The organism is Marinactinospora endophytica, from assembly GCF_054780875.1.
This window is the reverse complement of the sequence record NZ_BAAGVM010000005.1, coordinates 388,513-437,781: the sequence shown is the minus strand read 5'-3', so window position 1 is coordinate 437,781 and position 49,269 is coordinate 388,513. Positions and strand designations below refer to the sequence as shown.

General features: G+C 71.8%; 48 protein-coding genes. 23 read left to right on the top strand and 25 right to left on the bottom strand.

The features are described 5' to 3' along the window. Positions 1 to 252 (bottom strand): GNAT family N-acetyltransferase, cg3035/Rv0428c family (locus tag ACYVHU_RS12930; RefSeq protein WP_498948565.1); only part of this gene is annotated, 252 nt, incomplete at its 3' end. A gap of 158 nt (positions 253 to 410) precedes the next feature. Between ACYVHU_RS12930 and ACYVHU_RS12925 the strand changes: the two genes are divergently transcribed. Next, on the top strand, positions 411 to 836 hold the full coding sequence (locus ACYVHU_RS12925) for a MarR family winged helix-turn-helix transcriptional regulator (protein WP_432940745.1): 426 nt from the start codon (positions 411 to 413) through the stop codon (positions 834 to 836). A gap of 46 nt (positions 837 to 882) precedes the next feature. After that, the gene (locus ACYVHU_RS12920) at positions 883 to 2,094 is read left to right on the top strand and encodes an MFS transporter (protein WP_432940742.1); all 1,212 of its coding nucleotides are present in this window, start codon (positions 883 to 885) and stop codon (positions 2,092 to 2,094) included. Between the two features lie 37 nt (positions 2,095 to 2,131). Here the strand turns inward: ACYVHU_RS12920 and ACYVHU_RS12915 are convergent, their stop codons facing one another. Continuing rightward, the gene (locus ACYVHU_RS12915; protein WP_498948563.1) at positions 2,132 to 5,332 is read right to left on the bottom strand and encodes an ATP-binding protein; all 3,201 of its coding nucleotides are present in this window, start codon (positions 5,330 to 5,332) and stop codon (positions 2,132 to 2,134) included. A gap of 128 nt (positions 5,333 to 5,460) precedes the next feature. Here ACYVHU_RS12915 and ACYVHU_RS12910 point away from each other — a divergent pair, with 128 nt between their 5' ends. Further along, complete coding sequence (locus ACYVHU_RS12910; RefSeq protein ID WP_078761059.1) at positions 5,461 to 6,339, top strand: alpha/beta fold hydrolase; 879 nt, start codon at positions 5,461 to 5,463, stop codon at positions 6,337 to 6,339. 88 nt (positions 6,340 to 6,427) lie between these two features. Here the strand turns inward: ACYVHU_RS12910 and ACYVHU_RS12905 are convergent, their stop codons facing one another. Further along, the gene (locus ACYVHU_RS12905) at positions 6,428 to 7,705 is read right to left on the bottom strand and encodes a multidrug effflux MFS transporter (RefSeq protein ID WP_498948561.1); all 1,278 of its coding nucleotides are present in this window, start codon (positions 7,703 to 7,705) and stop codon (positions 6,428 to 6,430) included. 749 nt (positions 7,706 to 8,454) lie between these two features. Here ACYVHU_RS12905 and ACYVHU_RS12900 point away from each other — a divergent pair. From ACYVHU_RS12900 to ACYVHU_RS12890, 3 genes are all read left to right on the top strand, one after another. Then, the gene (locus ACYVHU_RS12900) at positions 8,455 to 9,726 is read left to right on the top strand and encodes a multidrug effflux MFS transporter (RefSeq protein WP_432940735.1); all 1,272 of its coding nucleotides are present in this window, start codon (positions 8,455 to 8,457) and stop codon (positions 9,724 to 9,726) included. A gap of 412 nt (positions 9,727 to 10,138) precedes the next feature. Next, complete coding sequence (locus tag ACYVHU_RS12895; RefSeq protein ID WP_078761062.1) at positions 10,139 to 11,896, top strand: AMP-binding protein; 1,758 nt, start codon at positions 10,139 to 10,141, stop codon at positions 11,894 to 11,896. A 154-nt stretch (positions 11,897 to 12,050) separates the two neighbouring features. Further along, the gene (locus ACYVHU_RS12890; protein ID WP_498948559.1) at positions 12,051 to 12,626 is read left to right on the top strand and encodes an SRPBCC family protein; all 576 of its coding nucleotides are present in this window, start codon (positions 12,051 to 12,053) and stop codon (positions 12,624 to 12,626) included. Positions 12,627 to 12,684: 58 nt separating this feature from the next. On the opposite strand, the gene ACYVHU_RS12885 is transcribed toward ACYVHU_RS12890, so the two are convergent. Both ACYVHU_RS12885 and ACYVHU_RS12880 read right to left on the bottom strand, forming a co-directional pair. After that, complete coding sequence (locus ACYVHU_RS12885; protein ID WP_078761064.1) at positions 12,685 to 13,329, bottom strand: LuxR C-terminal-related transcriptional regulator; 645 nt, start codon at positions 13,327 to 13,329, stop codon at positions 12,685 to 12,687. A 121-nt stretch (positions 13,330 to 13,450) separates the two neighbouring features. Continuing rightward, the gene (locus ACYVHU_RS12880; RefSeq protein WP_078761065.1) at positions 13,451 to 14,722 is read right to left on the bottom strand and encodes a sensor histidine kinase; all 1,272 of its coding nucleotides are present in this window, start codon (positions 14,720 to 14,722) and stop codon (positions 13,451 to 13,453) included. Between the two features lie 266 nt (positions 14,723 to 14,988). On the opposite strand from ACYVHU_RS12880, the gene ACYVHU_RS12875 reads away from it, so the two are divergent. Continuing rightward, entirely contained in the window at positions 14,989 to 15,477 is a 489-nt protein-coding gene (locus tag ACYVHU_RS12875; protein WP_498948557.1) for a GNAT family N-acetyltransferase, read from the top strand. 136 nt (positions 15,478 to 15,613) lie between these two features. Here ACYVHU_RS12875 and ACYVHU_RS12870 read toward each other — a convergent pair whose 3' ends face one another. Further along, on the bottom strand, positions 15,614 to 16,039 hold the full coding sequence (locus ACYVHU_RS12870) for a VOC family protein (RefSeq protein ID WP_078761358.1): 426 nt from the start codon (positions 16,037 to 16,039) through the stop codon (positions 15,614 to 15,616). A 181-nt stretch (positions 16,040 to 16,220) separates the two neighbouring features. Between ACYVHU_RS12870 and ACYVHU_RS12865 the strand changes: the two genes are divergently transcribed. Together ACYVHU_RS12865 and ACYVHU_RS12860 are read left to right on the top strand one after the other, a co-directional pair. Further along, the gene (locus tag ACYVHU_RS12865; RefSeq protein WP_078761067.1) at positions 16,221 to 17,222 is read left to right on the top strand and encodes a helix-turn-helix transcriptional regulator; all 1,002 of its coding nucleotides are present in this window, start codon (positions 16,221 to 16,223) and stop codon (positions 17,220 to 17,222) included. Between the two features lie 886 nt (positions 17,223 to 18,108). After that, complete coding sequence (locus ACYVHU_RS12860) at positions 18,109 to 18,642, top strand: cysteine hydrolase family protein (protein ID WP_078761068.1); 534 nt, start codon at positions 18,109 to 18,111, stop codon at positions 18,640 to 18,642. 45 nt (positions 18,643 to 18,687) lie between these two features. Here the strand turns inward: ACYVHU_RS12860 and ACYVHU_RS12855 are convergent, their stop codons facing one another. Then, on the bottom strand, positions 18,688 to 19,650 hold the full coding sequence (locus tag ACYVHU_RS12855) for a hypothetical protein (protein ID WP_235000861.1): 963 nt from the start codon (positions 19,648 to 19,650) through the stop codon (positions 18,688 to 18,690). Positions 19,651 to 19,856: 206 nt separating this feature from the next. On the opposite strand from ACYVHU_RS12855, the gene ACYVHU_RS12850 reads away from it, so the two are divergent. Both ACYVHU_RS12850 and ACYVHU_RS12845 read left to right on the top strand, forming a co-directional pair. Next, entirely contained in the window at positions 19,857 to 21,047 is a 1,191-nt protein-coding gene (locus ACYVHU_RS12850) for a sensor histidine kinase (RefSeq protein WP_200813572.1), read from the top strand. Beyond that, positions 21,044 to 21,748, top strand: a complete 705-nt coding sequence (locus tag ACYVHU_RS12845; protein ID WP_432940719.1) for a response regulator — start codon at positions 21,044 to 21,046, stop codon at positions 21,746 to 21,748. Before ACYVHU_RS12850 ends, ACYVHU_RS12845 begins: the two co-directional genes overlap by 4 nt. 18 nt (positions 21,749 to 21,766) lie before the next feature. Here ACYVHU_RS12845 and ACYVHU_RS12840 read toward each other — a convergent pair whose 3' ends face one another. Further along, positions 21,767 to 22,645 (bottom strand): DMT family transporter, encoded by an 879-nt coding sequence (locus ACYVHU_RS12840; RefSeq protein WP_078761071.1) that lies wholly within the window; start codon positions 22,643 to 22,645, stop codon positions 21,767 to 21,769. 748 nt (positions 22,646 to 23,393) lie between these two features. Here ACYVHU_RS12840 and ACYVHU_RS12835 point away from each other — a divergent pair. Both ACYVHU_RS12835 and ACYVHU_RS12830 read left to right on the top strand, forming a co-directional pair. After that, positions 23,394 to 23,576 carry a hypothetical protein gene (locus tag ACYVHU_RS12835; RefSeq protein WP_498948553.1) on the top strand — a complete coding sequence of 61 codons (183 nt, stop codon included), beginning with the start codon at positions 23,394 to 23,396 and terminating at the stop codon, positions 23,574 to 23,576. Continuing rightward, complete coding sequence (locus ACYVHU_RS12830; protein ID WP_498948551.1) at positions 23,569 to 24,408, top strand: Crp/Fnr family transcriptional regulator; 840 nt, start codon at positions 23,569 to 23,571, stop codon at positions 24,406 to 24,408. The genes ACYVHU_RS12835 and ACYVHU_RS12830 overlap by 8 nt, the downstream gene beginning before the upstream one ends. Here ACYVHU_RS12830 and ACYVHU_RS12825 read toward each other — a convergent pair. Continuing rightward, positions 24,297 to 24,854, bottom strand: coding sequence for a TetR/AcrR family transcriptional regulator (locus ACYVHU_RS12825; protein ID WP_498948550.1), 558 nt, complete (start codon positions 24,852 to 24,854; stop codon positions 24,297 to 24,299). The two genes, ACYVHU_RS12830 and ACYVHU_RS12825, sit on opposite strands and share 112 nt — an antisense overlap. Before the next feature lie 92 nt (positions 24,855 to 24,946). Here ACYVHU_RS12825 and ACYVHU_RS12820 point away from each other — a divergent pair, with 92 nt between their 5' ends. Further along, positions 24,947 to 25,405 carry a nuclear transport factor 2 family protein gene (locus ACYVHU_RS12820; protein WP_078761075.1) on the top strand — a complete coding sequence of 153 codons (459 nt, stop codon included), beginning with the start codon at positions 24,947 to 24,949 and terminating at the stop codon, positions 25,403 to 25,405. A gap of 58 nt (positions 25,406 to 25,463) precedes the next feature. On the opposite strand, the gene ACYVHU_RS12815 is transcribed toward ACYVHU_RS12820, so the two are convergent. From ACYVHU_RS12815 to ACYVHU_RS12805, 3 genes are all read right to left on the bottom strand, one after another. Next, entirely contained in the window at positions 25,464 to 25,907 is a 444-nt protein-coding gene (locus tag ACYVHU_RS12815) for an SMI1/KNR4 family protein (RefSeq protein ID WP_498948588.1), read from the bottom strand. A 989-nt stretch (positions 25,908 to 26,896) separates the two neighbouring features. Continuing rightward, positions 26,897 to 27,526, bottom strand: coding sequence for a class I SAM-dependent methyltransferase (locus tag ACYVHU_RS12810; protein WP_498948587.1), 630 nt, complete (start codon positions 27,524 to 27,526; stop codon positions 26,897 to 26,899). A gap of 218 nt (positions 27,527 to 27,744) precedes the next feature. Continuing rightward, entirely contained in the window at positions 27,745 to 28,698 is a 954-nt protein-coding gene (locus tag ACYVHU_RS12805; RefSeq protein WP_078761079.1) for an NmrA family NAD(P)-binding protein, read from the bottom strand. A 165-nt stretch (positions 28,699 to 28,863) separates the two neighbouring features. On the opposite strand from ACYVHU_RS12805, the gene ACYVHU_RS12800 reads away from it, so the two are divergent. Next, positions 28,864 to 29,427, top strand: coding sequence for a TetR/AcrR family transcriptional regulator (locus ACYVHU_RS12800; protein ID WP_078761080.1), 564 nt, complete (start codon positions 28,864 to 28,866; stop codon positions 29,425 to 29,427). A 211-nt stretch (positions 29,428 to 29,638) separates the two neighbouring features. Here the strand turns inward: ACYVHU_RS12800 and ACYVHU_RS12795 are convergent, their stop codons facing one another. After that, a complete protein-coding gene (locus ACYVHU_RS12795) occupies positions 29,639 to 30,217 on the bottom strand; it encodes a winged helix-turn-helix domain-containing protein (protein ID WP_078761081.1) in 579 nt (192 codons plus the stop codon). Positions 30,218 to 30,303: 86 nt separating this feature from the next. Here ACYVHU_RS12795 and def point away from each other — a divergent pair, with 86 nt between their 5' ends. Beyond that, positions 30,304 to 30,984 (top strand): peptide deformylase, encoded by a 681-nt coding sequence (gene def / locus ACYVHU_RS12790; RefSeq protein ID WP_078761082.1) that lies wholly within the window; start codon positions 30,304 to 30,306, stop codon positions 30,982 to 30,984. Positions 30,985 to 31,307: 323 nt separating this feature from the next. After that, positions 31,308 to 31,832: a DUF4383 domain-containing protein gene (locus ACYVHU_RS12785; protein ID WP_432940701.1), complete on the top strand. Its 525-nt coding sequence runs from the start codon at positions 31,308 to 31,310 to the stop codon at positions 31,830 to 31,832. A gap of 40 nt (positions 31,833 to 31,872) precedes the next feature. On the opposite strand, the gene ACYVHU_RS12780 is transcribed toward ACYVHU_RS12785, so the two are convergent. After that, positions 31,873 to 33,018 (bottom strand): carboxylate-amine ligase, encoded by a 1,146-nt coding sequence (locus tag ACYVHU_RS12780; protein WP_432940699.1) that lies wholly within the window; start codon positions 33,016 to 33,018, stop codon positions 31,873 to 31,875. Between the two features lie 230 nt (positions 33,019 to 33,248). Here ACYVHU_RS12780 and ACYVHU_RS12775 point away from each other — a divergent pair, with 230 nt between their 5' ends. Together ACYVHU_RS12775 and ACYVHU_RS12770 are read left to right on the top strand one after the other, a co-directional pair. Further along, positions 33,249 to 33,740: a DUF2243 domain-containing protein gene (locus tag ACYVHU_RS12775; protein WP_498948548.1), complete on the top strand. Its 492-nt coding sequence runs from the start codon at positions 33,249 to 33,251 to the stop codon at positions 33,738 to 33,740. Between the two features lie 43 nt (positions 33,741 to 33,783). After that, entirely contained in the window at positions 33,784 to 34,536 is a 753-nt protein-coding gene (locus ACYVHU_RS12770) for a cytochrome c oxidase assembly protein (protein ID WP_498948547.1), read from the top strand. Between the two features lie 227 nt (positions 34,537 to 34,763). On the opposite strand, the gene ACYVHU_RS12765 is transcribed toward ACYVHU_RS12770, so the two are convergent. The 3 genes from ACYVHU_RS12765 to ACYVHU_RS12755 form a co-directional block, all read right to left on the bottom strand. Beyond that, entirely contained in the window at positions 34,764 to 35,669 is a 906-nt protein-coding gene (locus ACYVHU_RS12765) for an SDR family oxidoreductase (RefSeq protein WP_498948546.1), read from the bottom strand. Positions 35,670 to 35,781: 112 nt separating this feature from the next. Beyond that, entirely contained in the window at positions 35,782 to 36,711 is a 930-nt protein-coding gene (locus ACYVHU_RS12760) for an alpha/beta fold hydrolase (protein ID WP_078761086.1), read from the bottom strand. Next, positions 36,708 to 38,318, bottom strand: coding sequence for a flavin-containing monooxygenase (locus tag ACYVHU_RS12755; RefSeq protein WP_498948545.1), 1,611 nt, complete (start codon positions 38,316 to 38,318; stop codon positions 36,708 to 36,710). Before ACYVHU_RS12755 ends, ACYVHU_RS12760 begins: the two co-directional genes overlap by 4 nt. A 258-nt stretch (positions 38,319 to 38,576) precedes the next feature. Here ACYVHU_RS12755 and ACYVHU_RS12750 point away from each other — a divergent pair, with 258 nt between their 5' ends. Together ACYVHU_RS12750 and ACYVHU_RS12745 are read left to right on the top strand one after the other, a co-directional pair. Continuing rightward, the gene (locus tag ACYVHU_RS12750) at positions 38,577 to 39,350 is read left to right on the top strand and encodes a MerR family transcriptional regulator (RefSeq protein ID WP_078761088.1); all 774 of its coding nucleotides are present in this window, start codon (positions 38,577 to 38,579) and stop codon (positions 39,348 to 39,350) included. A gap of 70 nt (positions 39,351 to 39,420) precedes the next feature. Then, complete coding sequence (locus ACYVHU_RS12745) at positions 39,421 to 39,960, top strand: hypothetical protein (RefSeq protein WP_078761089.1); 540 nt, start codon at positions 39,421 to 39,423, stop codon at positions 39,958 to 39,960. 9 nt (positions 39,961 to 39,969) lie between these two features. Here ACYVHU_RS12745 and soxR read toward each other — a convergent pair whose 3' ends face one another. From soxR to ACYVHU_RS12730, 3 genes are all read right to left on the bottom strand, one after another. After that, entirely contained in the window at positions 39,970 to 40,464 is a 495-nt protein-coding gene (gene soxR / locus ACYVHU_RS12740) for a redox-sensitive transcriptional activator SoxR (protein WP_394330041.1), read from the bottom strand. A gap of 239 nt (positions 40,465 to 40,703) precedes the next feature. Then, on the bottom strand, positions 40,704 to 41,303 hold the full coding sequence (locus ACYVHU_RS12735) for a helix-turn-helix domain-containing protein (protein ID WP_078761090.1): 600 nt from the start codon (positions 41,301 to 41,303) through the stop codon (positions 40,704 to 40,706). Positions 41,304 to 41,668: 365 nt separating this feature from the next. Further along, on the bottom strand, positions 41,669 to 42,019 hold the full coding sequence (locus tag ACYVHU_RS12730; RefSeq protein WP_078761091.1) for a hypothetical protein: 351 nt from the start codon (positions 42,017 to 42,019) through the stop codon (positions 41,669 to 41,671). 284 nt (positions 42,020 to 42,303) lie between these two features. On the opposite strand from ACYVHU_RS12730, the gene ACYVHU_RS12725 reads away from it, so the two are divergent. Further along, entirely contained in the window at positions 42,304 to 42,903 is a 600-nt protein-coding gene (locus tag ACYVHU_RS12725; protein WP_498948544.1) for a hypothetical protein, read from the top strand. Between the two features lie 224 nt (positions 42,904 to 43,127). On the opposite strand, the gene ACYVHU_RS12720 is transcribed toward ACYVHU_RS12725, so the two are convergent. The 3 genes from ACYVHU_RS12720 to ACYVHU_RS12710 all read right to left on the bottom strand — a co-directional run bounded on the left by ACYVHU_RS12720 (position 43,128) and on the right by ACYVHU_RS12710 (position 46,464). Continuing rightward, positions 43,128 to 43,883: an ABC transporter permease gene (locus ACYVHU_RS12720; RefSeq protein ID WP_078761093.1), complete on the bottom strand. Its 756-nt coding sequence runs from the start codon at positions 43,881 to 43,883 to the stop codon at positions 43,128 to 43,130. Then, positions 43,880 to 44,875, bottom strand: a complete 996-nt coding sequence (locus ACYVHU_RS12715) for an ATP-binding cassette domain-containing protein (protein ID WP_078761094.1) — start codon at positions 44,873 to 44,875, stop codon at positions 43,880 to 43,882. Before ACYVHU_RS12715 ends, ACYVHU_RS12720 begins: the two co-directional genes overlap by 4 nt. A 410-nt stretch (positions 44,876 to 45,285) precedes the next feature. After that, the gene (locus tag ACYVHU_RS12710) at positions 45,286 to 46,464 is read right to left on the bottom strand and encodes a serine hydrolase domain-containing protein (RefSeq protein ID WP_078761095.1); all 1,179 of its coding nucleotides are present in this window, start codon (positions 46,462 to 46,464) and stop codon (positions 45,286 to 45,288) included. 300 nt (positions 46,465 to 46,764) lie between these two features. Here ACYVHU_RS12710 and ACYVHU_RS12705 point away from each other — a divergent pair, with 300 nt between their 5' ends. Further along, positions 46,765 to 47,550 carry a MerR family transcriptional regulator gene (locus ACYVHU_RS12705; RefSeq protein WP_078761096.1) on the top strand — a complete coding sequence of 262 codons (786 nt, stop codon included), beginning with the start codon at positions 46,765 to 46,767 and terminating at the stop codon, positions 47,548 to 47,550. 471 nt (positions 47,551 to 48,021) lie between these two features. Here ACYVHU_RS12705 and ACYVHU_RS12700 read toward each other — a convergent pair whose 3' ends face one another. After that, a complete protein-coding gene (locus tag ACYVHU_RS12700; RefSeq protein ID WP_078761097.1) occupies positions 48,022 to 48,219 on the bottom strand; it encodes a DUF397 domain-containing protein in 198 nt (65 codons plus the stop codon). Continuing rightward, the gene (locus ACYVHU_RS12695) at positions 48,216 to 49,031 is read right to left on the bottom strand and encodes a helix-turn-helix domain-containing protein (protein WP_078761098.1); all 816 of its coding nucleotides are present in this window, start codon (positions 49,029 to 49,031) and stop codon (positions 48,216 to 48,218) included. The genes ACYVHU_RS12700 and ACYVHU_RS12695 overlap by 4 nt, the downstream gene beginning before the upstream one ends. Positions 49,032 to 49,269 lie beyond the last annotated feature (238 nt).

Here is a 49,269-nt window from a genome sequence, read left to right as displayed (position 1 = left end):
GTCGAGTTCGGTGTGTTGGTGTGCGGGGGTGACTTGGATGCGGGGGGTGAGGCCGCGTTGGGTGTAGAAGGTTTCGATGGCGTCGATGTGGTGGTGGGGGTGGTGCTGGGGGTGTGGTGGGAGGGCGGAGTTGGAGCGGTTGCGGGTGACGCCGGGGGTGTGGCGTAGGAGCCAGCCGTGGTGGTGGCGGGTGGTGGTGGCGGGCCAGGCGCGGTTGGCGTGGAGGTCGATGAGGTGGGGGGTGGTGGGCATGGTGTGCCTTTCTGGGGGGTGAGTGGTGTCCAGGATGGCGGGTGGTGGTCTGTTCGGGCTGTGCGGGGTGGTGGTTCGGGGAGGGGGTGGCTGTTGTGGGTGGTGGGAGTGACCTTCACCCATTTGTTTAGTTAGCCTAGCTAAGTTATAGTCGGGGCGTGCGATCCGATCCCCGTGAACTGGCCGAGGGGTTCTCCCTCGTCCTTCGCGATCTCGTCCTCCTTCTTCGTCAGGTGACGGCGGAACAGCCGGTCTCCGCCCAGCAGCTGGGAATCCTGGGGTCGTTGGAGGCCGGCCCGCGCAGGGTGACCGAACTGGCCCGCGAGCACGGTGTGCGCGCGCCCACGATGACCGCGCACGTGTCGCGGTTGGAGGAGGTCGAGGCGGTCTGTCGTGGGGTCGACACCGATGACGCCCGGGTGGTGACGGTGGGGTTGACCTCGCGCGGTCGTGACCTGCTGGCCGCGGGCAGGGCCGCGCGGACCGCCTTCCTGGCGGAGCGGCTGGAGGCGTTGGGGGAGTCGGAGCGTGCCGCGCTGGCGGCGGCGCTGCCGGTGCTGTCCAGGATCTGCGCCGGCGGTTGAGGCCGGCGGCCGGTCTCGTCTCGTTCGAAGAGGTAGTGCGAAGGTCATGTCCACCCGTGCCGACACCGAGTTATCCGGTTCCCCGTCCCCAGGGTCGTTTCGGGCGAGTCCGTGGCGTCAGCCCCGCGCGGTGTGGGCGACAGCGTTCGCGGCGGTAGTCGCCTTTATGGGGATCGGCCTGGTTGATCCGATCCTGCCCTCGATCGCCCAGGGGCTGGCGGCCTCGCCCAGTCAGGTCTCGTTGCTGTTCACCAGTTACTTCCTGGTCACGGCGGTGGCGATGCTGGTCACCGGATTCGTCTCCAGCCGTATCGGCGGTAAGGCGACCCTGCTGGTGGGGCTGGCCATCGTGGTGGTGTTCGCGGCGCTGTCGGGCTCCTCGCAGTCGGTGGGGGAGCTGATCGGGTTTCGCGCGGGCTGGGGGCTGGGCAACGCCCTGTTCGTGGCGACGGCGCTGGCGGTCATCGTGGGCGCCTCCAGCGGTGGGGCCTCCGCGGCGATCGTGCTGTATGAGGCCGCGTTGGGGGTCGGGATCGCCTCGGGGCCGCTGTTGGGGGCGCTGTTGGGCGGATGGCATTGGCGGATGCCGTTCTTTGGGACGGCGGCGCTCATGGCGGCGGGTTTCGTGTCGATCCTGGTCCTGCTGACGGCGCCGCCGCGGCCGGCGACGCGGACGCGGTTGTCGGATCCGTTGCGGGCGTTGGCGCACGGAGGGTTGGCGACGACCTCGGTGACGGCCTTGTTCTACAACTTCGCGTTCTTCACCGTGTTGGCGTTCACGCCGTTCGTGTTGGGCATGTCGCCCTATGGGATCGGCGCGGTGTTCTTCGCCTGGGGCGTGCTGGTGGCGGTGTCGTCGGTGGTGGTGGCTCCGCGCGTGCAGCGGCGTATCGGCACGGTGGCGACGTTGCACCTGGCGTTGGGGTTGTTGCTGGTGTTGCAGGTGGCGATCGCGTTGGGCGGCCGGGTGGAGGTCGTGGTGTTCGTGGTCTTGACCGGTGTGCCGATCGGGTTGAACAACACGGTGTTCACCGAGGCGGCGATGGAGGTGTCGCAGGCGCCGCGGCCGGTGGCCTCGGCCGGGTACAACTTCGTGCGTTGGATGGGGGGCGCGTTGGCGCCGTTCGTGGCCACGGAGCTGGGGGAGAAGGTGCATCCGTCGCTGCCCTACCTGGTGGGGGCGTTGTGCTGTCTGGCGGGGATGCTGGTTCTGGTGGCGCGCCGTGGGCATCTGCGGCGGCTGGACGCGGTGCGGTGAGCGGCCTGCGCCCCCGGGGCGCAGGCCGGTTTTCGGATCAGCGCAGGGCGCGCGTTGCCGTGCGCGCGGCGTCGGCCCAGAGGGCGGATCCCGCCGTGAGGGCGACGCGCCTGGCCTGACGGTAGTGGGCCGCGGCGTCGTCCGGGCGTCCCTGGGCGGCGGCCAGGTCGCCGAGGTGGTGGGCGACGGGTCCCATGGTCAGCAGGCCGCTGCCCGCGCCGGCCAGCTCCGGCGCCGCGGGCAGGAGGCGCCGGTAGGCGCGGTCCATGGCGGCGTGGTCGTTCGCGGTGATCGCGGCTTGGGCGGCCAGGCAGGTGAGTGCTTCGTCGAGGTGGCCGCGGGGCGGCGGGGGCGGGGTGGGAGCCTGCGGGGTGGTCAGCGCGAGGAGCCATGGCGCGTAGGGAGAGTCGTGTGGCGTGGTGGTGGGGGCGGGGCCGGGCAGGTGCAGGCTGGCCAGGGCCAGGGAAAGCAGGCCGTGGCGCATGCCGGGCATGCCGGATGTGGCGAGCAGGGCGTCGGTGGCGTGGTAGGCGGATGCGGCCTCGTCCCGGTTGCCCGCGATGGCCAGCCGTAGCGCCGTGTAGCCCTGGGTGAACACGCCGATGAGCGGGATCTCGTGGCGGTCGCCCAGCCTGTCCAGGGCCGTGGTGTGGGTGTCGGCGGAGGCGAGGTCGGCGCGGGCGCTGTGGGCCTGCAGGAGGATGAGGTGGCCCAGGATCTCGAAGGTCACCAGGTCGTGTCGGGTGGCCAGGTCGAGTAGTTCGGTGCCGATCTCGGCGCGTTGCGGGGCGAGCCCGGTGCGGTCGAAGGACTGGAGGAAGCGGGCGTTGAGGGCCAGGGCGAGCAGGCCGGGGTCGTCGAGGCCGCGGGCGATGGTCTCGGCCTGGAGGGCGGCGCGGCGGCCGTGGGGGGTGGCGCGCAGCTCCAGGGCGATGGTGCTCAGCAGGCGGGCGCGCTGGTGTGCGTCGTTGCGGGGGAGGGCGTCCAGGGTGGTGCGGGCGGTGTCGGCGATGCGTTGGGCCAGTTCGGGGTCGTCGCCGCGGGTCCAGACGGCGGGGACGTCGAAGGTGGTGAGGACCTGCGCGGTGAGGTGGGGGTCGCCGAGCTGCGCGGCTGTGGTGAGGGCGTGTGAGCGTTGCCGGCGGGCCTCGTCCAGGCGGCCGGTCACCGCCAGTGCCCGCGCCATGCCCATGGTCGCCTCCAGTCGGCCGCGCAGGTCGGTGGTTGCCGAGCGGTCGTGGGCGGTGGCGGCGGCCCGCCACAGTCGGGCGGCCTCGTAGGGGGCGAAGTGGCGTTGGGCGTGGAGCGCCGCGAGGCGGGCGTGGTGTGCGGCGCGTCGGGCGGCGGCGGGGGTGCCGGCGCGGCCGTAGTGGTGGGCGAGGGCGGCGTTGTCGCCGGGGCGCAGGGTCTCCAGGGCCGCGGCGACGGCGGCGTGCCGGCGTGTCCGGCGGGCGTGTGACATCGCGTCGTAGATGGCGTCGCGTACCAGGAGGTGGGTGAAGCGCAGTCCGGTGGCGCCCTCTTCGGTGAGGAAGCCGGCGAGCAGGACGGTGTCCAGGGTGTCGAGGAGTTCCTCCTCGTCGTCGGCGAGGGCGGCCAGGATGGCGGGGTCGACGTCGCGGCCGATCACGGCGGCCTGGTCCAGGAGTCGCCGGGCGGGGCGGGGCAGTGTGGCGAGGCGGTGGTGGATGATATCGCCCACTCCGGCGGGGATCGCGTCTAGGGCGTCGGCTCCTCGGCTGCGTAGGAGGCGGGCGAGTTCGCGGGCGAAGAAGGGGTTGCCGTCGCTGCGCCGGTGGATCAGCGCGAGGTGGTGCGGGGTGACGTCGTGGCCGGTGATGGCGCGTACGAGGTCGTCGGTGGCCGGTCGGGTCAGGCCCCGCAGGTGGATGCGGTCTGGTTCGTGGGGGGCGAGGCGGGCGAGGGCGGCGGTCAGCGGGGGCCGGTTCGTGCCGGGGTGGTGGGTGCCGACCAGGAGGAGGGGGCCGGGTGGGGTGTGGGCGGCCAGGGTGGTGAACAGTTCGAGGGTCTCCTCGCCCGCCTGGTGCAGGTCGTCGAAGACGAGGAGGAGGGGGCCGCGCCGGGTGGTGTGGGCGATGAGGTCGGTGGCGGCGCGCAGGGCGTGGAAGCGGGTTGTCACGGGGTCGGGTTCGGGGGGTGGGGTGGTGGGGGCGGTTGCGGTCAGTGTGGTGGCGATCTGTGTCCAGGGCCAGGTGCCGGGCGCTCCGTCGTGTTCGGGTGCGCGGCCCCAGGCGGTGGTCCATCCCCGTGTCGCCATTCGGTGGGTGAACGCTTCGGCCAGGGCGGTCTTGCCGGTCCCGGGGTCGCCGCTGATCAGGACCGTTGTGGGCGTTGTGGTGCGCGTGGCGGTGGCGGCGGCCTGTTCCAGGCAGCGCAGTTCGCGGTCTCGGCCGAGGAGGAGGTGGGAGGGGGGTGCGGGCGGGCGGGGTGGGGCGAGGTGGGGGGCGTGGGCGAGGATGTCGTCGTGGACGCGGCGCAGCCGGGGACCGGGGTCCACGCCGAGTTCGTCGGCGAGGATGTCGCGGGCGCGGCGTAGCGCGGTGAGGGCTTGGGCCTGTTGGCCGCTGCGGTACAGGGCCAGGGCGAGCTGTCGCCAGGCGTCCTCGCGTAGCGGGTGGGCGAGGGTGTGGGTGTGGAGGAGGGGGACGGCTTCGTTGTGGCGGCCGAGGTTCAGCAGCGCCTCGGCGCGTCGTTCCACGGCCACCAGGCGTGTCTCCTCCAGCCGTTCGGCGATGCCGCGGGCCCATGGCCGGTCGGCGAACTCGGCGTAGGCGGGGCCCCTCCACAGGGCGAGGGCCTCCTCCAGGGTGGACAGCGCGCGGGCGGGGTCTGCTTCTTCGAGGAGGGTGCCGCTGTCCGCGGTGGCGGTTTCGAAGCGTTGGGCGTCGACGGTGTGGGGGGTGGTCCGCAGGGCGTAGCCGGGTGGGGCGGTCACCAGGAGGCGGGCGGGCCGGCGTGGGGGGCGGTGGGGTTCCAGGGTGCGGCGCAGGGCGGAGACGAAGGTGCGTATCGCGGCCGTCGCGCCGGGTGGGGGGACGTCCCACAGGTCGTCGATGAGCTGGTCGAGGGGGACGACGCGGCCTTCGGCGGCGATGAGTCGGGCCAGGACCTCGCGGTGGCGTGGTCCTTTGAGGGCGAGTGGCCCGTTGCCGTCGTGGACTTCCAGTGGGCCTAGCACGGCGAAGGAGAGGTGTGTGCCCGTTCCTTCCCCTCCCATGTCGCCAATCTATCGGCTCGCGGGTGTGGTGCGACCCTCGTGGCCTGGGCACTCATCGGTTGCTCATTGGTGGCTGAGGTGGGTGCGGCAGGGTTTCGGGTGGACCTTCGATTCGGAAAGGCATCACCGTGGAACCGATCATTGATGGATTTGACTATCGGCGTGTTCAGGTCGCGCCGGGGGTGGAGCTCAACGTCGCTGTTGGCGGCGCGGGGGAGCCGGTCGTGCTCTTGCACGGGTTTCCCCAGACCCATCTGATGTGGCGGCATGTGGCGGCCGACCTGGCCGGCGAGTACCGGGTCATCTGCCCGGACCTGCGCGGGTATGGCGACAGTGACAAGCCGGCCGACGTCGATGGGCGGGTCTATTCCAAGCGGAACATGGCGGCTGACGTTGTGGCGTTGGCGCGCGCCTTGGGCCATGAGCGTTTCGCGTTGGCCGGCCATGACCGGGGTGCCCTGGTCGCCTTCCGGGCGGGCCTGGACCATCCCGACGCCATTACCCGTCTCGCCCTGCTCGACGTGGTGCCGACCGTGGACACGTGGGAGGTGATGAGCGGGGTGTCGGCGGCGGTGGGCTTCCACCTGTATTTGATGGCCCAGCCGCCGGGGCTGCCCGAGCGGTTGATCGGGGCCGAGCCCGACGTGTTCTTCGGGCATTTCCTCGACCTGTGGGCGCGTGACCCGCGGGCGATCCCCGCCGAGGTGCGCGCCGCCTATCTGAGGGCGTCGCGTGGCGCCGTCGACTCCATCGTCGCCGACTACCGGGCCTCGGCCGGTGTCGATGTGGAGGACGACCAGGCCGACCGGGCTGCGGGGAACCGGCTGGGCATGCCGGTGCTGGTGCTCCAGCAGGATTGGGGGGCGGCGTTGGGCTATGACGCTGCCGGGGTGTGGCGGGCCTGGGCGCCGGATCTGCGCCATGTCACGGTGGAGTGTGGCCATTTCATGGCCGAGGAGGACCCGGCCGCGGTGGCCAAGGCGCTGCGGGAGTTGCTGGCCGGGTAGGCGGGGCGTGGTCGCCGTGGCTCGGTGAAGCGGACGTCCCCCGCACCACGCGGGGGACGTCCGCTGTTTTCGTCGCGTCGTGGCGGGGTCAGGCGGTGGCGCGCGCCTTGCGGCGGCCCAGCAGGGCCGAGGCGACGAAGACCGCGAGCGCGAGCAGGCCGGTGCCGGCCATGACGGCGCTCATGCTCGCCAGTGACGCCTCGCCGGTGGAGGTCAGCCCGGCCAGTGAGGACAGGCCGCCGCCCAGTGCGAACTGCAGCGATCCCACCAGGGCCGAGGCGCTGCCGGCCACGGCGGCCGGCTGGCTGGAGATCGCCAGCGTGGTCGCGTTGGGGAAGACCAGTCCCACGCCGAACATCATCACGAACAACGCGGCGGTCAACGTCACGGGGGAGGCCAGTCCCGTGGCGGTCAACGCGCCCACCACCGCGACCGCGCCCAGGGCGCCCACCAGGCCGAACAGGAGCAGCCGCGAGGTGGTGACCTTGCCGATGAGGGCGGCGTTGACCTGGGTTCCGGCGATCAGGCCGATCGTGTTGACCGCGAACATGAGGCTGTAGCCCTGGGCGCTGACGCCCAGCTCGTTTTGCGACACGAAGGAGAACGCGGAGATGTAGGTGAACATCATCGCGAAGCTCAGCGACAGGGTCAGGGTCGGGCCGATGAACCGGACGTCGCGGAGCAGGCCGGCCAGGGTGCCCAGGAGCGCCTTGGGGCCTTGGCGGCGCCGTTGGTGGGCGGGCAGGCTCTCGGGCAGGCCGAAGAAGACCACGGCCATGCTCAGCGCGCTGACGGCGCCCAGCACGACGAACAGCATCTGCCAGGGGCCCACCAGCAGCAGCTGGCCGCCCAGGACGGGGCCGAGCATCGGCGCCAGGCCGCTGACGAGCATGAGCCGGGAGAAGAAGCGGGCGGCGGTGTCGCCGTCGAACATGTCGCGCACGATCGCCCGGGAGATGACCGCGCCGGCCGCGCCTGCGACGCCTTGGAGGAACCGGATGGCGATGAACGCCTCGGCGGAGGTCACCAGCGCGCAGGCGAAGGAGGTGAGCGTGAACACCGCCACGCCGACCAGCAGGGGGATGCGCCGGCCCCAGGCGTCGCTCATCGGGCCGATGGCGAGCTGGCCCAGTGCCATGCCGACCATGATCGCGGTCAACGTCAACTGGATCCGCGACTCCGGAGCACCCAGATCCGCGGCGATCTGCGGAAACGCCGGCAGATACAAGTCCGTGGCCAACGGCCCGGTCGCGGTGAGGGTTCCCAGGACCAGCACGAGTAGCGCCACCGAGCGGCGCGGGCGTGGCTGTGGCGCCTGTGGGGAGGCCAGGTCCGTGGCGGGCGGGGATGACGCGGGTGACGTCACAAAGGCTCCTCGGGAACGAGATGGGGGCAGGATGGGCCGTCCGGCGGCCCGGGCCGGCACCATCGCCAACACGTCCTATGTCCCCGGCAATCCGTATTGGCCGGACTTAGTCGCGTGATGTGGATTACTCGCCCGCGGGCGGGTGGGGGTGGCCGTGGCGGGGGCTGTGGTGGGGGAGCGCCTGGCCTGCCGGGGTGCGGCGGGCCGGTCCCCGCGGGCGCGGCGCGCGAGGGGGTGGTGGTGTCCGGGGCGTCGCATGGGTTCTTCGCGCGGGGTGGGAATGTCTTCGGTCCGTCGCACGCTATCGCTGTGTCCGGGGCGTCGCATGGTGAAGGCGTTCACCGTCGCTTACGCGCGCGTGACCGTCAAGAGGTGTGCGGCGTAGCGCAGATCACCCCGGTTTGGCGTGCAAACCCGGACTACTTCGCGGGTAGCGTCGTGTTGCACGCGACGTGTCCTGCTCTAGGACGCGGTGTCTTGGTCTAAGACACGTAAAAAGCCCTGGTCAGGGCGTGCCTTTCCGGTCACGGAAGTGCGCGGCGGATATCTTCGGCCCATAGCGCAGATCACGTGGATCCGGCGGGAAGCGCAGGACTACACATCCCGTGAAGCCGTGGTGCACACGGCGGATCCCGTTTCGGGGAGAGTGCGGACGCGCCCATTCGAGGCGTGGACTATCACGCGGTCGGGTCCGATTCCTCTCCCTTTTCTTCCTAATTACTTCACCCCTGCTTCGTTGTGGAGATTCAATGACGCATGTCCTCACACGTCCACGTCTGCGTCCACGTCACGATGGCGTGGTCCCGGGTGGGCCGCGCCCGCGCCGTTCGGTGGCGCTGTTGGTGTTCGTCCTGGGAGTTCTGGCGGCGACCGGGCCGTTGGCCACGGACTTGTATCTGCCGGCGTTTCCGCAGATCGCCGCGGATCTGGGTGCGCCGGAGTCGCGGATCCAGTTGACGTTGACCGCGATCATGGTCGGCATGGCACTGGGCCAGCTGGTGATCGGGCCGCTCAGTGACGTGTGGGGGCGGCGGGTTCCGCTGCTGGTCGGCGTGGCGGTGTTCACGCTCACCTCCTTCGCCTGCGCGCTGGTGCCCTCGGCCGAGGCGTTCATCGTCATCCGGTTCGTGCAGGGGCTGGCCGGTGCCGCCGGCGCGGTCATCTCCCGGGCGATCGTGCGCGACATGTTCGACGGTGACGCCGCGGCGCGTTTCTTCTCCAAGCTGGCGTTGGTGACGGGTCTGGCGCCGATGCTCGGCCCTGTCCTGGGCGGCCAGCTGCTGCTGGTGGGTCCCTGGCAGATGATATTCGTGGCGCTGGGCCTGTCGGGTCTGGTCAGCTTCGTCTTGGTGCTGGCCGCGCTGCCCGAGAGCCTGCCCGCGGGAGAGCGGCGCGCGTTGGACGTCTCCTCGATGGTGCGCACCTTCGGCCGGCAGTTGCGTGACCCGCGTTTCATCGCGCCCACGTTGACGCTGTCGCTGAGCTTTGGGATGACGTTCACCTACATCTCCGCGTTCTCCTTCGTGTCGCAAAACGAGCTGGGGGCCACCGCGCAGCAGTTCAGCCTGATCTTCGGGGTGAACACCCTGGGCATGATCATCGGGAACCAGGTCAACGTCGCCCTCATCGGCAAGGTGCACACCTCGCGTCGGCTGCTGGGCGGTCTGGTCGGCAGCCTCGCCGCGATCGTGGCGCTGGTCGCGCTGGGGATGAGCGGGCACGCCGGGTTGTTGTCGGTCACCGCGATCCTGTTCGTGATGATGTTCTTCACCGGGTTCATTTCGCCCAACGCCACCAGCATGGCGATCTCCAGCCAGTCGGCGGCCGACGGCGGGTCGGCCTCGGCCCTGCTGGGCACGTTGCAGTTCGCCATCGGTGGCGGGCTGGCCGCCACCGCGGGGCTGACCCCCACGGGGGAGGCGTCGCTGGTGAGCATGTCGCTGGTCATGTTGTTGACGGCGGTGGCCTCGTTGGCGCTGTTCGCGCGCGCGATGGTGCGGGGCCAGGCGCGCGCGGTGTGACCTGGGCCCGAAGGGTCTCGTCGCAGGGGGACGAGGCGCGGTAGGCACCAGTGAAGGCGCGGGTGGGAGCAACGGCGCTTCCTCCCGCGCCTTCGTCGTGTCCAAGGGCGTGTGGGAGCCCGGGGCCGCGGTCGTGTCTTGGGGAGCGCCGGTGGGGGCGTGGGCTTGTTCGCCGTGGGGCGCGCCGGGGCCGTCACCTGTGGTGAGTGTTTCCGGACAGCCCAGAAGAGCAGAGCACCTTGTCTGGTTTTCTCCATTTATGTATGGACGTGCACTGATCGCGGCGGTCTCTATACAATCCGCCTTGCTGGAACGTGACGGGGGGCGCGCACGGCGGGTCACCTCCAGGCGATGACGCGTATTCGACGGGCCGCTCACCCCGGTGACCCACCGTGTGTGAGGAGTGGCAGGGATGGGGCAGGCACGGGCGGAGCGTAACGACCCATCGGTCACCCCCAGTGGGCTGGCCGACCTGGTCTACCGCAACGCGCACGAGGCGCCGCGCGCGCCGGCGTTCACCCACCGCGTCCATGAGCAGTGGGTCGACGTCACCACCACCGGGTTCCTGCGTGACGTCACCGCCGTGGCCAAAGGGCTCATCGCCGCCGGCGTCGGCTCGGGGGACCGGGTCGTGGTGGTGGGCGTCGGCGGTTACGCCTGGCCGCTCCTGGCGTTCGCGCTGTGGGCGGTGCGCGCGGTGGTGGTCCCGGTGCACCCGGCCTGCCCCGCCACGCGCCTGGCCCACCTCGTGCGCGACTGCCGCCCCGCGGCGGTGGTGCTGCCCGATGGCCGCCACGCCGGTGAGGTGGCCGCCCTCCAACGCGAACTGCACGACCTGGGCCGCATCTGGCGGCTGGACCGTGAAGGAATCGAGGCGATCACCCGCCCCGGCGCCTACATCGACCCCTCCGCGGTGCGGTTCCGCCGGGAGGAGACCAGGAGAGCCGACCCCGCGGCGATCGTCTATCCGGCGAGCACCCGGCCGCGGGTGCGCGGCGTGGTCGTGACCCACGGCAACCTGCTGGCCGCCGCGCAGGGCGTCGTGGAGGTGGTGGGCCCCCTGCGCGGCGGAGACGGCCAGGCCGGCGCGCTGGTGCACCTGCCGCCCGCCGCCCCGCTGTGGCTGGTCGCGATCACGGGATGCGTCCTGGCGCGGGCGCGCGCGGTGCTGGCCGGACCGGGCCGGAGCGTGGAACGCGACGCCCGCGAGACGTCTCCCGAGGTGGTCCTCACCCACCCGCGCGTCCTGGAGCGGATCGGCGGGGGCGAGCCGGTCGGTCCCGGCCGGGAGACCCCGGCCGCGGGGGAGAGGCGACGCGGCGCCTGGCGGCTGGTGGCCCGCTCACGCCAGGAGCGGCCCCACACGCGGCTACGCGAGGCGCTGGGCGGGCGCGCCACCGTGGTGGTGTGTGCGGGGGAAAGGCCGCCGGAGCCGGTGGCGCGCCGCTACGCCGAGGCGGGGATCGCGGTGGTGCACGGGTTCGGGCTGGCCACCACCAGCGGCCCCTTCCTCCTGGACACCGCCGTGGACGGCGCGGGAACGGGAGGCCGCGCGCTGCCCGGCGCGCAGGTGCGGGTGTCGGCCGAGGGGGAGGTGCTGGTGCGCGGCCCGCTGGTCTCCCCCGGCTGGTGGGGCGAGTCCGGGGACGACGGCCGCGAGGAGGGCTGGCTGGCCACGGGGGTCCGCGGCGAGGTCGACGGCGAGGGACGGCTGAGCGTGCGGGGAGCGCTCTCCCCAACCCGGGGCGGGCCACAAGCCGAGGATGGGGTGGCCCTCCGCCTGGAGGCGGCGCTGCTGGAGCATCCCCTGATCGGACAGGCGATGGTGATGGACCGGGGTTTCGCGCACACCGGCGCGCTGCTCACCTTGGACCGCGACCAGCTGGAGTACTGGCGGCTGGTCAACGGGCGGTCGCTGTCGGCGACACCGGCCGAGCTGGCCGCCGACCCGCTGCTGCGCGAGGAGATCGACCAGGCGGTGCGCGCCGCCAACGCCGAGGTGGACCCGCGTTCGGCGATCCGCTCCTTCCACGTGCTGCCCGAACCCTTCAGCCTCCACAGCGGCCTGGTGCTGGCCTCGGGACGGTTGCGGCGCGACGCGGTCCTGCGGGCCTTCGCCGAGGAGATCGCGGCGATGTACCAGGTGGAGACGGTGCGGGAGGAACAGTGAGGAGGCCGCTTGGGCGTCGGGGAGTTAACCGCGTCGCGGGCGGGGTAGCGGAGGCGGCGAAAGGGTCCGCCGTCTGAGCAAACCCGTCGAGCCGGCCACAGCGCGCCGGCGGCGACGCGGCGGACACGAGCAGCCGAGACAGGGAAGAGAGATCGTGTCCGAGGTCATCGAAACCGTTGAGGTCGACGTACCCGTACGAGTCGCCTATGACCAGTGGACCCAGTTCGAGTCGTTCCCGCAGTTCATGGAGGGCGTGTCACAGGTCCGCCAGCAGGACGACACGCACACCCACTGGGTCATCGACATCGGCGGCCAGCGGCGCGAGTTCGACGCCGTCATCACCGAGCAGATTTCCGACGAGCGCATCGCCTGGCGCAGCACCGACGGTGCCACCCACGCCGGCGTGGTGACCTTCCACCGGCTCGACGACACCCGCAGCCGGGTGACGCTGCAGCTGGAGACGGTCCCCGAGGGGATCGTCGAAAAGCTCGGGGACAAGCTCGGCATCGTCAAGACGCGCACCAAGGGCGACATGAAGAAGTTCAAGGAGTTCATCGAGTCGCGTGGGGTCGCCACCGGCGCCTACCGCGGTTCGGTCCCCCAGGGGCAGGACACCGGACGTCCTGGCGCGGTCCCGCCGGGTGAACCCGGCCGGCCGTCGCCGGGTGGGACGGGCCGGCCCGGCCCGGTGCCCCCGGGCGGGGCGTTTCCCCCCGGGCGTTCGTCGTAGCAGACCTCACCTCCACGGAGCCGGCGCGGACCGTCCCCGCGCCGGCTCCGGCGTGTTCTCACCCGTTGAGGTAGGTCAAGACGGCCAGGACGCGGCGGCTGTCATCGGGGGAGGGAGGAAGGTCGAGTTTGGCGAAGATGTTGTTGATGTGCTTGCTGACGGCCTTGTCGGTGATGAACAGGCGGGCGGCGATCGCGGAGTTGGACCGTCCCTCGGCCATCTCCCCCAACACCTCGCGTTCGCGGGAGGTGAGGGTGGCCAACGGGCCGGAGGGGGCCTGTTTGGCCAGGAGCTGGGAGATGACCTCGGGGTCCATGGCGGTGCCGCCGGCGGCGACACGGCGTACCGCGTCGACGAACTGGCCCACGTCGAAGACCCGGTCTTTGAGCAGGTAGCCCACGCCGCCCTGGCCGCCGGACAGCAGCTCGCGGGCGTAGAGCTGTTCGACGTGCTGGGAGAGCACCAGTACGGGAAGCCCGGGCACCCGGCGGCGGGCGGTGATCGCGGCCTGGAGTCCCTCGTCGGTGAAGGTGGGGGGCAGGCGGACGTCGACCACGGCGACGTCGGGACGTTGCTCCAGCAGCGCGGCCAGCAGGTCGGGGCCGTTGTCCACGGCCGAGACGACCTCGCAGTCATGGGCCTGTAGGAGGCGGATCAGGCCGTCGCGTAGTAGGGCGAGGTCCTCGGCGATGACGACGCGCACGCGTGACTCCGTTCAGGGGGCGCGACCGGCCGGCTGCCGGTTCGAGCGGAAACGCACCGGGACCATGCTAGGGGGCGGTGATCGGGCCGATGCGGGCCGTCGCGTCTGCTCGGAGGATCGCTCAGGCGCCGCCCGCCGGGGTGGGGGGCAGCGGCAGGGTGACGGTGACGATGGTGGGGCCGCCCTGCGGGCTGAGCAGATGCATGCTGCCGTCGAACGCCGACAGGCGGCGTCGGATTCCGGCCAGGCCGCCGCCGGCGGTCGCCTGCGCCCCGCCCTTGCCGTCATCGCCGACCACCATCACCAGCCGGCCGTTGCCGTGGTTGACGCGCACCCAGGCCCGCTGTGCCCCGGAGTGCTTGGCGGTGTTGGCGAGGAACTCGGCCACCGCGAAGTAGGCGGCCGATTCCAGCGGATCGGGAAGCCGGCCCGGCAGGTGGATGTCGACGTCGATCGGTAGGTGCTGGGTGATGGCCAGGGCCTGCACCGCGCCTTCCAGGCCACGCTCCACGAGCACCGGCGGGTGGATGCCGCGGACGAGGTCGCGTAGCTCGGTGAGCGCCATCCGGGTGGATTCGCGCGCCTCGGCGAGCATGCGCCGGGCTTGGACGGGGTCGCGTGTGAGCGCCTCCTCGGCCATGCCCAGGCTCATGCCCAGCGCGACCAGGCGGGCCTGCGCGCCGTCGTGCAGGTCGCGTTCGATCCGGCGTATCTCTGAGGCCTGGGCGTCGACGGTGTCGGCGCGGGAGGCCGACAGGTGGGCGACGCGCGCGGCCAGGCGGGCCTTCTCGGCGGGGGTCAGCAGCCAGCGGGCCAGGTGGGCGTGGGCGCGGATGAGGTGGGGAGTCCCCACCCAGAACGCCGCCAGTAGGAGGAATCCCTGGAGGGCGGCGGCCACAGCCGTGGTGGGGGTGGAGACCGGGACCAGTCCCACGTGCAGTGTGGCGTCGTCGGGCAGGAACGGCAGTTGCAGGGGCATGGCGAGGGTGAAGAGGCCGCCGAGGAACAGAGCGGCCGGCAGCAGTGCCAGTAGAAGGCCGAAGACGCCGTTGAGCCACAGCCAGGCGAAGTCGCGCCAGGTGGCGGGATCGCGGAGTACGACCGCGACCCGTCTGGTGATGCCGCTGACGCCTTGGGAGGCGGGGGTGGGCAGGTAGGGGCGCGGGATCGGCTCGCCCAACAGCTGTCCGGCGATGGTGCGGTGGACGTCGGCCAGACCCCGCGTCAGGGTGAGGCTTACCAGCAGCAGCGGCAGGCCGATCCACACCACCATCGAAAGGACCGAGACGAGGACCAGCACGGCCAGGATCAGGCCGGTGACGGCCAGGGGGACGAGGTTGAGTCCCAGGCCGGTCAGGCGTACGCGGTCGGCCCGATCGTCCTTGGCGGCCATGGGGATCCTCTCGCTGAAACGGTCAGCCCAAACGGTGGGGTGGGGATTCCATTGTGCTGGACCGTCGCGGTGGGACGCAGTGGTGCCAGTCCCACTCATATGGTGAGGAAGGGGCGTCGCCGGCCTGGGGGTGGGAGAAGAGCACCGCCGCGTCCCCGGCGTTCACCGCGTCCGACATGTGTTCTGCGGGAAAGGTGCCTGAGATCATGGGGTTCGGCCTGGTAGGAGCCTCATGGTGAGGACGGCCGTCGGTATAGCGTCATGGCATGACCAGGCTCCGCAACGCCAAGGACCCCGCCCCCAGCGTCACCATCCTCCCCGTCGCCTGGGACGACCCCGAGGCGGGCGCGTTGCGCCAAGCCCAGCAGCGCGAGATCTCCGCCCGCTACGGGGTGGCCGACAGCGAACCGGGCCCCAAACCCAGCGCGGCCGATGTCACCGTGATGCTGGTGGCCCGCGCCGGTGACGGCACGGCCGTGGCCTGTGGCGCGCTGCGCCACCTGGGCGGCGCCGTCGGCGAGGTCAAACGCATGTACGTGCGCCCCAACCGGCGGGGGCGCGGCCTGTCGCGGCTGGTCCTGTCCGCCCTGGAGGAACGGGCGCGCGGGCTGGGCTGGGAGGTGTTGCGGCTGGAGACCGGTGACGCCCAGCACGAGGCGATCGGTCTTTACACCGCTTCGGGCTACCACCCCATCCCCTGTTACGGGCCCTACGCCGACGCGCCGCGTTCCCTGTGTTTTGAGCGGAGGCTGTGAACAGCCTCCTCCTGCCACGGCGCCGCGCTTTGGCCGCGTCCCCGGCTTTGCGCGCGCCACCCGGGAAATGACGCGTCCGGCGCGCGGCCGCCGGGGTACCGTCCGGGTGGCGGGTGCCCGCCACCCGGACACGGGGTCAGGACGCGTCGTCTCCACCCAAGACGTCCAGCACCCAGGTGACGCCGAACCGGTCCGTCAGCATCCCGTACCGGCTCGCCCACTGCGCGGGCCCCATCGGCACCACGACGGTCGAGCCCTCGGTCAGCTTCTCCCAGTAGGCGTTGATCTCCTCGGCCCGCTCACCGCGGACCGAGACGAAGAACGCGTTCTCGCCCTGGTTCCACGGCATCTGCCCGGGCACGTCGTAGGCCATCACCTGGAACCCGTTGTCCGCGCTCACCTGGCCCCACATCACCTGGTCCGCCTGGGAGGGGTCCTGGACGTTCCCGGCGTCCTTGTAGGTGACCACGGCCATCTCCCCGCCGAACACCGACTGGTAGAAGGTGAGCGCCGCGCGGGCCTCGCCCCGGAAGTTCAGGTGGGTCACAACGTTGATGGACATGCTCGGCTCCTCGGCCTTCGGGGTCATCGTTCCTGTTCACTTCCGCGGGGCCGGGCCGTGGGGCGCCAAGGCGCCCGTGGGCGACGACGATCGTGTCGATCGGTTCGCCGGCCCCGCTCGGTGACCACCGTGACAGTGGAAGAGGTCAGGTTGTGTCCGCTACTTGGGGCATCGTGGAACCGTGCAGAAGACCTCGACACGACTGCTGCTGTTGCTCTCGCTGTTGCAGGCGCGCCAGGACTGGCCCGGGGCGCTGCTGGCCGAGCGGTTGGAGGTCAGCCAGCGCACCCTGCGCCGCGATGTCGACCGCCTGCGTGAACTCGGCTACCCCATTACGGCCTTCAAGGGACCCCACGGCGGCTACCGGCTCGACGCCGGTGCGCGACTGCCTCCGCTGCTGTTCGACGACGAGCAGGCCGTCGCCCTGGCCATCGCGCTACAGATCGCCGCCACCACGACCGGTGCCGGTATCCAGGAGGCCGCGGCACGCGCCCTGGACACCGTCCGGCAGGTCATGCCCGCACGGCTACGCCACCGGATCGACACCCTCCAGGTCACCGCGGTCCAACAACCCACGGCCCGGCCTGTCTCGCAGGCCGGCGGCGACGTGCTCGCGACGATCGGCGCCGCCGTCCACGCTCGCGAGGTGCTCCGCTTCGACTACACGAGCCCGCGGGGCGCCGCCGGCGAGACCCGCGCCGACCCCCCGCCGCGGAGGGTGGAGCCGCACCACCTCGTCGCCTGGGGCGGGCGGTGGTACCTCGTCGCCTGGGACCTCGACCGCGCGGACTGGCGCGTCTTTCGCGCCGACCGTGTCGTCACGCGCGCCCCCACCGGGCCCCGCTTCACCCCGCGTGAGCTGCCCGCGGCGGATGTGGCCGCCTTCGTGGCCGGCAGGTTCCAAGGTTTCGACGGCACCGGCGGGTGGCCCTGCCGGGGCGAGGTGATCCTCGACCTGCCCGCCGCCGAAGTGTCCCCCTATGTCTTCGACGGAACCGTCGAGGAGGCCGGTCCCGGCCGCTGCCGGCTCGTCCTGGGCTCGTGGTCGTGGACCGCGCTGGCCGCCACCATCGGCAGGTTCGACGCCGACATCGAGGTCGTCGGCCCGGTGGAGCTGGAACGGGCCTTCGCGCGTCTGGCCCGCCGCTACGCCGCGGCCGCCGCGCCACCCCCGCCCCAGTGAAGCCGGACGGGAACCGGCCGCGAAGGCCGGGAGTGAGCGGCATGCGACGGCGCGGGAGATCCACCCGGGGTCCACGCTTGCCGGCCAGGGCGGGAGGGCGCGCTGGCCGCCGGCCACGTCTTGTGGGGCCGATCCCGGTGGCGGCGCCGTCGCCTGTGGGAGCCCGGGCGGCGCGCCGTGGCCGACGGAACCGGCAGAAGGGGCACCGCGCGGTGGGCGAGCCGTCCCCGCGTAGTCTTCGACCTCCCGGTCCGGCTCCGCGCGTTCCCGATGCCGTGCGCGCCAGCGTGGACAGGGCGCGCGCCGGGCGGTGTTCCATGCCTGGGAAGGGCATCTCCACCGAATCCGGCCTGCCGCGCGTGGGCGGCGGGGCACCGTCGGCCCCGGCCGCTCCGAGCGCGCCGGCGCTGTCGAGCACGCCTGTGCGGTCCGCTCGCCACCGTCCCAAGACGCCCTCCGTCCACCTGGTGCGCTCGCCGACCTGGAACCAGGGCTTCGGGACGACCGTCCACGGCTCCCCGTCCTCGCGAGAACACCGGCGTCCTGCCACGCCGGTGCCTTCCCAAGGGCGCCGGCCGCACGGCCCAGGCCCGCACCGCCTCTCGGTGTCGTGGCCGCCGACCTCGACAGCCCTCCACAACACATTGGGCCGGGGTGGAGCCGGCCGACCTCGCCCGACTCTTGGCCGCGGTCGACCTATGCGGGTTGCGCCCCCTGGGATCCACAGGGGACTTCGTTGTGGTCGGCCTGGTCACAAAGGGCCGGGCCGGAGACGGGATGCGGCCGGTCGGGCCCGCGCGGAACGGGTTCATCGATCTGCCGGCCGGCGTCGGCGCGCGGCGCAGCGGGCCGCCTCCGCCCGGGCCGGCCCCTCTAAAATGAGGGAGTGGACCCGGCCGTGACCGCTCTGGTCGTCATCGACATGCAGAACGGCTTCGTGACGAGCGCGAGCCGCCATGTCGTGCCGGTGGTCGCCGACCTGGTCGGCCGTTGGCGCAGGGCCGGCGGCGCCACCGTGTTCGTGCGCTACAGCAACCCCGAGGGCAGCCCCCATGAGCGCCTGCTGAACTGGTCGCGGCTGCGGCGGGCGCCCGAAACCGACATCGTCGACGAGCTCGTGCCCTACCTGGACGAGGCGTGCGCGGTCATCGACAAGACCGTCTACAGCGCCTTTGCCGACGGCGGTGCGAGGATCTTCGCCCGAGGAGGGTGGAGCGACCTGGTGTTCTGCGGTATCGCCACCGAGAACTGCGTGCTGAAGTCGGCGGTGGACGCCTTCGAGCACGGTTACGGCCCCTGGATCGTGCGCGACGCCACCGCGAGTCACCGTGGGGCCGAGGCGCACCGGGCCGGGCTGCTCGTCGCCTCGATGTTCATCGGCGCGCACCGGCTGGTCGACGCCGTGGACCTTCCGGTCTAACCGGCGCGGGTGCGGACGTCGAAACGTCCACACCCGCGTGGTGCCTCAGGGCCAGCGCATGTCCGTGGAGTAGGGCAGCTCGGCCACCTTGGTGTCGGAGTGGGAGTTGAGCTCCTCATAGAGCTGGGTCCAGGCGGCCTGTGGGGTGTTGTTCGTGGTGGAACAGCCGCCTCGCTGTTCGCAGGCCTTGCGCTGGGACATCGCGCCGACGAAGCGGACGTTGCCCTTGCCGGACCTGGCCCCCCAGGCGCTGATCGCCGCCCACTGGCGGGCCTGGATGCCGTCGGTCCGGTAGATCTGGGGGATCGCGCGGATCGAGGGGGCGGCGCCGGTGGCGACGTAGTGGAGGTCGGCCAGGCTCCAGCCGTTGCTGCACGAGGTCGACGACGAGCCGTAGCCGGGGCAGCCGTCGGCGGAGTTGGCCGCGTACAGGCTGCGCGAGGTGGCGCCGGTGAAGGCGTCGACCCAGCCGCGGGCCCAGGCCCGGTCCGACCAGACGGGTTCGGCGTCGAAGGCCGCGGCGATGGAGACCGGTCCCGCCGGGACCGTCTTGGCGGCGTCCTCCACCACGCGGGCCCAGGCGCGGCCCGCATCGGCACCCCCCACGCCTCCGTCGGACTTGTTGTTGACCCCCAGGGCGAGGATGGCCTGTGCCGTGCCGGTCCGGCAGGAGGTGAACCCTTCGGCCCACTGGGCGGCGAAGGCGGCGGCCTGCGCGGCGGGGACGCGGGGTGTGGAGCTGTCGGCGCGTGTGCCGGGGTGGCGCAGCACGTTGTTCTTCTCCTGGGTGCCGAAGAACAGGATGCGCACTCCGCCGCGTCCGGTCTTGCCCTCTTCGCATCCGGCGTTGCGTGCGGCTGTGGCGTCGGCGGAGGTGCCGGCGAGGGGGACGTAGCGGCTCACGGTCGCCGCCGGGGCGCTGGCGGCGGTGGCCGGGAGGGCGGTGAGTGAGAGTGCGGCCAGTGGGATGGTGGCGAGCAGTGCCGCGCGGCGACGGTTGAAACGCATGTGGATTCCTCCGGTTCGGCTGCGGACGAGGGCGTACGCCCGGTTTCTCATTCAGCCGTGTGGAGTGAGGGAAGAGGTGAACCACATCGACCGCGGGAGTTTCCCGGGCAAGACGGACAGTTCGGGGGTGGGAGGGGCCACGGGTACAGGGGTTCCTTCCCCACCTGGAACACGGTTCCTGCTACCGGGCGGATAGCTTTCCCTACGTGCTGCTTTCTCGATCCCCGTCGCAAGGGGCCATGTCGGTGGTGCGGTGGGTGGGTGACCTCGTGCTGGTGGTCTTCTTGGCCTCGCCGTGCCTGGTCGGGCCGCACCCCGGTATCACTCCCGTTCTCCCGCCGCTGGCCGTGGTCGCGGTGGCGATGACGTTTCCGCCGTTGCTGCTGCGCCGGCGCCACCCGGTCACCGCGGCCCTGGTGGTGACCGGGGGGGTACTGCTGTCGTTGGGGGTGTTGTCCCTTCCACGGCTCCCCTTCCTGCTGGCCCAGGGGGTGGTGGTGTTCACGGCCGGTCTTCGGTGCGCGCGCGGCCCCGGGCTGGCCGTCGGGTGCGTCGCCGCGGCCGGGGCGCTGCTCGGCCAGGCCCTGTGGAGCCCGGGACCGCTGTGGGGGCCGGAGAGGCTGGTCTGGCTGGTGTGGCTGGGGATGGCGTTGGCGCTGGGGGACGCCACCCGGAGCAGGCGCGCCTATGTCGCCGAGATGGTCGAGCGGGCGCGCCGGGCCGAGCAGACGCGGGAGGAGGAGGCGCGGCGCCGGGTGGCCGAGGAACGGTTGCGCATCGCCCGGGAGCTGCACGACGTCATCGCCCACCACATCGCGTTGGTCAACGTGCAGTCGGGGGTGGCCGCGCATCTGTTGCGTAGCGATCCCGCGGCGGCCGAGCAGGCGCTGGCGCACGTCCGCCATTCGGGCCGGGAGGTGCTGGAAGAGCTGGGGGTGCTGTTGGGGGTGTTGCGTCAATCCGGCGAGCCGGACGCGCCTACCGAGCCGGCGCCCGGCCTGTCCCAGTTCGCCGCGCTACTGGAGACGTTCGCCTCAACGGGGCTGCGGGTCGACTGCGAGGTGCGCGGTGAGCCACGGGCGGTGTCCCTGGGGGTGGACCTCGTCGCCTACCGTGTCCTCCAGGAGTCGTTGACCAACGTCCACAAGCACGGTGGTGGATCGCCCGCACGGCTCCTGTTGGACTACACCGGTGACACCCTGACCGTGGAGGTGCGCAACGACCACGCCGGGGCGGCCGGTCGAGGGGAGGAGGCGCGTGGCACGGGGCTGGGGCTGGTGGGGATGCGCGAGCGGGTGACGGCCGTGGGCGGGACGCTGCACGCCGGGCCGCTGGAGACGGGCGGGTTCTTGGTCCGCGCGGTGCTCCCGGCGGCGGAGACGGGGGCGCGGACGTGACGATACGGGTCCTGCTGGTCGACGACCAGACGCTGATCCGCGCCGGGTTTCGGGTACTCATCGACTCCGCGCCCGACATGGAGGTCGTCGGCGAGGCCGCCAGTGGCGGTGAGGCGATCGACCTGGCCCGCCGCTGCCGGTGCGACGTGATCCTCATGGACATCCGCATGCCGGGGATCGACGGCCTGGCCGCGACCCGGGCCATCACCGCAGATGAGAGCCTGGCAGGGGTACGCATACTCATCCTCACCACCTTCGAGATCGACGAGTACGTGTTCCAGGCGCTACGGGCGGGGGCCAGTGGCTTTCTCGGCAAGAGCGTGGAACCGGCCGAGCTGCTGGCGGCCATCCGCCAGGTCGAGCGGGGGGATGCGCTGCTGTCCCCCAAGGCCACCCGGAGCCTCATCGAGCACTTCCTGGACCAGCCCGAACCGGGCCCGGGCATCGCCCCCGAGCGCGTATCGGCGCTGACCGCGCGAGAACGCGAGGTGGTCGGGCTCGTCGCCGAAGGGCTGTCCAACGACGAGATCGCCGAGCGGCTTGTCGTCGCCCCGCTCACGGTCAAGACCCACGCCAACCGGGCCATGGTCAAACTCGGGGCGCGTGACCGCGCCCAACTGGTGGTCATGGCCTACCAGACCGGACTGGCCCGGCCGCGGGTTCCCCCTTTGAGGGCGGGCCCCGTCGCTGAAGGCCGTTAGCGTGCCGGCAGGTGGCCTTCAGCGACGGGACGTCAGGGAGGGGGCCGGGGCGGCGGGCTCGGGGGTGGACAGCAGCACGATTCCGCGCACCGCCACGATCCCGGCGAGCAGGCTCACCCCGGCGCCCCAGACGCCGGCCAGGTAGGTCTCGTCCATGAACACCACTCCCACGACGACCGCGGTGGCCGGGTTGGCCAGCGTCATCGTGGCCAGGGGAGCGCCCACGCCCATGTCCCGGTAGGCGGCCTGGGACAGCAGCAGGCCCGCGCAGGCCAGCAGCGCGAGCCCGACGGGGGACCAGTCCACCAGGCCCATGGGGCCGGAGAGGGAGAACTGGGTCAGCACCGTCTTGGTCAGCGCCGAGGCGACCCCGAAGGCCACGCCCGAGGCGGCCGCGAACAGCAGGCTGCGCCGGACGGGGTGGGCGGTGCGTGAGGCGGCCAGGCCCATGACCGCCAGGACGGCGAGCGTGAGGAGCAGGACCAGGGGAACGGAGTCGTCCCGCAGCGGGTGTCCGGAGCTGTCCTGGGAGGTGGTGGCGAGCATGACGGCCAGGGCGAGCACGGTCAGAACCGCGCCATGCCACTCGCGGGGGCCGACCCTGCGGCCGGCCAGCCAGGCCGACCAGGGCAGCGCGAACACCAGGGTCAAGGTGCCCAGGGGCTGCACCACGATCAGCGCTCCGTAGACGAGCGCGACCGCGTGGAGGAGCGCGCCGAGGGCGTTCAACGCCACCGACAGCCACCACAGACGTTGCTCCAACAGCGCGCGCAGGGCCGAGCGGGTGCGGGAGCGCCCGTTGAGCAGGGAGGCCAGACGCCGTTGTGCCACGGCGCCACCGCCGTAGCACAGCGCGGAGACGACCGAAAGGGCGACGGCGATCCAAAAGTCGTTCATGCCGCCAGGAACCTCTCCCGCGGGTGCCGGGCGCGGGGAGGGGGAGTCGGGCGAAGGCGTGCGGTGGGCATGGAAGAACTCTGCCCGGTCGTGGGACGGGTTGTCGTCATCTCAAACGAGGCTTTCTCTCTACTGCGTTCGCAGTACGGGGGGTCGACCGGTGACGTACGGCGCTGTCCCGTCCCACCGACGTCGTTTTCCGTAAAGGGCGCGGGAAGGGATGGTCCTTTCCGGTTGAGGGGCGGGGCGGAATTTCGTCATCGCCGGTCGGGAAGGCCGCCGTCGCAAGGGGGAGCGCGGGGCGGCGGCGGTCGAGGGGGAGGGTCCTGAGACGGGTGGGGAAGAGGTGACTGTCACGGAAATCTGGAAACGGTCGTCCGCATTCCCCAGGTGATACCCGCCCTGCGGGGAAGTGCCCGATCCGGACACGGGCATTTTCAGGCTTTTCCTCATTTGAGGATGTCTCCGGCAACGCCTCGGGGGACAGTATGTCTGCTGAGCCGAGTTCTTCGCCGAGCCCGGTCTCCGGCTTCAGGCAGGATTTCGCGGAGGTGGTAGCCCGCGGGATCCTGCCTTTCTCCGTTTCCGGGTATGGATGGAATTCCAGGTGACTGGACCATCCGGATCATGCCTTTTAATCTTTCCTCAACTTGTCACACGGAACGGCGGCCCCATCTACCAGGGCCAATCGCCTTCCGCGGGGACAGGATGGCCAATCGTGGGCTCGGCGGAGAAAACGGAGAACCCTATGGAACATGTTCCCATCGTCATAGCGGGGGTCGTCTCCCTCGCGGTAATCTTCCTTGTCGGCTTCATCGTCGCCCGGCTCAGCCGGAAACCCGCCACCGTCCGTTCGATCGCGTCGATCATCACCGCAGTCGCCATACTGTGCGGCGCGATTCCGGCTATTGTCTCGGCTTTCTATGGTTGAGCATCTCACCGCGGTGCAGCCGGGCCCGGGAAATCCGCCGCCACAGCGGTTCCTGGGCCAGCTGCGCCGTGAAACCCGCCGTCGGATTCTCGGCCTGGGCCGGTTGCGCACCTACGGCCCAGGCGACCCCATCGCCCGACAGGGGGAGGTCGGCGACATCGTCTACCTGCTTCTGCGCGGCCACGCCAAAATCAGCGCCGCCACCGAGGAGGGCCGTTCGGTCCTCCTCGCGATCCGTGGTTCCGGAGACCTTCTGGGCGTGCTGGAACTGCTCCGTCCACACACCTGGCAGCACAACGTCGTCTCCGTCGACGCGGTGCAGGCCGTGGCGATCGGCGCGGAGCGGCTCCGCCGTTTCGTCGAACGCGACTCCGAGACCGCCCTGGCCGTCAGCGGCTACCTCGCCCGGCTCCTACGCGAGTCCGAGCAGCGTTTCATCGAGGCGGCCACCCATTCCGCCCGGCAGCGTCTGAGCCGTGTGCTGTCGGACCTGGCCGACCAGTACGGCCGGGTCGAAGGCGGACGGGTGCGCATCGACGTCGACCTGACCCAGGGCGAACTCGCCTCGCTCATCGCCGCGTCGGAACCGACGGTCCACCGCGAGCTGGGTTTCCTGCGCCGCCGCGGCATCGTCGAGCCGGGATACCGCAGGATCGTCGTCCTCGACCTGCCCGCCCTGCGCCGCGTGGCGGTTCCCGGAACGCCGGCGGTGGCACCGGTTCAGCCCGCTGTCACCACACGCCGGGCCGCCTCCCGGGCCGTGCCCGCGGGATCGGCGACGGTACCGGCCGAAGCGGCGACGATCGCACCATCGACCAGGAACAGGAGATGAGCCGCGGCCGACTCCGGATCGGCCGCGCCATCACGCCGCGCCAGCGCGACCAGCCGGGTCCGCAGGCGCTCCTTGTGCGACCGCAGGGCCTGGACGGCCAGCGGCGAGACCGCGCCGAGCTCGCCGAAGGCGTTGACGAAGGCGCACCCCCGAAAGCCGGGGCTGGCGAACCAGGCGGCGAGGAAGTCGAACACCGCGCAAACGCGGGGAGTGGTCGCGGGGGTGTTCTCCACGAAGTCGGTCAGGGCCGTGATCCAGCGTTCGTCGCGGCGTCGCAGATAGGCGGCGACGAGCGCTTCCTTGGCGGGAAAGCACTGGTAGAGCCGTTTGAGGGAGACCTCGGCCCGTGCCCGGATGGCGTCCATGCCCACGGCCTGGATGCCCTGCTGGTAGAAGAGGGCGTCGGCGGCATCGAGCACACGTTCGCGGATCGGGTCGGCGTCCACCGGGCCTCTGCTTCCTTGCCGGGGAGAACGAGCGTTCTCTAGACTACCGGACGGGTGCGAGAACGTCCGTTCTCCATTCTTCGGGAGGAAACATGACAGCACGTCCGCCGCTTCCGCCCTTTGACGAGGCCGGCGCCCTCCGCAAGGTGCAGGCGGCCGAGGACGCCTGGAACACCCGTGATCCCGAACGTGTGGCGCTCGCCTACACCGAGGACTCCCTCTGGCGCAATCGAGGGGAGTTCATCCAGGGGCGCGCCGAGATCCTGGACTTTTTGACCCGCAAGTGGAAGCGAGAGCTCGACTACGCGCTCCGCAAGGAGCTGTGGAGCTTCCGCGGCAACCGCATCGCCGTGCGCTTCCAGTACGAGTGGCACGACGAGTCGGGACAGGCCTGGCGCAGCTACGGCAACGAGCTGTGGGAGTTCAACGACCACGGCCTGATGCGCCGACGCGAGGCGAGCATCAACGACGTGCCCATCCGGCCGGAGCAGCGGCGCATCCACGGGCCCCGTCCCGACTCCGAGCGCGGACTGGCCCTGCCGCTTCGCTGAGAAGACGCGGGCGGGGAGGGGGCGGGCCATCGGTCCGTCCCCTCCCCGCGCCCCGGCTCTAACGGAACCAACCGTTGCCCTCGGCGGAGCAGCGGAGCAGGTAGTCGCGGAGCGAGACGGCGACCAGGCGTCGCTGATCGGTCTCGTGGTCCCACACGATGACGGCCGGACCGTAATCGGTGTAGGCGTAGGCGAACTGGGGTCCCATGTCGCTGTCGCCGAAGAACATCAGCGTGTCGAAGGGGGCGTACAGCTCCTGGTAGTCCGGCTCGGCGCGCATGGCGAGGTTGTCCTCGACGATGCGCGCCGCCGGCCACACCACCGCGTCGCCGTAGCCGTTGACCACCCCGTCGACCTCTCCCAACAGCCCACGTAGTTCCGAGGGGACGGGCAGGCCGAGCGCCTCCTCGATCCGGTCGAGCACCGCCGCGTCGGCGGGCTCGGGCAGATCCGTTTCGGGATACAGTTCACCGATCAGTTCACGCCACACATGGTGAATCATCACAGCTCGTCCAAGGCACGGGAAATCGGCGGGCTCACGCCCCCGGCGGTGGGCACTGCGGCCGTGAGCCGGAAACACCGCCGTGGTCTGCGGCTTTCGCCCTCCGCCACCCCTGGGGAGGGGAAGCGGCGAGGTGCTTCGAGAGGTGAGCGCGGCCGGGGCCGCGCGCTCTCGCCGCCCCCTCGGTCGTCCCGGCCCGGCGCAGGGCCGTGCGCGGGCGTCAACAAGGGTCAGCGCCCTCGCGGCCATCACCGGGGCACGGGCCGCCCGGCGCCAACGGCCGTCCCGGTGCGTCGGGCGACGCCGATCGCAATCGGACGCGGACTCGCGCAGCCCGCGCGTCCGGCCCGGCGCCTGCGGAGGAGAGCGCGGTTTCCGGCGGTGGCGACAGCCCCCGCCCCAGGGGCTCGCCGTGATCAGCGCCGGGGGCCGGCCTGGGACTCCGCCGACGACGCGCGGAAGCGGTCTTGGCGTCTGATTATCGAGTCGTGCAGGGCGGCAGGGACGAGGGCGGCTTTAGGAGCGCCGGGCCGTATCAGGTCGCCGAAGTCGCGTCGCCGCGGTCGGGGAGCGGGTCTTCGCGGCGACGTCGACCGGGTTCACCGGCCGGCGGCTCTCCCGTGGTCCGGCCAGATGACCACCGAGGGCCGGGGGAACATGGCCAAGGTGTTCGAGGCCGGCCTGGACGCCGACCCCCGGTTCTGGAGGCCGGCGGTCGATGAGCCGCCCGCGTGGCGCCGCGCGCTCCGTCCGTCCCCGGGAAGTGCGCGGGCCTTCCGCCACCTCGGCGCTGATCCGCTCCAGGGGAACGGCCACACCAAGAACGGTCCAACCCCCGTCCGCTTCCAGGCGAGGGGAACACCGCGGTGCGCGTCCAGGGCGACGAGGCGGATCCGCCCGGCAGACCACGCAAGGTCACCGGCGCACTGGTTCCTCGGGGGAAGCGGCGGCGGTGGGGAGGCGAGCCGGTCGGCACCAAAGGCCGTGCTCTAGTGGAGGCGGGCCAGCACGTGGGCGTCGAGGAAGCCCCGCTCGGAGGCCGGATCGTGGAGCAGCCGGGCGAAGGTGACCAGCCCGGCCCCGGCCAGCAATTCGACGAACCGGTCCACCGGCCAGCTGTAGGCGGGCGTCACCTTGTGGTCGAAGCGGACCGGCCCCGGCCCGTCGGTCGCGAAGAACGAGGCCAGGAGCAGGCCGCCCGGCGCCAGGACACGCGCCTGCTCGGCGAGCAGCGCGGGCAGTTCCTCCGGTGGGGTGTGGATCATCGAGTAGTGGGCCAGCACGCCGCCGAGCGCGTTGTCGTGGATGGGCAGGGCCTCCATCCGCGCCTCGTCGAACCGCAGCGCCGGATGGGCCCGCCGGGCGTGGTCGACCATGGCCGGGGAGAGGTCGAGCCCGAAGGCGTCCAGCCCCAGGTCGCGCAGCATGGCCGTCAGGTGCCCGGGGCCACAGCCGACGTCGGCCGTCCGTAGATTGCCTGTCCCGCGCACCAGCTCGGCGAAGATGCCGATCATGTTCCGCGAGAACGGCTGCGTCTCCAGCCGGTCGGCGAACAACGACGCATACAGTTCGACGACCCCGTCGTAGGCCGCCCGGGTCTCGTCCTGGTACTCCGCCACGGGAAAGGAAACTAGCACCCGCGCACCTCCCCTGTTTCCGCGGCCCCGCGCCGACCCCGCCCCGGCCGCCGTGGACCGGCTTGGCCGCGCGCCGAGACCGGTGGTGGCGGGAGCCGATAGGCCGCCGTGAGCACGGCCGGCCACCGGCCGGCCGATTCCTGGAGGAACCGGCGATGACCGACCAGAGGATCGACACCGGCGCGGGCCGCGCACCGGGCTCAGGCACCCGCGAAGGCGTCCGCGTGCTCCCGGGTCCACTTCTCGAACGAGGTGACGTCGAGCCCCAGGGCCCGGGCGTGTTCGGGGCGTCCCACCTGGGGGACCGCGTTCATCCAGTCGTGGCCGACGCCCGCCGGGTGCAGGCCTGCGGCGTGGGCCTCCTCCAAGGTCATGTCCGGCACCTCCAGGCGCAGGCCCAGCACCTCCGACAAGGTCCGGGTGATCTCGGCCATCGACAGGTGGTCGCCGGCCAGTTCCAGCTCCAGGCGATGGAACCGCTCGGGGTCGGCGATGGCGGCTGCCGCGGTCGCGCCGATGTCGGCCACCGCCACGAGCGCCAGGCGCGTCGCGGGCTTGATGACGGTGACGAGTCCCCCCTCGATCCCCCGGGGGAACAGGAACCTGTTGGCGGGCAGGAAGTTCTCCATGAAGGTCCCGGGGCAGATGATCGTCCACCGGGGGAAGCCCGCCTCACGCACCCGTGCCTGGATCGCCGCCTTGGCGGTGAGCACCGGTCCCACCGTCGCGTCCCACCGCCCCTCGGCCCACCCCGGGGCCAGGGTGCGGGCGTCGGCGCCGGAGATGGAGGTGTGCACGAACTGCGGGACCCCGGCGGTCCGCGCCGCCGCGATCAGGTTCGTGCCCTGCACCACCTCCCCCTCGACCCCTCCGGACGCCGGGTCGGGCCGCTGCACCGAGAACACCGCCCGGGCGCCCCGGGCGGCCCGGACCAGGGAGTCGCGGTCATCAAGGTCTCCGACCACCGTTTCGGCGCCCAGTGCCGCGATCGCCCTGGCCGGGGCGGATCCGGGATCACGGACCAGGGCCCGAACGGGCACCCCGGCCGCGAGCAGGGCGCGGGCGGCGGCGCCGCCCTGCTGTCCGGTCGCCCCGGTGACCAGGACCGGCCGGTCATCGGTGCTGAGCGGGCGGGGTCCGGGGATCTCCGGCATCGTGCCTCCAGAACAGGAACCTATAAACGGCGGGGCCCGCCGTTTTGTGCCGCTAACATAACGGCGGGGCCCGCCGTTTTGTGCCGCTAACATAACGGCGGGGTCCGCCGTTTGGCAACGGGTCCGGATCGCACCGGGCCGGCGGGCGGCACGAAAGGAGTCGACATGGCGGTGACCAAACGGGCCGACGCCCGGCGCAACCACGCGCGCATCCTCGAAGTCGCCGAGGCGGAGGTCGCCGAGCACGGGGCGAACGCCTCGCTGGAACAGATCGCCCGGGTGGCCGGCGTGGGATCGGCCACCGTGCGCAGGCACTTCCCCGGCCGCCGCGAACTGCTCCAGGCGGTCTTCGCGCGGCGGATCGAGGCGCTGGCGGCCCTGGCCGCGGAACTCGCCGACACCGCCGACGCGCGCGCGGCCCTGACGCGGTGGCTGGAGGCGTTCACCGACTACGCGTCCTCGGCGCGGGGGATGGCCGAGGCCCTGGTGGCGGAGGGGCTCGTGGACACCGACGACACGGAGGCCTGTTCGGCCAGGCTCACGGCCGCCGTCGCCCCGCTGCTGCACCGCGCCGCACGGGACGGTGCGGCGGCCCCGGAAGCGACCCCGGCGGACCTGGTGACCCTGGTGACCGGGATAGCCCTGGCGACCGAGGGCCGTGCGGACGCCGCCGGGGAGGCGCGGCGGCTGCTGCGGCTGACCCTGGCGGGGATCCAGACCCCGGCCTGACCGGATTGCGGCTCCCCGGAGTCCGTCCGTTCCCGGACCTCGGGCATACCTTGGGGTCGTTGAGCAGGAGTCGGACGCCCTCACGCCCGTGGCCACCCCGGCCCCTGGTCGGGCCCGGGTGCTCACATCTCGTCGTCGGCCGCTGCCCCGATCCCGGGGACGGCGAGCCGCGCGGGAGGCCGATGCGAAGACGGCGCGAGAGGAAATGAGGTCAGGCGGCGGGTCCGGGCGAGGTGTCGGAGTGGCGGCGGGCGGTGTCGCCGGAGGACAGCAGTGGAAAGATCCGGGTGATCGCGGCCACCGGGGCGGCACCCTCGGGGCGGGCCGAGGGACGCCATTCGCGATCCTGGTAGCGGGCCAGCAGCGCGCGCACCGCGGTGGCGACCTCGCCCATCTCCTCAGGGGTCAGGTAGACCACGGCACTGAAGGCCTCCTCGCCCCACCCATGGGGGGCCTGGTCGCGGTGGGCCAGCCAATGGCGCCAACTGGCGTCCTCCAGCCCGCGTTCCAGCGACCCGAACTCCTCGCCGGGGGCGGGGGTGGTGTGCCGCCCGGCGCGGAGCCGCCACGGCCGGGAGCGCCCCGGCGCGTTGGGCACCTCCTCGACCACGCCGTGCTCGGCCAGCCTGCGGAGGTGGAACGAGCACAGTCCCGAACTGGCCCCGATGCGCCGGGCCGCCTCGGTGGCCGTGACGGTCCCCGCCTCCTCCAGCAGTTCCAGCAGGGCGGCGCGCACCGGGTGCCGGGCCAGCCCGGCACGGGCGCGGGAGGTCTTTTCATCCTCGCTCACTTTGCAAAGGGTGATACCTTCCAAAGGTCGTGTCAAGCGGGGCCGCGTCCGCGGCGGCCGAGATTCTTCGAAAGACGAGCGAAGCGATGTCCGAGCAGCACGTGTCCGACCAGCCGGCCGAGCCCCAGGTCCGGGTGCAGGGCGAACCCGTGGACTCCTACCCCGAGATGGCGCCGGAAGCCGCGCGCGGCGAGGTCCGCCGGGTCACCGTGGTGGGGGAGGAGGTGCTGCACCGGCGCAACGCCGACGTCACCGAGTTCGGGACGCCCGAGCTGTCCAAGCTGATCGACGACATGTTCCTGACGATGTATGTGGCCGAGGGCGTGGGGCTGGCCGCCAACCAGGTCGGTGTGGACCTGCGGGTGTTCGTCTACGACTGCCCCGACGACGAGGGAGTCCGCCACGTCGGGCACGTCGTCAACCCGGTCCTGGACGAGCGTGACCCCGACGAGGGCGGACTGGAGGTAGAGAACGAGGGGTGCCTCTCGGTCCCGGGACCGCACGCCGAGCTGGCCCGCGCCGGGCGGGCCGTGGTCCGCGGCTTCGACAAGGACGGAACGCCCATCGTGGTGGAGGGAACCGGGTACTTCGCGCGCTGCCTTCAGCACGAGACCGACCACACCCTCGGCCGCCTCTACATCGACCGGCTGCCCAAGCGCGAGCGCAAGAAGGTGCTCAAGCAGATGAACGAGATGAAGAACGACGTCTTCGCGCGCCGCGAGGCCAACGCGCAGGCCCTGGCCTCGGGGGAGACCAATCCGAGCTAGCCGCCGCGGGCGAGACGCCCGCGGACCGGCACCGGCTCGGGACGGGGCGACACAGCGCCGCGCTGTGTGGAGCTGCACCAGGCGTCCAGGGCACGGCCGGCCGGGGCCGCTGGGAGGGAGAGGGCGGTCGGCCCGCTTCCCGGCACATCGAGGGCTTTCCGCGTCGAAGCGACGCGCCGCGACCGCTCGAAGCCGGTGACGGGCTCGACCGGTCCGGCCGGCACGGCCCCTCCGCCTTCCCGGACCCCCGGGGCATCACGGCGCCGCGCGCCTCGATGCCGCGCCGGGCGGGTGAGATCGGCGGTCCACCATGGTTCACCTCCATGCGAAGGGGTAGAAGGCCTCCTTGCACTTACGTCTCTTCTTCGGAGGACGTCATGGCGGATCGCATCGGAACGGGTAGGGGAAGCGGAATCGGTCGGACGCGCCGAAGTCTCGCTCAGACCTTCGCCGCGATCGTGGGAGCGGTGTTCCTTCTCGTGGGGATCCTCGGCTTCATCCCAGGAATCACCACGAACTACGACATGATGGAGATAGCCGGTCACCACTCCGAGGCCAAGCTGCTCGGTCTGTTCCAGGTGTCGGTGTTGCACAACATCGTCCACCTGCTGTTCGGCATCGTGGGCCTGGCCACCGCCGCGGTCGGCGCCGCCGCCGCGCGGATGTACCTGCTCATCGGCGGCATCATCTACCTGCTGCTGTGGCTGTACGGGCTGGCCATCGACCACGAGAGCGCGGCCAACTTCGTCCCGCTCAACAACGCCGACAACTGGCTGCACCTCATCCTGGGCCTGGGCATGATCGCCCTGTGGTATCTCGCGCGGCCCGCTCGCGACGTGCGCGCCTGAGACCTGTGGGCGGCGGGTTACCGCCGCCCACCACACCCGTTCAGGCCGACACCCGATCATCGCCCCCCACCGCGCTCAGGCCGCCGACGGTCACCCGCGCGAGTTCCTGCACCACGTCTTGGAGGCGGCCCCGACGGGCGAACGCGGCGCGCTGGCGCCGGGCGGCGCCACCGGTGCGGCGTAGCGTCGCCAAGACGTCCTCGGCGAAGTCCAGGTCACCGGCCGCGACCAGGGCGGGGCGGGTGGTGTTGACCAGGGTGCGCAGCGCGGTGTGCACCGGTGTGAGCTCGCCGGTGGCCGGGTTCACGCAGTCGCCTTCCAGGCCGTCACGGGCGGCCCGCCACAGTTGCGCGCGCAACACCGCCGAGCTCAGGTCGGGGGCGGGGCGGCCGGCGGCGGCCGCGTCGAGGAAGGTCGTGACCAGTCCGCGGATCAGCACCGCGACGAGCGTGGCCTCCTCCGCGGTGGCCGACACGTCGCAGATACGCACTTCCAGCGTGGGATGGCGATCCGACAGCCGCGCGTCCCAGTGGACCATGTTGCGGTCCAGGGCCGCCCCGGTGCTCAGCAGCGCGTCGACGCTCTCCTCGTAGTGCTGCACCGAGTGGAAGAACGGCGGTGGCGCGGCCGAGGGCAGAGTCGACCAGCGCACGTGGCGCCAGCTGGCGTAGGTGGTGTCGGCGCCGTCCCCGAAGGGGGAGTTGGCGGTCAGGGCCAGCAGAACCGGCAGCCAGGGCCGCAGGTGGTTGAGCACCTGGACGCCGGTCTCACGGTCGGGGATCGCGACGTGGACGTGGCAGCCACAGGTGTAGCCCGCGGTGAGCAGCGGCCCCAGGTTGTCGCGCATCCGCTCGTAGCGGGGACCAACGCTGACCAGGTCGCGGTCGTTCTCCCCTCGAAGGGGCGCCCCCACGGCGGCGAGCCGCAGGCCGCGTCCCCGCGCGGAGGCGGCCAGCCGCCGGCGCAGTCCTCGCAGCTCCCCCAGCAGTTCGTCGGCGTCGTGGCTCACCGGTGAGGCGCTCTCCACCTGGCAGCGCCCCAGTTCCTGCTGGACCTCGCCACTGCCCTCGGTCGCCTGGGTCAGCACCTCCGGACCGAGCTCGGCGAGGTCTCCGTTGTCGTCGAGGAGGAGGAACTCCTCCTCGACCCCCATCGTCGGCACGTCCGTGCGGCCGTCCTCGCCCATCTGTTCCGTCCCGTCCTCGGGGCCCCGTCGCCACGGGGCCGAATTCGCCGGTGACGCAGTGTGGGGGCTGCGCCCCGTTGGTCGTCGGTCCCCAGGTACCCGGGGGATCAGGGGGGAAACGAGCGGCGGATGTGACGAACGGCGGGCCGCCGGCCGCGCGGAACACATCCGGTTTCCGGCACCGGCCCCCGGGTAGCGGCCGGGCAGCCGAGGACGAAGGAGGCGGTCCCGTGGCGGAGGAGACCCACGCGAGGGCGGCGAGGGCGCCGTCGCGTCCGCGTGGCCCGGCCCTGCTCGCCGGCGTGCTGTTGGGTGTGGGCGCGGTGGCGTTCGTCGACGAGGCGGTCTTCCACCAGATCTTGCACTGGCACCATTTCTACGATCGGGCGAGCACCGCCGCGGGGCTGGTCTCCGACGGCCTGTTCCACGCCTTCAGCTGGTTCGCCACGGTCGCCGGACTGTACCTCATGGCGCGCACGTGGCGGGAGCGGGCCTTCGACGCCCGGCGTTTCTGGGCGGGCCTGCTCGTGGGGGTGGGGGGCTTCCAGCTCTACGACGGCATCGTCAACCACAAGATCCTGCGGCTGCACCAGATCCGCTACGGCGTCGACATCCTGCCCTATGACCTGGTGTGGAACGTCGTCGCGGTGCTGGTGCTGGCGGCGGGGATCGCCCTGTGGGCGGTGGGGCGGCGCCGCCCGCGCCGGACCGGCGCGGGCTGAGGCGGCCATGCATCATCCGCCGACCGGGCCCGGATGGGCCGACGTGGTGATCACGCTCCTGCTGGCCGTCGCGCTGGCGGGCTACACGGTGGGACTGCTACGGCTGTGGCGGCGTGGTGTGTCCTGGCCCGTCGGCCGGTTCCTGTCATGGGTGATGGGGGTGGCCGCCGTCGGGGCGGCCCTGGTGGGGCCGGTGGCCGAGGCGGCCCATCACGACTTCGCCGCCCACATGGCCGCTCACGTCCTGTTGGGGATGCTCGGCCCGCTCCTGCTGGTGCTGGCCGCGCCGGCGACGTTGGCGTTGCGCGTGCTGCCCACCCGCGCGGCCCGCCCCCTGGGACGGTTGCTGGGGTCGGCCCCCGTGGGAGTGCTCGCGCATCCGGTCACCGCGGCGGTGCTCAACGTCGGCGGGCTGTGGCTGCTCTACCGTAGCGACCTGTACGCCCTCACCCTCGTCCACCCGGGCGCGCACCTGCTCGTCCACTTCCACGTGCTCGCGGCCGGCTACCTCTTCTCCTACGCGATCGTCGGGCCCGATCCGGCGCCGCACCGCCCCGGCCCGCCGACGCGGGCCGGGGTGCTCGTCTTGGCGGTGGCCGCGCACAACGTCTTGGCCAAGACCGTCTACGCCTTCCCGCCCACCGGGGTCCCCGTGGACCAGGCGCGTGAGGGGGGCCTGGTGATGTACTACGCCGGCGCGCCCGTGGAGATCGCGCTCATCGTGGTGCTGTGCCACCGTTGGCTGGGCCCGGCGGCCCGATCGCGGGCCGCCGGGCGGGTCATGGCGCGCGGCTGACCCGCCGCGCCACCGGGTTTCGAGGCTGTCCGCCGTGGCGGTGCCGGCGTCCCCCGGACCCGGCCGGATCGCGGGAACGCCCCATCCCCCGTGGGAGGAGGGATGGGGCCGTGGACACCGTGGCGGCGCCGGTCACGGGGCCGGCCGTGGCGGTCTCCGCGGTTTCGAAACGGCGGCGGCCCCGTCCGCTCGCGCGCCGCAGGGAAGCCGGTGCGCGAGCGGACGCCTCACCCGTCCAAGGAACGCGAGACCCGGGCCGTGGTGTCGGCCGCGCCGCCCCGGCCGACGGGGTTGGTGCGGCGCTGCGCGGTGGCCTTCAGCCGCGCGTCCAGTTTGCGGACCTCCCGAGGCCCCATCACCCCGATCACCGAGGGCAGGGCGCCGCGGACGAACTGCATCGCGCGCAGCCACCGCTGCCCGTAGACGTGCGGGGAGCGCCGCAGGACCCCCTCGACCAGCGCGTCCACGGCGGGCTCCAGGGGGTTGGTGCGGTTCAGCGGCCACGGCAGCCGGGAACGCAGCTCACGCAGCTCGTCGTCCTCGTCCGCGCCCCGCACCATGTCGGTGTCGGTCCAGCTCAGGTAGCCCACTCCCACACCGACCCCGTGGTGGGCCACCTCGGAGCGCAGGACGTGCGCGAACGCCTCCACCCCGGACTTGCTGGTGCAGTAGGCCGCCATCAGCGGGGCTGGGGTGATCGCCGCCAGGGAGGCGACCTGGAGCAGGTAGCCCTTGGTGCGCAGCAGCGCCGGCAGGAAGGCGCGCGCCGTGGCGATACTGCCGAGCAGGTTGACCTCGATCACCCGGTTGAAGGCGACCGGATCGGAGTCGACGAAGGGGCCCCCGATCGCGATCCCGGCGTTGGCGACGACGATGTCGACGCGCCCGTGGCGCTCCTCCACCGCGCGGGCCACCTCGGCCAGGCCCACCCGGTCGGTGACGTCGGCCTCCCAGGAGGAGGCATCGGCCCCGCAGGCGGCGGCGTTCTTCTCCAGTTCCTCGGGTTCGAGACCGACCAGGGCGACCTGCGCGCCCCGTTCCGCCAGTCCGCGCGCCATCAACGCGCCCACGCCGCGGGCCGCACCGGTGACGACCGCGACCCGCCCTTCCAGACTCCGGCGACGACCGCTCATGACCTGCTGCCCCTCTCCTCGTGTACTGGTGACGCGATGGCCTCCGGCGCGGTGCCGGACGCCGTCGCCGTGGGTCGCGCGCCGTCGCGCGGCGGGTTCTGCGCGACCGGCCTCACGCCGCGTTCTCCGTCCGCTGGGCGCCGAGGTCGGGGTCGTGGGGATCCTCGTCCCGCAGGTGGTGGGTGACCAGGTCGGCGATGATCCCGGCCACGCGGTCGGGGGCCTCCAGCGGCGTCATGTGCCCGATGCCGGGGAGCGCGATCGGTTCGCCGCCCCGGGGCAGCAGTTCGGCCAGCCGTCGGGAGTGCACGGGAGGGGTGAGCCGGTCGGCGGTTCCCACCAGGACCACGGTGGGCAGATCGAGCTGGCGGGCGGTCCGTTCGACGTCGAGCGTGCCCAGCACGTGAGCCCAACGCGATCGCACCCGTGGGGGACAGGCCTGGACGATGCGGGCGCACAGGTCGGCGGCCTCGGGGGAGCACCCGCGCCCCATCGTTCCGTAACGCAGCAGGGCCCTGCTCAAAGGGGTGACCGGCCCCAGCGGCAGGGGGGCCGACAGCAGCACGCGGTGGCCGAACTCGCGTAGCCGGGCCGCCCTGCCCGCGCCGGGCAGCACCAGCAGTTCGGGCATGAGCCGGGAGGCTCCGGTGCTGGCCAACAGCGCCGCGGCGGCGCGTTCGCGCACCACGGGGCGGTCCGCGGCGGCCATGATGGTCATCCCGCCCATGCTGTGTCCGGCCAGGACGGCCCGGCTTCCGGCCGGCACGCACGCCTCCAGCACCGCGCACAGGTCGTCGGCGAGCGCCGTCGTGCTGTAGCCCATGGGGCCGGTGACCGAGCTGCGGCCGTGGCCCCGCTGGTCGTAGGTGACGACGCGAAGGCCGGGGGGAAGCTCGCGCAGCACCGGCTCCCAGAAGCGGGTCGAGCAGGTCCAGCCGTGGCTGAGAACGACGGTGGGTCCGTCGTCGGGACCGTGGACCTCGACGTGCAGCAGGGCGCCGCCGCTGGAGCGGACACGCTTTTCTCGGAGGGGGGAGCTCATCGTGACACCTCCACGGTGGGGGTGGGAACGGCCGGGGGGAGGGCGGCCGGCTCGGGCCGCGGTCGGGAGGGGAGCAGGTGGTATTCCGCCGGATCCAGGCGGCGGGTCTCGGCGCGAAAGCGCAGGGTGGAGGCGGGCCACAGCGTCGTGTTACGCCCCTTGGGGTCGAGGTACCAGCTGGCGCATCCACCCAGCGACCACACGGTGCGTCCCATACGCCGCTGGAGCGTCTCGTTCCAGGCCCGCTGGGCGTCGGGACGGGGATCCAGTGCCGCCACCCCGGGGGAGGAGAGGTGCTCCAGGGCGCTCATGACGTAGTTGAGCTGTGATTCGATCATGAAGATCATCGACGAGTGGCCCAGTCCCGTGTTGGGGCCGACGATCAAGAACAGGTTGGGGAAGCCGGCCACCGTCGTGCCGCGCAGCGCCCGCATGCCCGCCTCGCGCCACTCCTCGGCGAGGGTGGTGCCGCGGGAGCCGTGGAGACGGGTGGCGATCGGCATGTCGGTGGTGTGGAAGCCGGTACCGAAGATGATGGCGTCGACCTCGCGCTCGGTCCCGTCGGCGGCGATGACGGTGTTCGCGCGCACCTCCGCCAGCCCCGAGGCGATGACCTCCGCGTTGGGGCGGGCGAGCGCCGGATAGTAGTCGTTGGACAGCAGGATCCGCTTGCAGCCCATGACGTAGTCAGGTGTCAGCTTCGCGCGTAGTCGGGGGTCCTCGATGGCGCGTCGCAGGTGGGTCCGGGCCGCCACCGAGGCCAGGCGCAGGAGGGCGGGGTGGCGCACGAACGCTCCCACCATGGCCTCGCGGGTCAGGTAGATCCCGGCTCGGGCAGCCCTGCGGGTCAGCGGAAGGTTGCGGTACAGCCATCTCTCCGTGGCGCTGATCGCGCGGTCGGCGCGCGGTATCACCCAGGCGGGCGTGCGCTGGAACAGCGTCAGGCGTTCCACCTCGGGTTGGATGCTGGGGACGATCTGGATGGCCGAGGCCCCGGTGCCGACCATCGCGACGCGCTTGCCGGCCAGGTCGTAGTCGTGGTCCCAACGGGCGGAGTGGAACACCCGGCCGGTGAAGGAGTCCAGGCCCGGGATGTCGGGGATCGAGGGGTCGGCCAGCGCGCCCGCGGCGCTGACGAGCACGTCGCAGGTCAGTTCGGTCCTGCTGGTGCGTACCAGCCAGCGGGCGTGCTGCGCCTGCCATCTGGCCTCCAGCACCTCGTTGCCGGTCTCGACATGGGGGCGGACCCCGAACCGGTCGGTGACCTCCTCCAGGTAGGCGCGGATGTGCGGCTGTCCGGAGAAGCTGCGCGGCCAGTCGGCCTTGGGGGCGAAGGAGAAGGAGTACAGGTGGGAGGGGACGTCGCAGGCGCACCCGGGGTAGGTGTTGTCGCGCCAGGTGCCGCCGACGTCCTCGGCGCGTTCGAGGATGACGAAGTCGGTCTCACCGGCCTGGCGCAGCCGGATGCCCAGGCCGATCCCGCCGAATCCGGCGCCGATGATCGCGATGCGGACGTGCCGTCGTGTGCCCTCGTCGGGTTCGGGGTTTGGGGGAGGCGCCGGTGTGTCGGCACGCGGGGGAGTGAGGGGGTCCTGTCCCGGGCTCATGGCACCGCCTCTCATCACGGAACATTGAGCCAGTGTTCACTGGCGTAATGAGAGAGTAAACCATGACAATGCTCATTGGAAGAGATAGGTCACATTGCGGACGGTGATCAGGCCGTGGCGAAGCGGTGTTTCGGGCGTCCTTCCCGGATACCGCCCCCGGTCACACCGGGGGAGGCCGGCGTCCAGCCGGGACGGGGAGCCGCGGCCACAACGTGCGCGGTCGGGCAGCGCAGGCGCCCACGACCTAAGCTGAGCGGCGTGGTCGACGACGACGCGCCCCAGCCGCACCGTGAATACCGTATCGACGAGCTGGCCGAAGCGGCCGGACTGCCCAACCGGACCGTCCGCTACTACCGGGAACGCCGCCTGCTCCCGCCACCACGGCGCGAGGGCAGGATCGGCTGGTACTCCGACGCCCACCTGGCCCGGCTGCGCGTCATCACCCGCCTGCTGGAGCGCGGCCACACCCTGGAGGGTGTGGCCGAACTCCTCGCGGCCTGGGAGAGGGGACGCGACGTCGCCGACCTGCTCGGACTGGAATCCGCCCTCGCCGCCCCATGGTCGGACCCCACCCCGGTCACCATGACCTGGGCCGAGCTCGCCCGGACCTACGCCGGCCAGGTCGACGCCGACACCGTGCGCAGCGCGCAGGAGCTCGGATACCTCGAGGACGGCGAGGACGGCACCGTCCACGTCGACCGCGCCATCCTGCACTCCTCGTCCGGACTGGTGCGCGAGGGGATCCCCCTGGAGGCGGTCCTGGCGGCCAGCCCGGAGGTGCAGCGTCACGCCGACGACCTCGCCGGGCTGTTCGTCGACCTGGTACGGCGCCACCTGACGCCCAGGCCGGGGGAGGGGCTCAAGGACCTCGCCCGGCGGGTGGAACGGCTGCGTCCTCTGGCCCAGGCCACCGTCCTGGCCGAATTCGCCCGCGCCATGGACCGCCGCGTCGGCGCGGAGCTCGGCTCGCTCCTGGCCGAACTGCGCGAACGCGCGGCCGGCGACCAGGAGGACGACCCGCACACGCGATGATCCCGGCCCCGGCATGCGCTAGCGTCACCAGGAGAAAGCCCTGATAGACCTCGAAGGCGGGGAGCCCGACGTGGACGACGGTACGACGGAGCCGAGAGGGGACGGCGACTTCGCGCGGCCCACCGACCTGCTCACGGCGATCCCCGCCTACGGTCCGGCCCGCGAGGAGGCCAAGGGGCGCATCACCGCCACCACGGTCCGCCCGGGAGAGGACCGGCCGGTCAAGATCGTCGTGGAGTTCGAGGGCGCCGCCGGCGGTCACCTCGAGATCGCCACCCGACGTTGGGAGGACGGCCCCAGCGCGGGCGAACAGTCCGTCCGGGCCTTCTGCGTCGAACGCGACTACATGCAGCGCCGGATGAACGGCGACCCCGGCGCCCTTCCCCTCCCGCTGCCCGAGGGCTCCGCCTGGTCCCGCCAGGAGATCCAGGTCGACGGGACGGCCCGCGTCTTCACCGTGCTGACCACCCCCTTCTCCTGGGTGGCCGGCACGGAACTGCCCGGACCGTTCCTGCTGCGCGTCTTCGCCACCGCGCCCCGGCCGGATCTCGTCTCCCTGAGCCGCATCACCACCGAGGCCCGGCTGGAGCCGATGCGCGGACGGCCCTGAAGCCGCGCCTCACTCCTCCACGGACTCGGCGGCCCCTCCCTCGGGCATGGGGGAGACCAGCAGGCGGCGAGGACCGGGCCCCTCCGAGCCGAGGACGTCATAGGGGTTGGACAGCACGCAGTGCTCCAACGACAGGCAGCCGCAGCCGATGCAGTCGGTGAGGTCGTCGCGGAGCCGCTGCAACTGCAGGATGCGCGCGTCCAGGTCCCCGCGCCAGGCCCGCGACAGCCGCGCCCAGTCCTCCCGCGTGGGGGTACGGCCCTCGGGCAGCGTGGCGAGCGCCGCGCGGATCCGGCTCAAGGGGATGCCCACCCGCTGGGAGACGCGGATGAAGGCCAGCCTGCGCAGCACGTCACGGTGGTAGCGGCGCTGGTTTCCGGCCGTGCGACGGCTGGAGATCAGTCCCTGCCGCTCGTAGAAGTGCAGCGCGGAGACCGCGACGCCGCTGCGTTCGGCGACCTGACCGACCGAGAGCTCCTTGGACTTCCATGAGATCGAGGCCACCCGGCGATCCTAGCCCCGTCCTCCCGGATGTCAGGCGGCCGAAGACGCGCCCGCCGGGACCACGACGACGGCGCCGGGAAGGCGCCGTTGCCGCCCCTCCCCGGGTGTCAAGACGGGCTCGTGGCCGGGGCGGGCCGGTGACGCGCCGACTGGTAGGCCGCCTCCCCGTACGCCTCGGGGACGGCGCCGGGCCGGCCGCCCACGCGGCTTCCCGGCTCGGCACGGCGCGGCGCCGCCCCTCAGGCCGGCCGCTCGCGATCACCCCGAGCGCGCCCGCGTAGGTGGACGCGCTCGCCGTGGCTGCCGAAGAGGCTCAGGATCTCCACCGCGCCCTCGCCGGTGCTGCCGAACCAGTGCGGCAGCCGGGTGTCGAACTCCGCCGCCTCGCCGGGGTTCATGACCACGTCCTGCTCGGCCAGCAGCAGGCGCAGCCGGCCCGACAGGACATACAGCCACTCGTGCCCCTCGTGGGCGCTCGGCTCCGGAACGAACCGGGAGGAGGGGATCACCATCCGGTAGGCATGCTGACGGTCCGGCCGGCGGGACAGGGGGAGCACGGTCATCCCGTTCACACTGCGGGGGGAGACCCTGACCCGGGGATCCTCGGTCTCGGCGGCGCCGACCAGCTCGTCCAGGGGGATCTGGTGGGCGCGGGCGATGGGCAGGAGCAGTTCCAGGCTGGGCCGGCGTCGCCCGGACTCCAGGCGGGACAGGGTGCTGGTCGAGATCCCGGTGGCCTGCGACAACGACGCCAGGGTGACGTCCCGCCGGACGCGGACGCGCCTGAGGCGCGGACCGATCTCGGCGAGGAGACGGTCGGTGGCTGCTGAATGCTCCATGCCCCCCATTGCAGAAACAGCGTGGGGGGATGTCAACCGTGGTGTCGCGCGGAGCAGGCCCTGTGGGGCCGTGTGCCTGACGGCGCACATTGTCGCGCCCTCGGACCTCCGCGGTGTCGCGGCCCGCGGGGCGCGACAGGGGGCGCGAGGCGTCGGGTGACGCGGCCCCGGTGCCGGTCCTGCGGGCGGCACCGGACCCGGGGCCGGCCGGAGCTGCCGAACGGGCTGGACGACCTTTCGCGCAACCGTGGTCAGCGGCCCCGCGCCGCTGCCGTCTCTCCTCGCGTGGGCGCCTGTTCGCGCGCGGACGAGCGGGGCCGGGCGACACCTGTTCGGCGTCGCCCGGCCCCGCCGGCGCGAAGGTCCTACCGTTCCTCGCCCGTCGCGTCGCCCTCGACGCGGCCGATCGTGTTGAGAACCCAGCCTCGCGCCTGTCCACTGGCCAGCGCGAACTTGGCCTGGGACAGCGGGCGGGTCAGCGGACGGTCGCGGTAGCCCAGCGCGGCCCTCTCCGCCCTGCGCACCGCGTGGAAGGCCATCGCCAGCCGTTCGCGGACGTCATCGGGTGCCCCTTCGGCCTCCAGCTCCGCCGCGCACCGGGGGAGCGTGGCGGCGATGCGGCCCAGTTCGTCCACGCGCCGGATGCTGTCCGGGTGATCGAAGAGGGCGAGGTCGTCGTGCAGTTGACGGAGTCCGGCCAGCGCCCCGCTGGTCATGCGGCGTTCACATCCCCACGTGTTCGGTCGATCGCGATATGACTCCTCACCCTAATGAGGGGATCGGGGCCACGGTAGGGCGTCGGGTCATCCTCTGACGTGGTGTTTCCCATGGAACCGGTTCCGGCTTCCGACCGTCCCCGTCCAGGACCCCTCGAACCGCCATGGCTCTCCAGTGGCCGGAACCACCGTGTGGCGGGAGACTGGTGGGAGGAGGAGGGCCGGCCCGGCCGGTGGACGCGCGGGGCAAGCCCGTCACGGGAACCAGGTGGAGGGAGCGAGCGGTGATCACACCGGATCACGCGGGGCTCACCGGAGTCGTGCACGGACTCACCCGGATCGGCGCCGCGACGCCACCCCGCCTGTGCTGCGTGCGGCAGAACGCCTCGGGGGCCTCCGCCACGACACCGGTGGAACTCCCCGATCCGGGGTGGGGCGCGTGGTCCACCGAGGAGATCGCCCTCGCCATCCAGGGGTTCGCCGAACACCTGGTCCGCCCCTCGGCGGCGACACGGGCGTTGCTGGCCGAGGCCGGGGGCGATCGGATCACCGCCGTCGGGTTGAGTTACCCGGCCGCCGTGCTGACCGTGGACGACCCGGCCTTCGCCGAGCGCGAGCGGCGCAGGGCGGTGGGCGGCAGTGTCGCTCCCATCCAGGAGCTGGAACGGCACCGTTCGGCCCGGGCCGGACTCGTCGCGGCGATCGACGGCCGCGTGCACATGGCGCTGTGCTTCGAGAACGGCCCCGTCGCCGATCTCGACCCCTCTCGGGAGGAGGCCGTGGCCCCCCGACTGGTCCGCGCGTTGGTGGCGGTGGCGGTCGGGGTCGCGACCGTCACGCGGGGCGAGGGCTACGCCCATCACCTGCCCGATCCGCGCCTGTGACGCGCGTTCGCGGACGGGGCCGCAACCGCTGTCTCCCCTCTCCCGCAGCATGGGCCCTCCTGGCAGGCACGGGGTGGATGTGACTCAGTACGGCTCGGGCGGACCGGTGATGGCCGACCGGTCGGTGATGACCTCGGCCGGCGCTCAGAGAGGCCGATCGGGTGGAACCGGGTGGTGCGGCGGGCCGAGGTGCCCCTGCCCGCCGCACCACCCGGGCCGTGGGGTCACCCCGTGGCGCGGCGCATGGCACGGGTGCCGATGAACAGGCCCACCGCCGCCACCGCGACGGCCGCCACCACCCCCGCGGCGACCTCTGGTGCCAACAGCCGGCCGTCGAACAGCGCCCGTTCCGCCTCGACGACGTGGGTCAGCGGATTGAACCGGGACAGCACGCGCAGCCATTCGGGGCCGTTGTCGACCGGCAGCAGCATCCCGGCCAGCAGCAGAAGCGGGAACAGCAGGGTCTGCTGCACCCCCCAGAACACCCACTCCTGGTTCCGTGACGCCAGCGCCAGGGTGTAGGAAAGCGCGCCGAGCCCGACACAGAACACGCACAGGAGCAGCAGACCGAGGATCGCGCCCACGGGGTCGGGCCGGAACCCGAACGGGATGGTGACCGCGATGAGCAGCGCCGCCTGGGCGAACGTCGGCACGATCTCTTTTAGCGCCCGGCCGATGATCAGCGCCGGACGGCGCAACGGGGAGACGAGCATCCGCTCGTGCGCCCCGGTCTGCATCTCGAATTGCAGGTTGGACCCGGTGCTCGACGTCGCGAACAGGCACGACATCACGATCAGGCCGGGGACGAACCATTGCAGGGTCTCAGCGGTCCCTCCGGCCGCGGGGATCAGCGGCGCGAACAGGGCGAGGAAGAACAGCGGTTGCGCCAGGGAGAAGACCACCGAGAACGGGTCGCGCAGCACGGGCCGCAGTTCGCGGCCGAAGACGATGAGGGTATCGCCGATGAGGGTGGTGTTCACGCCACTTCGTCCTTTCCGCCGGTGGTGCCGGGCAGGTCCGCGCCGTCCTCGCGCAGGCTGCGCCCGGTCAGGTTGAGGAACACGTCGTCGAGGGTCGGGCGGACGACCTCGACCGAGACCACCGCGCTGTTCTCCTTCTCCAGGATCCGCAGCAGTTCGGGGACGAGCCGGGCGCCGCCGGTGGCCTCGATGACGACCCGGGTGCCGTCGTGTTCGATGCGGGCTCCCTCGATAAGGCCCGGGGGGTGGGCGGCGACGCGGCGGGCCTCCTCCGCGTGGTCGAAGGTCAGGGTGATGCGGTCGCCGGCGTGCTCGGATCTGAGACGTTCCGGGGAGGCGTCGGCGATGATCCGCCCGTGGTCGATGACGACCACCCGCTCGGCGAGGTGGTCGGCCTCGTCGAGGTAGTGGGTGGTCAGCACGATCGTGGTGCCGTGTTCGGCCCGTAGCCGGCGGATGTGCTCCTGGAGGTTGGCCCTGTTCTGCGGATCCAGTCCGGTGGAGGGCTCGTCCAGGAAGAGCAGGCCGGGCGCGTGGATCAGCCCCATCGCGATGTCCAGCCGCCGCCGCTGGCCTCCCGACAGTGAGGACACGATCCGGTCGGCGACCTCCGTCAGGCCGAGGGAGGCGATGAGCTCGCCGGCCCGCTCACGCGCCGCGGCGGCGCTCAGCCCGTAGGCGCGGCCCTGGGTGATCAGCTCGTCGCGGCCCCGCTGGCTGTGCCCGGCCCCGTTGCCCTGTCCGATGTAGCCGATCCGCCGGCGCACCTCGCGGTCCTGGGTCGTCACGTCGAATCCGGCGACCCGCGCGGTGCCCGAGGTCGGGGGGAGGAGGGTGGTGAGCATGCGCAGGGTGGTGGATTTCCCGGCGCCGTTAGGACCCAATAATGCGACCATCTCGCCGGCCTCGACCCGCAGGTCGATTCCGCGGACCGCCTCCACTGTCTTCTTATTGACCGTGAAATGCCTGGTCAGGTTCTGTGTTTCGATCATTGTGGTGCTCACCGGCGAAACGCTAGGGCGCTTTCAGGTCAGTTCCCGTCCGCAATGTCGGGGATGCCGTCACCACGGCGAACACGAGTGCGCGGATACGGAGGTCGAGGAGGATCGCCAAAGGATTCGGCGGTGGTTCCTCGCCGGTCGGTGGTGATCCTGGCCGTTGTGGCGGCCTTGTCGGCGTGGCCGCGCGCGGGGTCGGCGTCGAAGGTGTGCGAAGCACGTGCGGACCGGACGCCTCGCCGTCGCTGGCCGGGCCGACCCCGCCGTGGTGCCGAGGGCGGAGACGGCGGTGTCGGCGGCCCGGGCGGACAGCCGCCCGCCGTCGTGGGTGCGGATCAGCGGCGCCGAGCCGGGTCGGCCGGGCTCGCCCAGGAATTCCTCAAGGGCGTGCGGGGCCGGAGTGCTCAGGCCGGCGGGTGAGCCGCCGGCGCGGACGCCGCGTTGGCCGACTGGGCCTGCCCGCCACAGAAGACCTCCGTGACGAGCCGCTGCTTCGCCTTCTCGAACGCCTGGGCCGCGGCGGCGAAGTCGAGCTCGGCGTCCCCGACGGTCAGCGACGCGGTGAGGGTCGTGCCGCCGTCGGGCGTGCTGTACATCAGCGCCGCCCAGCCGGGGAAGCCGCCGTTGTGGTGGAAGACCGTGCCACCGCAGGCGGTGTCCTCAACAAACAGCCCCAGGCCGTAGCGGAAGTCGCGGCTCTTGGGGTGGGGCGTGCGCATTTCGGCCAGCAGTGGGGCCGGCAGGAGCCGGCCGCCCATGAGCGCGGAGATGAACGTGTGGAGGTCCTTGGTGGTCGAGATCATGTCACCGGCGCTGGAGACCCAGGAGGGGTTCATGCGGGTCACGTCGGCCACCTTCGGTCGGCCAGCGTCCTCGTAGCGGTAATAACCGTGGGCGTGCGGTTCGGGGATCTCCGATGAGGCCTCCGGCAGCACGGTGTTCGACAGCCCCAGCGGTTGCAGGATCAGTCGCCGCATCTCGGCGGCCAGCGATCGGCCGGTGACCTGCTCGATCAGTAGCCTGGCCAGCACGTAGTTGGTGTTGGAGTAGCTCCAGTCCGTTCCGGGCTCGAATCGGGCCGGCTTGGACAACGCCAGCCGGACCAGCTCCTGCGGCTGGTAGGTGCGGGACAGGCCGTCCACGTACTCCTGGCCCTGCACCGGGATCCCCGGCAGGAGGGTCCCATCGGGGTCGAACTCGCCGGTGAAGTTGAACACCCCGCTGGTGTGCTGCAACAGCATGCGCACCGTGATCCGCCCGTCCAGCCCGAATCCGGGCAGGGAGTCGGCCACCGGGTCGTCCAGTCCGATCCTGCCCTCGGCCACCAGTCGCAGGACCACGGTCGCGACCAGGGTCTTGGTCGTGCTGCCGATCCGGAAATGCCCATTGGTCGGTGGTTTGGCGGTCTCGCCCAGCTTGCGCACCCCGGCGCTGCCGACCCACTCGCGCCCCTGTTCGTTCACCCGCAGCTGCATCCCGGCAAATCCGGAATCGACGATCTCCTGGATGGCCGTCTGCAATTCCGGACGATCCTGCCCGCTGGCGGCGGAATTGTTCTGGTTGACGCTGTTCGTTCTGCTCATGGCCTGAGCGTTCACCCTGACCTCGGGGCAAGGTCAAATCGCGATCTTCGCATCACCTCGGCGGCTCATGAGCGAAGAGCGACGCGGTGGGGCGCGGGTCCGTGCGCGCCCTTCGCTCCGCAGTCGCGCAGGTTGACCCTGCCCTAAGGGCAGGGTGCACAATCACCATGTGGTCACGGCAAACCCGGTCCATCCGGAGAGATCTTCCGATTCAACCTGGAGCATGGCGCTGAATAACGACACGCCGGCCGAGGCCATAGGCGAACCGGCCGATTGCGATAACACGCTCGGGCCGAGCCGATGACAGGGAGCCGGGCCGGCGGCCTCACGATCGGGCAGGCGGCGGCATTCGCAGATGTCACGGTCAAGACCGTGCGGCACTACCACCGGCGCGGCCTTCTCGCCGAACCGCGGCGTGACAGCTCCGGCTACCGCCGGTACGGATCGGCCGACCTGTTGCGGCTGGTCCAGGTCCGGACGCTGGCCACCGCAGGCGTACCGCTGTCGGAGATCGCGCCCCTGCTCGACGCCGGCCCCGAGCAGTTCGCTGCCGCCCTCACCGACGTCGAACGGCGTCTGACCGATCAGATCACGGATCTGATCGCCCGGCGGGACAGACTGCATCGGGTCGCCGACGACCGGGCCCTACTGCCCGACCGCGCCCTCGCGGTCCTGGACCGGATGACCGGCCTCGGTTTCAGTCCCGACTATGTGGCCACCCAACGTGAGGCCCTGGTGCTGTTCCGAGCGCTGACGCCGGAGGGGTTGGACCATTTCCTGACCAACCTCGAACACCGGTTGGCCGACCCCGAGTACGTCGACCTGATCAAGCGCAGCGTGGCGGCAGCGTCCTGGGAACCCGACGACCCCCGGATCGAGGAACTCGCCACAGCCTTTGCCGCCAACCTGCTGACCCATCGCGAGCTGCTGGTAGTACCGGCAGGCATCAGGATCGGGCCCGACGTCGCCACCCGGTACGGGCTGATCGACCACCACCGCGAAGATCAATCGCCGGCCTGGGCCCGGCTCAACGCGCTGGTCGAAACCAAACTCCGATCCGCGGGTGTCCCCATCCCGCACCATTGACGGTCGGCTGAAGGCGACACGGCGACCTACAGAGGCGGGGGCCGAGCGTCCACGTGGCCATCGACGCCGCCAAGACCGAGGCCGACGCGAACACGTTGCGCATACGCGCTCGACCAGTTCACCGATCGGGGTGGACGGTCAGGTGTTCTCGCGCAGGAAGCCGGCGCGCTCCTTGAGGAAAACATGGCCGCCCCCTGCGGCGACGTCCGGCGTCAGCAGCCGGCCGTCGAACGTGTCTGTTCCGCCTCGACGACGTGGGTCAGCGGATTGAACCGGGACAGCGCGCGCAGCCGTTCGGGGTCGTCGCGCGCTGGGCGTCGGGAACTCTTTCCGGGCTCTGTCCCGACTTTCCCCGAAACCTTGGCGCGCATACGCGGGCCTGGCCGCCAGGGTTGTGCCCCGTCCCGGATATACCGAAGCCCCGGCCGATGGACCAGTGAGGGGCCGGGGCTTCTTCGAAGCGATCCGGGGCTACAGGCGGTCGGCCTTGACGTCCTCCACGAACGCCGCGAACGCGGCCGGGGTGAACCCGAGGGCGCCCAGGTCACGGTTCTGCGTGTCGCGCACGTAGACCGTCTTCGGCGTCTCGGCCACCTCGACACACTGGCCTCCCTGGTTGCCACTGTAGGTGGACTTGTGCCAGCGCAAGCCGAGCGGTGGGGTGTTCATAGGACTCCTATCGTGGTGACGATGAGGTCGGCGGACTCTTCCGGCGACAGTGCCAGACCAATCAGCGCACTCATCCGTTGGTCGCATTTTGCCACTTCATCTCCATCGGCGGTGACATGGCCGCTTCCGGGACGCTCTGTGTAAAGCACCTTTTCACGGGTGCTCAGTTCAAGGACGGTGAAGCCCCCGTCCATGGCCGCGTGCGCCCCCTTACTGAACGGGAGGACTTGTAGGCGAACACGGGGGCGCTCCGCCATCTTGATGAGGTGCCTGAGCTGGTCGACCATCACGTCCCTGCCGCCGACCGGGCGACGGATGACCGATTCCTCCAGAACAACCCACAGCAGGGGCGGCTGTGGGCGGTCCATGATCTTCTGTCGCTCCAACCGGGCCGACAGTTGCCGCTCTACCTCGTCAGGGTCCGGCGGAGGCCAGTTGGCTCCGAGAACGGCGCGCGCGTAGTCTTCGGTCTGGAATAAGCCGGGGACCGACTGAACCTCGAATTCCCGAATGCTGACCGCGTCGCCCTCCAACTCCACGAATGGCCGGAACCAATCCGGATAGCTCTCCCGGTTGATGAGAGGCCACAGGTCCATGAGCGCGCCAGCGGCATCCAGGTGCTCCTCGCACGCCATGATGAACTTCTTGGAGGGAATTCGTCGGGCATTCTCGACATACCCGACCATCGCGCCTGTATAGCCGATCTTGGCACCGAGCTGGTCTTGGGTGAGGTCCTTTTCGTTGCGGAACCTCTTCAATTGGGACCCGAAGTAGGCGACGACCGGAGAAGAGGGCGGGGGTAGGCCGCTCATAGCGGGAGCTCCGATGTTCTCAACTGGGCCAACGAGAAACGTGGCGCCTCATAACCAGGGATAAGCAGCCCCCAACAGAACGGGGCTTTGACTAGCAACGATACGGCCAGACCTCGACGCTGTAAGTATGATCACAGAAATCGAGGACTGCGAGAACGGTCTGACTCCCGCCCTATGGCGACTCGTTCAGCGGAGCCGTGCCGAGGCACCCCGTCGATTCGTCCTGTGGGGCGTCTCC

What these genes read in the sequence shown, in the direction of transcription:
- ACYVHU_RS12920 (WP_432940742.1), top strand. Translation starts at nt 883, where the DNA reads ATGTCCACCCGTGCCGACACCGAGTTATCCGGTTCCCCGTCCCCAGGG.
- ACYVHU_RS12915 (WP_498948563.1), bottom strand. Translation starts at nt 5,332, where the DNA reads ATGGGAGGGGAAGGAACGGGCACACACCTCTCCTTCGCCGTGCTAGGC.
- ACYVHU_RS12900 (WP_432940735.1), top strand. Translation starts at nt 8,455, where the DNA reads ATGACGCATGTCCTCACACGTCCACGTCTGCGTCCACGTCACGATGGC.
- ACYVHU_RS12895 (WP_078761062.1), top strand. Translation starts at nt 10,139, where the DNA reads ATGGGGCAGGCACGGGCGGAGCGTAACGACCCATCGGTCACCCCCAGT.
- ACYVHU_RS12880 (WP_078761065.1), bottom strand. Translation starts at nt 14,722, where the DNA reads ATGGCCGCCAAGGACGATCGGGCCGACCGCGTACGCCTGACCGGCCTG.
- ACYVHU_RS12875 (WP_498948557.1), top strand. Translation starts at nt 14,989, where the DNA reads ATGACCAGGCTCCGCAACGCCAAGGACCCCGCCCCCAGCGTCACCATC.
- ACYVHU_RS12870 (WP_078761358.1), bottom strand. Translation starts at nt 16,039, where the DNA reads ATGTCCATCAACGTTGTGACCCACCTGAACTTCCGGGGCGAGGCCCGC.
- ACYVHU_RS12855 (WP_235000861.1), bottom strand. Translation starts at nt 19,650, where the DNA reads ATGCGTTTCAACCGTCGCCGCGCGGCACTGCTCGCCACCATCCCACTG.
- ACYVHU_RS12840 (WP_078761071.1), bottom strand. Translation starts at nt 22,645, where the DNA reads ATGAACGACTTTTGGATCGCCGTCGCCCTTTCGGTCGTCTCCGCGCTG.
- ACYVHU_RS12835 (WP_498948553.1), top strand. Translation starts at nt 23,394, where the DNA reads ATGGAACATGTTCCCATCGTCATAGCGGGGGTCGTCTCCCTCGCGGTA.
- ACYVHU_RS12830 (WP_498948551.1), top strand. Translation starts at nt 23,569, where the DNA reads ATGGTTGAGCATCTCACCGCGGTGCAGCCGGGCCCGGGAAATCCGCCG.
- ACYVHU_RS12820 (WP_078761075.1), top strand. Translation starts at nt 24,947, where the DNA reads ATGACAGCACGTCCGCCGCTTCCGCCCTTTGACGAGGCCGGCGCCCTC.
- ACYVHU_RS12815 (WP_498948588.1), bottom strand. Translation starts at nt 25,907, where the DNA reads ATGATTCACCATGTGTGGCGTGAACTGATCGGTGAACTGTATCCCGAA.
- ACYVHU_RS12805 (WP_078761079.1), bottom strand. Translation starts at nt 28,698, where the DNA reads ATGCCGGAGATCCCCGGACCCCGCCCGCTCAGCACCGATGACCGGCCG.
- ACYVHU_RS12800 (WP_078761080.1), top strand. Translation starts at nt 28,864, where the DNA reads ATGGCGGTGACCAAACGGGCCGACGCCCGGCGCAACCACGCGCGCATC.
- def (WP_078761082.1), top strand. Translation starts at nt 30,304, where the DNA reads ATGTCCGAGCAGCACGTGTCCGACCAGCCGGCCGAGCCCCAGGTCCGG.
- ACYVHU_RS12785 (WP_432940701.1), top strand. Translation starts at nt 31,308, where the DNA reads ATGCGAAGGGGTAGAAGGCCTCCTTGCACTTACGTCTCTTCTTCGGAG.
- ACYVHU_RS12780 (WP_432940699.1), bottom strand. Translation starts at nt 33,018, where the DNA reads ATGGGCGAGGACGGCCGCACGGACGTGCCGACGATGGGGGTCGAGGAG.
- ACYVHU_RS12765 (WP_498948546.1), bottom strand. Translation starts at nt 35,669, where the DNA reads ATGAGCGGTCGTCGCCGGAGTCTGGAAGGGCGGGTCGCGGTCGTCACC.
- ACYVHU_RS12760 (WP_078761086.1), bottom strand. Translation starts at nt 36,711, where the DNA reads ATGAGCTCCCCCCTCCGAGAAAAGCGTGTCCGCTCCAGCGGCGGCGCC.
- ACYVHU_RS12755 (WP_498948545.1), bottom strand. Translation starts at nt 38,318, where the DNA reads ATGAGCCCGGGACAGGACCCCCTCACTCCCCCGCGTGCCGACACACCG.
- ACYVHU_RS12735 (WP_078761090.1), bottom strand. Translation starts at nt 41,303, where the DNA reads ATGGAGCATTCAGCAGCCACCGACCGTCTCCTCGCCGAGATCGGTCCG.
- ACYVHU_RS12730 (WP_078761091.1), bottom strand. Translation starts at nt 42,019, where the DNA reads ATGACCAGCGGGGCGCTGGCCGGACTCCGTCAACTGCACGACGACCTC.
- ACYVHU_RS12715 (WP_078761094.1), bottom strand. Translation starts at nt 44,875, where the DNA reads ATGATCGAAACACAGAACCTGACCAGGCATTTCACGGTCAATAAGAAG.
- ACYVHU_RS12710 (WP_078761095.1), bottom strand. Translation starts at nt 46,464, where the DNA reads ATGAGCAGAACGAACAGCGTCAACCAGAACAATTCCGCCGCCAGCGGG.
- ACYVHU_RS12705 (WP_078761096.1), top strand. Translation starts at nt 46,765, where the DNA reads ATGACAGGGAGCCGGGCCGGCGGCCTCACGATCGGGCAGGCGGCGGCA.
- ACYVHU_RS12700 (WP_078761097.1), bottom strand. Translation starts at nt 48,219, where the DNA reads ATGAACACCCCACCGCTCGGCTTGCGCTGGCACAAGTCCACCTACAGT.
- ACYVHU_RS12695 (WP_078761098.1), bottom strand. Translation starts at nt 49,031, where the DNA reads ATGAGCGGCCTACCCCCGCCCTCTTCTCCGGTCGTCGCCTACTTCGGG.